The organism is Pantoea sp. K16 (assembly GCF_048452805.1).
Taxonomy (GTDB): domain Bacteria; phylum Pseudomonadota; class Gammaproteobacteria; order Enterobacterales; family Enterobacteriaceae; genus Pantoea; species Pantoea agglomerans.
The window spans coordinates 170,489-228,159 of record NZ_JBLWNV010000006.1; the positions used below are offsets into that span (position 1 = coordinate 170,489).

Sequence of the window (57,671 nt, forward strand, 5' to 3'; positions counted from 1 at the left end):
TCTTGGCTACACCGCGCAGTTGAACCCGCACTATCTGGATGCGTCGCTGCTGGTGTTCGTTGAGATTACTCTGAATCGTGGTGCACCGGATGTGTTTGAGCAATTTAACGCCGCTGTGCAAAAACTTGAGGAAACTCAAGAGTGTCACCTCGTTTCCGGCGATTTCGACTACCTGCTGAAAACGCGCGTACCTGATATGTCAGCCTACCGTAAGCTGCTGGGTGAAACCCTGTTGCGCCTGCCGGGCGTAAACGACACGCGTACGTATGTGGTGATGGAAGAGGTTAAACAGAGCAATCGACTGGTGATCAAAACTCGCTGATGCGGGGCAGGTGCAAAACCTGTGAGATTTCGGTACACTCCTGTGCATTCATACAGGATCAGCGTCGGGCTCGCCCGGCGCTGTTGCTTCTTACTTTACAGGCACCTGGAGAGTCCTCTTGAGCCAGGAATATACAGAAGATAAAGACGTTTCGTTACAATCGATGAGCAGTGGACGTCGTCTGCTGGAAGCAATGCTCATTCTGGTGGCGCTGTTTGCCATCTACCTGATGGTTTCTCTGGTCAGTTTTAACCCTTCCGACCCGAGCTGGTCGCAAACGGCCTGGCATGAACCTATCCATAATATCGGCGGCAGCGTCGGTGCCTGGCTGGCTGACACCTTACTTTTCATCTTTGGTGTGATGGCGTATGCCATTCCGCCCGTCATCCTGGGACTGTGCTGGATTGCTTTCCGTCAGCGCGACAGCCAGGACTACTTTGACTACTTTGCCGTCGGGCTGCGCTTAATTGGCGTCCTCGCGCTGGTGGTGACAACCTGTGGTATGGCGGCGCTGAATGCCGATGATATCTGGTACTTTGCCTCGGGCGGCGTGATCGGCAGCCTGGTCAGTAATGCTATTGCACCCTGGTTCAGTCCGGCTGGCGGCACGCTGATGCTGCTCTGCGTCTGGGCGGCGGGCATTACCCTTTACACCGGCTGGTCATGGCTCACCATTGCAGAAAGAATTGGTGGCGTAGTCATGGGCGTACTGACGTTTGCCAGCAACCGCTCTCGTCACGATGAACCCTGGCAGGAAGAGGATGACGAGCGGGACGCGCGTGAATACGCGGATGTGCCTGAGCTTCATGCCGCCGATCAGGATGATGATGTGCTGCTTTCTGCCCCACGTGCAGCTGCTGAGCCTGCGGCGTCACAACAGGATCCGCTGCTGGCTAAAGCTGCAGCAGCCACCAGTGCGGCAGTCGCGACCACCGCTGAAGCCGCCGAGGTGACCCTCGCCCCTGCAGCCACGGTGACGCCAGCATCTGTCGCTGCACCTGCTGCTGCGGTTACCGCTTCGGCGCCTGCCGCGTCAGCGACATCCATCCCTGCATCACCGTCTGCACAACCTGCGCCTGCGTACGCACAGAGCGCGCCAGCTCCGCAGAGTGTGGCGAACTCCCCGACGCCGCCGCAGAGTGCTTCTGCACCCGCAGACTCACCACCGCTTTATCACTTTGAAATGCCAGACGACGCTCCGGCTACGCCGTCGTTCAGTGCTTACGACGATGATGAACCTAAAATGGGTAACTGGCGGGATACGTCAGCCATCCCTGCGGCATCGGCGGCAGCGGCAGCCGCTGCAACGGCAGCCCAGGCAACAACGCGTACTGCGCCTGTTTTTGATTTAGCCCCTGAAACCAATCTCAATCCGCAGGTTAAACAAGGTATCGGCCCGGCACTGCCGCGTCCTAACCCGGTAAAACTGCCAACCCGTCGTGAGCTGGCCTCTTATGGCATTAAGCTGCCTTCTCAGCGCATGGCAGAAGAGAAAGCGAAAACTGAAGAGACCGAACCGGTTAGTGCTGGCTCCGTTTCCTCTGCTCCGGATGCTGAAGAGGCGCTGCAGCAGGCTGAACTGCGACAGGCCTTCCAGTCTGAACAGCAGCAGCGTTACGGCACCAGCTGGCAGCAGGACGAGGAAGATGAACAGGATGCACAGCAGCAGGATGCACTGGCGCGTCAGTTCGCCGAGCAGCAACAGCAGCGCTATGAGCCAGAAGTGAAAAAAGAGCCGGTATTAAATATTGATACCGCCTCAGCGTTTGATTTTTCACCGATGAAAGATCTGGTGGATGACGGTCCTTCTGAACCGCTGTTTACCATTGCGGCGACGCCAGAACCTGAAGCCCCAGCGGTTTCACACGAACCCTGGCAGCAGGTGAGTGAGGTTTCAAGACCTCAGGCTCCGGCTCATGTTCCTGCACCAGCCAGCTTTGCCCCGGCAGAGCCTGCCTATAGCGCCCCGGCAGCACCGTCTGAACCTGACTATGCTGCGCCTGCGGCGACCTCTGCGCCCGCTTATGGTGCCCCTGCAACTCCTCAGGCTCCGGCTTACGCTGCGCCTGGCTATGGCACGCCAGCGGCAGCGCCGGTTCAGCCGGTGGAAGAGGCGAAACCTTCACTGCATGACAGCCTGATTCATCCTTTCCTGATGCGCCATGAGCAGCCGCTGGAGAAACCCTCCACGCCACTGCCTTCGCTGGATCTGCTGACCGCACCGCCTGAAGAGGAAGAGCCGGTTGATATGTTCTCGCTGGAGCAGACTGCCCGTCTGGTGGAGTCGCGCTTAGGCGATTATCGCGTCAAAGCGGAGGTGGTCGGTATCTCGCCTGGCCCGGTTATTACCCGTTTCGAACTTGACCTGGCACCGGGCGTTAAAGCGGCGCGTATCTCCAATCTGTCCCGCGATCTGGCGCGTTCGCTGTCGACGGTAGCGGTTCGTGTGGTGGAAGTGATCCCAGGCAAACCTTACGTAGGTCTGGAACTGCCAAACAAGCATCGTCAGACCGTCTATCTGCGTGAAGTGCTGGATTGTCCTAAATTTCGCGACAACCCTTCACCGCTGGCCGTCGTGCTGGGTAAAGACATTGCCGGTCAGCCGGTGGTGGCCGATCTGGCGAAAATGCCACACTTACTGGTCGCCGGTACCACCGGTTCCGGTAAGTCTGTGGGCGTGAACGCCATGATTATCAGCATGCTGTATAAGGCGACGCCGGAAGAAGTTCGCTTCATCATGATCGACCCGAAAATGCTTGAGCTGTCGGTCTATGAAGGTATTCCGCATCTGCTGACCGAAGTGGTCACAGACATGAAGGATGCTGCCAATGCGCTGCGCTGGAGCGTCGGTGAAATGGAGCGCCGCTATAAGCTGATGTCGGCGCTGGGCGTGCGTAATCTGGCGGGCTACAACGAAAAAGTGGAACAGGCCGAAGCGATGGGTCGTCCGATTCCCGATCCGTTCTGGAAGCCGGGCGACAGCATGGATATGACGCCGCCGGTTCTGGAGAAACTGCCTTACATCGTGGTGATGGTCGATGAGTTTGCTGACCTGATCATGGCAGTCGGTAAAAAGGTGGAAGAGCTGATTGCCCGCCTGGCACAGAAAGCCCGTGCTGCCGGCATCCATCTGGTACTGGCGACACAGCGTCCATCCGTGGATGTCATTACCGGTCTGATCAAAGCGAACATTCCGACGCGTATCGCCTTTACCGTTTCCAGCAAAATTGACTCACGTACCATTCTCGATCAGGGCGGCGCGGAGTCATTGCTGGGTATGGGTGACATGCTCTACATGCCGCCGAACTCCTCGCTGCCGATTCGTGTTCACGGTGCGTTTGTTCGTGACCAGGAAGTGCATGCAGTGGTTCAGGACTGGAAAGCGCGTGGTCGTCCGCAATATATCGACAGCATTACGGCGGGCGAAGAGAGCGAAAATGCCGGTGGCATCGACAGTGATGAAGAGCTCGATCCGCTGTTCGATCAGGCGGTCGGTTTTGTGGTCGATAAGCGCCGTGCGTCGATTTCAGGCGTTCAGCGTCAGTTCCGCATCGGCTATAACCGCGCGGCACGTATCATTGAACAGATGGAAGCGCAGGGCATCGTTTCTGCACCAGGACACAATGGTAACCGTGAAGTGCTGTCGCCACCGCCACACGATATGTAGTGGCTAAATGTTTTGAAACACAACGCAATGAGCCAGTTCCGACTGGCTCATTGTTTTTATGCGGTTAAACCCCATATCTGAATCAGCTTTCGGTTTTTTCCTCTGTTCTGATGGCGGAACGGCGGCCAGGCTTAATGCAGTTATCGATGGGAACGTTTAAATAAGGAATTGAAGCAGATGAAATTACGCGTAATCGCTCTGGGCCTGTTGGCCACCTTTTCTTCAGCCAGCGTTCTGGCTGATGCTTCCAGTGATCTGCAACAGCGCCTGAACAAGGTCAGCAGCTTCCACGCCAGCTTCACCCAAAAAGTGACCGACAGCAGCGGCGCGAATGTGCAGGACGGCGAAGGCGAATTGTGGGTAAAACGTCCCAGCCTGTTTAACTGGCACATGACCGCGCCGGACGAAAGCATCATCATCTCCGACGGTAAATCGCTGTGGTTCTACAACCCGTTTGTTGAGCAGGCGACAGTCAGCCTGTTGCAGAATGCGACCAGCAACACGCCCTTTATGCTGATTGCCCGCAACCAGTCAAATGACTGGAAGCAGTACAATATCAAACAGCAGGGTGACAATTTTGAACTGACACCTAAGAACAGCGACGGCAACCTGAAACAGTTCACCATCCAGGTGACGTCCAGCGGGACCATCAACCGCTTCAGTGCTATCGAGCAGGATGGCCAGCGCAGCGATTACCAGCTGAAAAGCCAGCAGAATGGCGCTATCAGCCCGGATAAATTCACGTTCACACCGCCAAAAGGCGTGACGGTGGACGACCAACGTCAGTGAGGTCACGGTGAGTAACCTGTCCCTGGATTTTTCCACCGAAAATTTCAAACCTCTGGCCGCGCGTATGCGGCCAGAAACATTGAAACAGTACATTGGTCAGCAGCATCTGCTGGGCGCAGGCAAACCTCTGCCGCGCGCGATTGAAGCAGGGCACCTGCATTCAATGATCCTGTGGGGACCTCCCGGGACCGGCAAGACCACGCTGGCTGAGATCATTGCCCATTACGGTAACGCCGATGTGGAGCGTATTTCGGCCGTCACCTCCGGCGTAAAAGAGATCCGTGAGGCGATTGAGCGGGCCCGTCAGAATAAACATGCCGGGCGGCGCACGATCCTGTTTGTGGACGAGGTCCATCGGTTCAACAAGAGCCAGCAGGATGCCTTTCTGCCCCATATCGAAGATGGCACCATTACCTTTATTGGTGCGACCACCGAAAACCCCTCTTTTGAACTTAACTCTGCGTTGTTGTCACGCGCCCGCGTTTACCTGCTGAAATCACTAACCCTGGAAGATATTGAGCAGGTGCTGGATCAGGCGATGCAGGATAAAGCGCGAGGTTATGGGGACAGTGACATCGTGCTGCCGGACAACACACGCAGGATGATCGCTGAACTGGTTAATGGTGATGCACGTCGGGCGCTGAACACGCTGGAGATGATGGCTGATATGGCCGAAATCACCGCATCAGGTCAGCGAGAACTGACGCCGCAGCTGCTTAACGAAGTCTCTGGTGAGCGATCCGCGCGGTTTGATAATAAAGGCGATCGTTTTTACGATCTGATTTCTGCACTGCACAAATCGGTACGCGGCTCCGCACCGGATGCGGCGCTCTACTGGTATGCGCGCATTATCACTGCGGGCGGCGATCCGCTCTATGTGGCTCGTCGGTTGCTGGCAATCGCCTCCGAAGATGTCGGCAACGCCGATCCGCGCGGTATGCAGGTGGCGATTGCGGCCTGGGATTGCTTCACGCGCGTCGGTCCGGCAGAAGGGGAGCGTGCGATTGCCCAGGCCATTGTTTATCTGGCTTGTGCGCCTAAAAGTAATGCGGTCTACAACGCGTTTAAAGCCGCAATGCGTGATGCACGCGACCATCCCGATTACGATGTGCCGGAACATCTGCGCAATGCCCCGACTAAGCTGATGAAAGAGATGGGCCTGGGTAAAGAGTACCGTTATGCCCATGATGAAACCAACGCCTATGCCGCGGGTGAAGTCTATTTTCCGCAGGAACTGGCCAGCGCGCGCTATTACACCCCAACCCAGCGCGGGCTTGAAGGCAAGATTGGTGAAAAGCTAAGCTGGCTGGCTGAGCAGGATCAAAATAGCCCGACAAAACGCTACCGCTGAAACAGACGTTACGGTAATGTGGGCAATGTTTTCAACGCATTCCGCTGGAATGCGTCCCTTCTTTCAACCAACTTTTTATACACAGGATAAGCATGCTCGATCCCAATCTGCTGCGTAACGAGCCAGACGCAGTCGCAGAAAAACTGGCACGCCGGGGATACAAACTGGATGTGGAAACGCTGCGTTCGCTTGAAGAGCGTCGCAAAGTGCTGCAGGTGGAAACAGAAAATCTGCAGGCAGAGCGTAACTCCCGATCCAAATCCATCGGTCAGGCCAAAGCACGTGGGGAAGACATCGAGCCGCTGCGTCAGGAAGTGAACGCGCTGGGCGAACGCCTGGATGCCGCAAAAGCAGAACTGGATGAACTGCAGAATCAAATCCGTGACTTCTCACTGGCACTGCCGAACATTCCGGCCGATGAAGTGCCGCTGGGCAAAGATGACAGCGAAAACCAGGAAGTGAGCCGCTGGGGTACCCCGCGCGAGTTCAGCTTCCCGGTTAAAGATCACGTTGAGCTGGGTGAAGCGGCTAAAGGCCTGGATTTTGCGTCTGCCGTGAAACTGACCGGTTCACGCTTTGTGGTCATGCAGGGGCAGATTGCCCGCCTGCACCGTGCACTGAGTCAGTTTATGATTGACCTGCACACCGAGCAGCATGGCTACCTTGAAACCTACGTGCCATATCTGGTTAACCACGAAACGCTTTACGGTACCGGACAGCTGCCTAAGTTTGGCGAAGACCTGTTCCACACCCGTCCGCTGGAAGAGGAGTCAGACAGCAGCAACTATGCGTTGATTCCTACTGCGGAAGTGCCGCTGACTAACCTGGTGCGTGATGAGATCCTCGAAGAGGATAGCCTGCCGGTTAAACTGACTGCGCACACGCCGTGCTTCCGTTCTGAAGCGGGTTCTTACGGTCGTGACACGCGTGGCCTGATCCGTATGCACCAGTTCGACAAAGTTGAGATGGTGCAGATCGTCACGCCGGAGCAGTCAATGGATGCCCTGGAAGAGCTGACCGGTCACGCTGAGAAAGTGCTGCAGCTGCTGAACCTGCCATATCGTAAGGTTTTACTCTGCACCGGCGATATGGGCTTTGGATCGACTAAAACTTACGATCTGGAAGTCTGGCTACCGGCGCAGAATACCTATCGTGAAATTTCATCCTGTTCCAACATGGGTGATTTCCAGGCGCGTCGTATGCAGGCGCGTTGCCGCAACAAACAGGATAAGAAACCGCGTCTGGTTCATACCCTGAATGGCTCAGGGCTGGCCGTAGGCCGTACCCTGGTGGCGGTGCTGGAAAATTATCAGCAGGAAGATGGCCGCATCACTGTGCCTGAGGTTTTACGCCCCTATATGAATGGCGTCGAAATTATCGGCTAAGCAACAGTAACTCTCTGAACCCGGCCATGGCCGGGTTTTTTTATGTTATTGCTCCGGAAAAACTGTTCTGTCAGGCCTCATTTTAATCACAAATAAACGTTATCGATACCAGCCAGGCCGGAATGGCTAAAAACCTAATTTTTCATAGAGATAGCATTTAGCGACCTGCCGCTTCTTACGATTGTAACCCACTGAAGATTAGTAAATTAAATTGTCGCACAGCAAAATGTGCTGCCGTTAAAATTCGCCCATTGACTTTAAAAAGGCCAGTGGCAAACTGCGCGCAATTTCCTTCATTTGCTCTGGTTTCTATCCCCTATGTCAACCTGGTCACGCCCCGTGATATTGCTGCTTTGCGGCCTGATGTTAATGACTGTCGCAATTGCCGTGCTGAATACGCTCGTTCCACTGTGGCTGACGCATGACTTACTGACAACCTGGCAGGTGGGCATCGTAAGCTCCTCCTATTACACCGGTAACCTCGCAGGGACTCTGCTGGCTGGCTGGTTAATCAGGCATTACGGCTTCAACCGCAGCTACTACCTGGCTACCTTGATGTTTGCCGTCGCGACCCTGTGCCTGGTGATGATGTCGGGTTTCTGGGCATGGAGTTCAATGCGTTTCATCGCCGGTGTCGGCTGTGCGCTGATGTGGGTGGTGGTCGAGAGCGCACTTCTGTGCAGCGGAACGGTACGTAATCGGGGACAGCTGCTGGCGGCCTATATGGTTGTCTATTACATCGGCACCGTGACAGGCCAGTTGCTGGTCAGCAAACTGTCTACGGAATTACTCAGCGTGATCCCGTGGGTGACGTCGCTGGTCTTCTGCGCCGTGCTGCCGCTGGTCTTTACTCGCGTCTCCGCCAGCGGTGAAGCGACAGAAGCCGCTCCGGCCCGCATCTGGCCAATGCTGCGTCGCCGTAGCTCACGTCTGGGCATCAATGGCTGCATTATCTCTGGCATCCTTCTGGGCTCGCTTTATGGCCTGATGCCGCTTTACCTGTCACATCAGGGAATGAGTGATGCCAATGTGGGTTACTGGATGGCGTTGCTGGTCAGCGCAGGCATTGTGGGCCAGTGGCCCATTGGCCGTCTGGCCGATCGTTTTGGTCGCATGCTGGTGCTGCGAGTTCAGGTCTTTGTGGTTATCCTGGGTGCGATGGCCATGTTAACCAATGCCGCGATGGCACCAGCGCTATTTGTTCTGGGGCTGGCAGGCTTCACACTCTATCCGGTGGCGATGTCCTGGGCTTGCGAGACGGTCGCACATCATGAACTGGTAGCGATGAATCAGGCACTGCTGATGAGTTATACCGTGGGCAGTCTGGCTGGACCGGCAATGACCTCTGTTCTGATGCAGAATTATTCTGACCAGCTGCTGTTCGTGATGATCGCTGCTGTGGCGCTGATTTATCTGGTGATGCTGCTGCGCAAAGCGAATCATCAGGCTACGCCAGTGGCACATGCCTGATCGCTGAACAGCAAAAAGGGAGCGTTAAGCTCCCTTTTTTTGTGGCAGATTCTTCAGTACATCACTTCGTGGCCATAGCTGGCGAGAATGTTTTTCACGCGATCCATTGTCTCTTTGCTCGGTGGCTTCACCCCGTCCAGCTTGTACTCTTCACCCATCGCAATCCATTTATGCTTACCCAGCTCATGATAGGGCAGCAATTCAATCTTCTCAACGTTCTCCATGTCACGCGTGAATTCACCCAAGCGATGCGCGGTGTCATCATCGTCGGAATAGCCGGGCACCACGACAAAACGGATCCATGTCCGTTTGCCTTTTTTCTGCAGGTAACGGGCAAAGTCCAGCGTACGGTGATTGGAGACACCCACCAGAATCTGATGCACGTCGTCATTCATCTGTTTCAGGTCGAGCATCACTAAGTCGGTAACGTCGAGCAGTTCATCGATCACCGGATCATAGCGGCGTACGAAGCCGTTGGTGTCGAGACAGGTATGAATACCTTCGGCCTTGCAGGCACGGAACCAGTCGCGCACAAATTCAGCCTGGAGAATGGCTTCACCGCCTGAGGCCGTGACGCCGCCACCAGAGGCGTTCATAAAATGGCGATAGGAGAGTACATCCGCCATCAGCGCTTCGACGCTGATCTCTTTGCCACCGTGAGTATCCCAGGTGTCGCGGTTGTGACAGTAGAGGCAGCGCATGAGGCAGCCCTGGAAGAAGGTGATAAAACGGATACCGGGACCATCGACGGTGCCGCAGGATTCAAATGAGTGGATACGACCGTTAACTGACATTGCGATGTTTTCTCCAGTAAGTCTGCCGGGACAGACGGCGCAATCTCTGTTGCGCTCAGGGCAGGAAATCGATTCTGGTGGGAACCTTGATGGAGATGACCACCAGAACAGACTTTTAATTAAAAGGCTCCGCGAGGAGCCTTTTTTATCAGGTAGAGCAGTAATTACAGTGACTTAGTGAAGGTTCGGGTAATCACATCCTGCTGCTGCTCTTTAGTCAGTGAGTTAAAGCGCACAGCGTAACCGGAAACGCGAATGGTCAGTTGCGGATATTTCTCTGGATGTTCCATCGCATCCAGCAGCATTTCACGGTTCATAACGTTAACGTTGAGGTGCTGACCGCCTTCGATGCTGGCTTCGTGATGGAAGTAACCATCCATCAGACCGGCAAGGTTGGTTTTCCGCACGTTATCATCTTTACCCAGCGCGTTTGGTACGATTGAGAAGGTATAGGAGATACCATCTTTTGCGTAGGCAAACGGCAGTTTCGCGACGGAAGTCAGCGAGGCAACTGCACCTTTCTGGTCACGACCATGCATCGGGTTAGCACCTGGTCCAAACGGCGCGCCAGCACGACGTCCATCTGGTGTGTTACCGGTTTTCTTACCATATACCACGTTCGAAGTAATGGTCAGAACAGACTGCGTCGGCACGGCATTACGATAGGTGTTCAGCTGCTGAATTTTCTTCATGAAGCGTTCAACCAGATCGCAGGCCAGGTCATCTACCCGTGAGTCGTTGTTACCGAACTGCGGATATTCGCCTTCAATATCGAAGTCGATGGCCAGACCATCTTCGTCACGAATTGGTTTCACTTTGGCATATTTAATGGCAGAAAGTGAATCCGCAGCGACGGAGAGACCCGCGATACCACAGGCCATAGTGCGGTAGACATCCCGATCATGTAAGGCCATCAGCGCCGCTTCGTAGCTGTATTTATCATGCATGTAGTGAATGATGTTCAGCGAAGTCACATACTGTTTTGCCAGCCAGTCCATGAAGTGATCCATACGCTCCATGACGGTGTCGAAATCCAGTACGTCGTCGCTGATTTTGTCGCCTTTCGGTCCAACCTGCATTTTCAGCTTTTCATCCACGCCGCCGTTGATTGCGTAGAGCAGCGTTTTCGCCAGGTTGGCACGTGCGCCAAAGAACTGCATTTGTTTGCCGACAATCATCGGGCTCACGCAGCAGGCGATTGCGTAGTCATCATTGTCGAAATCAGCACGCATCAGGTCATCGTTCTCATACTGCAAAGATGAGGTATCGATAGAGACTTTAGCGGCATATTTTTTGAAATTAATCGGCAGTTTTTCTGACCACAGGATGGTCATGTTCGGCTCAGGTGAAGGACCCATGGTGTAGAGGGTATTCAGGAAGCGGAACGTACTTTTTGAGACCAGGGTACGGCCATCAACGCCCATACCTGCCAGGGATTCTGTTGCCCAGATTGGGTCACCTGAGAACAGCTCATCATATTCAGGTGTACGCAGGAAGCGAACCATACGCAGTTTCATCACCAGATGGTCAATCAGTTCCTGTGCCTGCTCTTCAGTCAGTTTACCGGCTTTAAGGTCACGTTCGATATAAACATCAAGGAAGGTTGAGACGCGGCCAAATGACATGGCAGCACCGTTTTGTGATTTAACTGCAGCCAGGTAGCCATAGTAAGTCCACTGTACTGCTTCAACCGCATTGGTAGCCGGACCGGAGATGTCATGGCCATATTTTGCTGCCATCTCTTTAATCTGGGCCAGCGCATGATGCTGGTCAGAAATCTCTTCACGCAGACGAATGGTCGCTTCCAGATTAACGCCATTCTCTAAATCTTCCTGCAGTGAGGCGAACTGAGCGAATTTATCCGCCATCAGGAAATCGATGCCGTACAGCGCCACACGACGATAGTCACCGATAATACGGCCACGGCCATAAGCATCAGGAAGGCCGGTCAGGATACCTGATTTACGGCAGCGCAAAATGTCCGGGGTATAAACATCGAACACGCCCTGGTTGTGCGTTTTGCGGTATTCGGTGAAGATTTTTTTCAGTGAAGGGTCGAGTTCACGGCCATACACTTTGCATGACCCTTCGACCATTTTGATGCCGCCATAAGGAATGATGGCGCGTTTTAATGGCGCTTCGGTCTGCAGACCGACAATTTTTTCCAGTGACTTAATGATGTAACCCGCGTCGTGCGAGGTAATGGTTGAGGCGAGATCGGTGTCGAAGTCGACTGGCGCGTGGGTGCGGTTCTCAATTTTGATGCCTTCCAGCACGCTTTCCCACAGTTTGGTGGTCGCTTCGGTGGCACCCGCCAGGAATGACTCGTCACCTTCATATGGGGTGTAGTTTTTCTGAATGAAGTCGCGCACATTGACGCTATTCTGCCATTCGCCTTCAGCAAATCCTTCCCATGCTGAAGCCAGTTTTGCATTAAGTTCGGTCATAATATACCTGCCTTATATGAGGAGACTTTACGGTCGGGCACAGCCAACTTCCTGTGCCGTCAAAAATGCGTTTAATGAACCTGGTCACCTTTACGGAGATAGATAACCCAGTAGGTCAACCCAACCAGAACGCCGCCGCCGATAATGTTTCCGATGGTCACGGGAATCAGGTTGTCGATAATAAAGTTACTGAGGGTCAGCGAGTGAAACTGTGCCGCCGTGGTGCCAGCTGCCTGCCAGAATTCAGGTGTCGCGAAGTCACGAATAGCAATGGCATAGGGTATAAGAAACATGTTGGCGATACTGTGTTCGAAACCGCTTGCGACAAACATCGCAACAGGCAGAATCATCACGACCAGCTTATCGGTCAGGGTGCGGCCTGAGTAACTCATCCAGACGGCGAGACAGACCAGCAGATTGGCCAATGTACCCAGACAAACCGCTTCTATGAAGGTGTGATGCATCTTGTGATCGGCGGTTTGCAGGACATTCAATCCCCAGGCGCCATTCGCGACCATGTGCTGTCCGGCAAACCACATCAGAGCGACAAAGAAGAGTGCACCTGCAAGGTTACCGGCGTAGACGTTAATCCAGTTGCGGGCCAGCTGTCCCCAGCTGATGCGGCCACTGGCTTTGGCGACAACGATTAATACAGTAGAGGTAAAAAGGTCGGCACCACATACCACGACCAGCATTAAGCCGAGTGAAAAGCAGATACCTCCAATCAGTTTGGCTATGCCATATGGCATCGCGCCGCTACCGGTGGTCGCTGTAATATAAAAAACGAATGCGATTGAGATAAATACGCCGGCGTTTATTGCCAGAAAGAAGGTCGTAAAAGGATGTTTGGTTGCTTTATAGATACCCGCGTCTTCGGCCACTTTCGCCATCGCGGCGGGTAATAAAAGATTAAAAGGGTTGTCAGTTTTCACACTAACTTACTCCTGAAGTTGTCTGAAAAAATACTAACAAAGGAGTATAGGTCAGTAATTGATATGGATCATGTTTGCCAGGGTGGTAACCCACTGGTCGCAAATTAATGAGAAAATAATGAGTTAACTAGCTGAATATAGACAAATAAATTTTTTTTAAAAATACAAAAATATTTTAATATAAAGTGATGCGCCACTTTTTTAGTTCAGCCTGTGTTATTAATTAATGGCTTATATGTTAATTAAAATGATGTGATGTAATGGGAAGGAATTTTAAAGTAGCTAATGTTTCATAGAGAAAGTGGGGAAGGATGGCACCAGATAAATCCAGTGCCATGTTTAGTCGTCTGCTTTCAGTCTGACGCGTTATGGCTTACGCGTTTTTCCAGTAGTGACGTTTGGCGTTTTGCAGTTTTTCGTAGGCGGCAAGCAGAGACTGATGGGCCGGGAAGGCCTGCAGTTCATCATCAACAGCCTGAAGGCCATTAAACGGATTCTCACCACTGATCGCGGCTGAAGCTGCTTCCATTGCGCTCTCACCATACATCCGCAGGAAAGCGTGATGATACTGCAACGGATCACGCTCATCTTCCATAGCCAGTAACAGCAGGGTCTGCAGGCAACGATAGTAGTTAGCGCGCTCTGGCGTAAAGATTGAGCTGTTAAACTCCATCGTCCATTCTGTCCAGATCAATGCCTGATCCAGATCGCCGCCCGCCAGCGCCAGCATCGCTTTTAATTCGCCAACACGCAGCGTGTACCAGCCATTGTCTTTACCGGTCGCCAGACCCAGCAGCTCACGAACGCGGGTGAAGTCATCAAAGCCTTCATCATCAAGCTGTCCAATCAGATCCAGATACTCTTCCGGATTCCAGTTGCTGTCAGGCAGGGCCAGCAGGGTTTCACGCATGCCCGCTCCCATGCTGTTGTTCGCCAGGAACAGATCTTCTGCCGGGTAGATATCAGACATGCCTGGCACGATGATGCGGCAGGCATAGACACCAAGATGTTCGTAGTCTGCAATATAGACTTCCTGATCTTCCGAGGCGAAGATTGCCATCAGCGTGGCGAATTCCTGTTCGGTGCTGCCCGCGAATGACCAGTCGACAAAAGGATAATCCGCAGTTTCTTTAAACAGATCCCAGGAGATCAGGCCGCTTGAATCGATGAAGTGTGTTTCAAGGTTGGCATGCTCAGCCACTTCTTCGTCATCAAAGGTCGGTGGGGTAAACACATCCAGATCTTTGAGGCTTCGGCCCTGCAGCAACTCGGTAACGGTACGCTCCAGCGCCACACCGAAATCAGGGTGAGCACCAAATGAGGCAAAACAGGTTCCGTTGGTTGGGTTAAACAGCACCACGCAGATAACCGGATATTTACCGCCGAGAGAGGCGTCATAAGCGAAAATCGGGAAGCCTTCCGCTTCAAGACGTGCAATGGCTTCGATCACCTCAGGATAACGCTGCATCACGTCATCTGGAATCGCAGGCAGGCTGATCGCTTCAGCAATAATGCGGTTTTTAATATAGCGCTCAAACACTTCAGACAGCCCCTGAACACGCGCTTCATTCGCGGTATTACCTGCCGACATGCCGTTTGAGACATAGAGGTTGCCGATAATATTCATCGGGATATAGACAGTCTGCTGGTCGGACTGACGGGTAAAGGGCAGGGCGCAGATACCACGTTCAGTATTCCCGGACTGCAGATCAATCAGGCCGGAAGCCGTCAGTGCATTGTCGGGATCGTAAAATGCGCGCAGGCGCGGATCCAGAATACCTTCAGGTAAGGACTCATCATCAGGTAACGCAAACCATTTTTCATTGGGATAGTGAACAAAATCGCCGTTAGCGATCTTTTTTCCCAGCCAGAAGTCAGCAAAAAAATAGTTAGTTGAGAGACGCTCGAAATACTCGCCCAGCGCGGAGGCCAGCGCCGCTTTTTTACTGGCGCCCTTGCCGTTGGTAAAACAGAGCGGGCAATCGCGGTCGCGGATATGCACTGACCAGACATGGGGGACAGGATTCAGCCAGGATGCTTCTTCAATGTTAAAGCCAAGATCCTGCAGCTTGTTCTGGAAACGCGCAATGGAGTCTTCCAGTGCGGCATCTTTGCCCGGGATAAATGTTTGCGTCATAGTGCCGCTCTCTCAGTTGTCATAGGGTGCGTAAAGCGCGCAATGATACGGATTTTGCTAACAGACCGCTATCAGGGCGGGACATTTTTACCGGCTTACTTTACCGGCTTAGTTTTCATCACTTCTGCTCTCAGGCCAAACGCGAATTAATGGCGCTGGATAAAGCCTCACAAAATTCCGCGCAGATTTGCATTGGTAACATAACCTCCGGCGAGCCGGATTCAGAAAATGTGACCGCTCCCTGATTTATGATTGCAGCTATCAGAATGCAGTGATAAAACCGGATGGTTATTCATAACCGTTCGATATGACAGTGGTGAGGGGAAATGACGCAAGTTTATAATTTTAGCTCTGGCCCGGCGATGCTACCGGTTGAAGTCCTTCGTCGTGCAGAACAGGAACTGACGAACTGGCGCGGTCTGGGTACCTCTGTAATGGAGATCAGTCACCGCAGTAAAGAGTTTATTCAGGTGGCTGAAGAAGCGGAGCAGGACTTCCGTGATCTGCTAAAAATACCGTCGAATTACAAAGTTTTATTCTGTCATGGTGGGGCGCGTGCGCAGTTCGCTGCCGTACCGGGAAATCTGCTGGGTAAAGCGACCAGTGCCGACTATGTTGATGGCGGTTACTGGGCGCATAGCGCAATAAAAGAAGCGGAAAAGTTTTGTTCCCCACGCACGCTTGATGTCAAAACAACGCGCGACGGTAAACGAGCCATCCTGCCGATGAGCGAATGGGAGGTGAGTGAGACGTCCGCTTACCTGCATTTCTGCCCGAATGAAACCATTGATGGCATCGCGATTGACGAACAGCCCGACTTTGGCAGTAAAACCGTTGTTGCTGATTTCTCATCCACCATTCTGTCACGCCCTATCGATGTGAGTCGTTACGGTGTGATTTATGCGGGTGCGCAGAAAAATGTGGGCCCGGCCGGATTAACGCTGGTTGTCGTTCGCGAAGATCTGCTGGGTCAGGCGCACGCCTCTGTGCCCTCAATCCTCGATTACAAAGTGCTGGCCGATAACGATTCGATGTTTAACACCCCGCCGACTTTTGCGTGGTATCTCTCAGGGCTGGTGTTTAAATGGCTGAAAGAGAAGGGCGGTGTCGCTGAAATTGATCGTATCAATCAGGCAAAATCTGACCTGCTTTATGGCGTAATCGATCACAGTGGCTTCTATCGTAATGATGTGGCAACAGAAAACCGCTCACGCATGAACATCCCTTTCCAGCTGGCCGATGCTTCACTCGATGCGCTGTTCCTGGAAGAGTCTTTTAAGGCGGGATTACACGCGCTTAAAGGCCATCGTGTAGTAGGCGGTATGCGCGCCTCTATTTATAATGCGATGCCGCTGGAAGGTGTGAAGGCCCTGACCGATTTCATGGTCGATTTTGAACGCCGTCACGGCTGATTATTAAGATATCAGCATTGATGCTGATGCCAGACCTCGTCACACGGCGAGGTCTCTGTATTTTTTGAGGATTTCGTTTCACATGCAGGACTCCCTGACTCTCCAACCGATTGCGCGCGTCAACGGCACGGTAAATCTGCCCGGCTCAAAGAGCGTTTCCAATCGTGCATTGCTGCTGGCTGCTCTGGCTAAAGGTACAACCCGTCTTACCAACCTGCTCGACAGCGACGACGTTAAGCACATGCTGAATGCGCTGACCGCGCTTGGTGTAAGCTATACGCTTTCCAGCGATCGCACCCTGTGTGAAGTGACGGGAAATGCCGGGCCACTGCACGCATCTCAACCGCTGTCACTGTTTCTGGGCAATGCAGGAACCGCAATGCGTCCGCTGGCCGCGGCGCTTTGTCTGGGCCAGCACGATATCGAACTGACCGGCGAACCCCGCATGAAAGAGCGTCCAATCGGGCATCTGGTTGACGCACTTCGTCAGGGCGGAGCAACCATTGAGTACCTGGAAAACGAAAACTATCCGCCGCTGCGTTTACGCGGTGGTTTTACCGGGGGTGAAGTCAGTGTGGATGGCAGCGTTTCCAGCCAGTTCCTGACCGCGCTGCTGATGACCGCGCCGCTGGCACAGCAGGATACCTGCATCACCATCAAAGGTGATTTGGTGTCGAAACCTTACATCGATATTACCCTCAATCTGATGCAGTGCTTTGGCGTCGAGGTTGAGAATCAGAACTATCAGCGCTTCCTGATCAAGGGACAGCAACAGTATCAGTCGCCGGGTGATTACCTGGTTGAAGGCGATGCCTCTTCCGCTTCCTATTTCCTGGCCGCTGCCGCTATAAAAGGCGGCACGGTTCGCGTCACCGGGATTGGACGCCAAAGTGTGCAGGGTGACATCCGGTTTGCTGACGTGCTGGAAAAGATGGGCGCGACGATTGAGTGGGGCGATGATTACATTGCCTGTACGGCCGGCAAACTGCAGGCCATTGATATGGACATGAACCATATTCCGGATGCTGCAATGACCATCGCGACTACGGCGCTATTTGCAGAGGGCACCACCCGGTTACGCAATATTTATAACTGGCGGGTAAAAGAGACCGATCGACTGAGCGCAATGGCCACAGAGCTGCGTAAAGTCGGGGCAGAAGTCGAAGAGGGTCATGACTACATCCTTATTACGCCGCCAGCGACGCTGATTCATGCGGATATTGGCACCTACAATGACCACCGCATGGCGATGTGTTTCTCTCTGGTTGCACTTTCTGATACCCCGGTGACCATTCTCGATCCTGGCTGTACTGCAAAAACCTTCCCGGACTATTTCGTTCAACTGGCTAAAATCAGCCAGAGCGCCTGATATCTCCCCTTCCGGTGCGGTTCGCACCGGAACTCCCCTGATTTTATCTGGCTGTAACAGGCCAGAGATCCTCTGAATTGACTAAGATTACGAACCTGATCAGTGCGAAAGGGTAACCAAGCCGTGCTATGCAGCGTATAATGCTAGTCATTAATGGTGACCGAAAGGTCAGGAAGCACGCAGCAACAGGAGGGAATAATGACAGTAACTGCCCCGGTCATAACTATTGATGGGCCAAGTGGAGCGGGAAAGGGAACCCTGTGCAAAGCGATGGCGGAATCGCTGCAGTGGCATCTGCTGGACTCCGGTGCTATTTATCGCGTGCTGGCGTTGGCCGCATTGCATCATCAGGTGGAGATTGAATCTGAAGAGGCGCTGGTGCCGATTGCCGCTCACCTGGATGTGCGCTTTGTGTCACAAAATGGTGAAATGCAGGTCATACTTGAAGGTGAAGATGTCACCGGTGAAATCCGTACTCAGGAGGTCAGCAACACCGCTTCTCGTGTTGCCGCTTTTCCCCGGGTACGCGAAGCATTATTGCGCCGCCAGCGCGGTTTCCGCGAGATGCCTGGCCTGATTGCTGATGGCCGTGATATGGGCACCGTAGTTTTTCCGGATGCGCCAGTGAAAATTTTCCTTGATGCCAGCCCGGAAGAGCGTGCTCAGCGCCGTATGCTACAGTTGCAGGATAATGGCTTTAATGTTAACTTTGACCGCCTTTTAGCCGAGATAAAAGAACGCGACGACCGCGATCGTAATCGCGCAATTGCGCCTTTAGTAGCCGCTGGCGATGCATTGGTTCTGGACTCTACCGAGATGTCTATCGATCAAGTCATTGAAAAAGCGCTACAATATGCCCGCGAGAAGCTGGGTATTACGGCTTAACTGAATCTACCACCCTGTACCATGGATCCGGTGCCGGGCATGTGAAACAACCCCATCCGACATGAAGTCAGATGGACGTTAAATTGAAGAATCCTGAAGATTATCAATATGACTGAATCTTTTGCTCAACTATTTGAAGAATCCTTAAAAACAATCGAAACCCGCCCGGGTTCTATCGTTCGTGGCATCGTCGTTTCTATCGACAAAGATGTCGTTCTGGTTGATGCGGGTCTGAAATCTGAATCTGCAATTCCTGCAGAGCAGTTCAAGAACGCAGCCGGCGAACTGGAAATCCAGGTAGGCGACGAAGTTGATGTTGCTCTGGATGCAGTGGAAGACGGCTTCGGTGAAACCCTGCTGTCCCGTGAGAAAGCTAAGCGCCATGAAGCATGGATCACGCTGGAGAAAGCTTACGAAGACGCTGAAACTGTTACCGGTGTTATCAACGGCAAAGTTAAAGGCGGCTTCACAGTTGAGCTCAACGGTATCCGTGCGTTCCTGCCAGGTTCACTGGTAGATGTGCGTCCGGTGCGCGATACGCTGCACCTGGAAGGCAAAGAGCTTGAATTTAAAGTGATCAAGCTGGATCAGAAACGCAACAACGTCGTGGTTTCACGTCGTGCGGTTATCGAATCCGAAAACAGCGCAGAGCGCGATCAGCTGCTGGAAAACCTGCAGGAAGGCATGGAAGTCAAAGGTATCGTTAAGAACCTGACTGACTACGGTGCATTCGTTGATCTGGGCGGCGTTGATGGCCTGCTGCACATCACTGACATGGCATGGAAACGCGTTAAGCATCCAAGCGAAATCGTCAACGTGGGCGACGAAATCACCGTTAAGGTGCTGAAGTTCGACCGCGAGCGTACCCGTGTTTCTCTGGGTCTGAAGCAGCTGGGCGAAGATCCATGGGTTGCTATCGCTAAACGCTATCCGGAAGGCACTCGCCTGACCGGTCGTGTTACCAACCTGACTGATTACGGCTGCTTCGTGGAAATCGAAGAAGGCGTTGAAGGTCTGGTACACGTGTCTGAAATGGACTGGACCAACAAAAACATCCATCCGTCTAAAGTTGTTAACGTAGGCGACGTGGTTGAAGTTATGGTTCTGGACATTGACGAAGAGCGTCGTCGTATCTCCCTGGGTCTGAAGCAGTGTAAATCTAACCCATGGCAGCTGTTCGCTGAGACGCACAACAAAGGCGATCGTGTTGAAGGTAAAATCAAGTCAATCACTGACTTCGGTATCTTCATCGGCCTGGATGGCGGCATCGACGGTCTGGTTCACCTGTCTGACATCTCCTGGAACGCGACTGGCGAAGAAGCCGTTCGTGAGTACAAAAAAGGCGACGAAATCGCTGCCGTTGTACTGCAGGTTGATGCAGAGCGCGAGCGTATCTCTCTGGGCGTTAAACAGCTGGCAGAAGATCCGTTCAACAACTACATCACTTTGAACAAGAAAGGTGCCATCGTCACCGGTAAAGTGACTGCAGTTGATGCTAAAGGTGCTACAGTTGAATTAGCAGACGGCGTTGAGGGTTACCTGCGCGCTTCTGAAGCTTCACTGGACCGCATTGAAGATGCAACTCTGGTTCTGAACGTTGGCGACGACGTTGAAGCTAAGTTCACCGGCGTTGATCGTAAAAACCGTGTCGTAAGCCTGTCTGTCCGTGCGAAAGACCAGGCTGATGAGAAAGAAGCTATCAATACTGTTAACACCAAACAGGAAGAAGGCAATTTCTCTAGCGCTATGGCTGAAGCGTTCAAAGCGGCTAAAGGCGAGTAATCGGCCTGAAGCACCGGGTGGGCAACCACCCGGTTTCGGTAAAAGCTGTCATACATTCCCATAGGGATAAACCGGAGGTTACATGACCAAGTCAGAACTGATCGAAAGACTGGCGGGACAGCATACTCATATACCGGCGAAAGTCGTTGAGGATGCAGTAAAAGAGATGCTTGAGCACATGGCCACTACGCTGGCACAGGGCGAACGCATCGAAATCCGGGGATTCGGCAGCTTTTCTTTGCACTATCGCGCTCCGCGTACTGGACGTAACCCGAAAACGGGTGACAAAGTGGATCTGGAAGGTAAATACGTTCCCCACTTTAAGCCAGGCAAAGAGCTGCGCGATCGCGCAAATATCTACGGCTAAGCCGATACCGAACCAGATAAACGACATCTCCGGATGTCGTTTTTTTTTGCCTGCGATTCAGGCTCAGACCTGACATCCGGATTGCTGTCATCAACACTGCAACACCGCACTCTCTTTGTGAGAGCGCTCCAGCCTGCCTGATCATCCGCTGTTACTTTCATCTCCTTTGCCCAGAATAATCGAACTGATTCAATGGATACGATTATGCTGACATGGACCGTTCTGGCGCGACTGGCGATCGTTGCAACGTTACCGCTAATGCTGATGGCCCGGCTGCCTTCCGGTGAGGTGATGTGGGGCTTCCTCCTCACAGGACTGGCTCTGCTGCATTGCCCTTACCAACCCGTCCGTCTGGCCGGTATTACTCTGCTGTTTCTGGCATGGGCCTGTAACGACGCCCGTCTGATGGTGCGGGATATCGAAAAGTTCTCGGCGCGTCCTGCCACCTACACCCTTCAGATCAGTGAACTGCGGAAAGAGCGGAAGCAAATCCGGGTTCGTCTGCTGAAAGAGGAGGGCAGGATGATTTTTCCGCCTCGCTTTGCCTGGATCTGGTTTGATGCTGATCCGGAGGTCTACTGTCCAGGACAACGCTGGACGATGAAACTGCGTCTGCGACCGGTACATGCCCGCCTTAATGAGGGTGATTTCGATGCGCAGCGTTTTGCACTGGCTAATAATACGCCGCTTCAGGGACGAATCCTTAAGCAGACTGCGGTAAGCGATCGCTGTGATAGCCGCTGGCGATTTATTTTATGGCATCGTGACAGGACCCGTGCAATGCCTGCACGTGCAACGCTGGAGGCACTGGCTTTTGGCATTCGGGATGAGATGAGCCAGCAGACGCGTCAGCTACTGCGGGATACCGGTACCGCGCATCTGATGGCGATATCGGGCATGCATATCGCCCTGGCCGCCAGCACCGGCTGGATGATTGCGCGTGGGGTGCAATTTATCTTGCCAGCCCGTTATATCAGCTATCTTTTCCCCCTCATCGTGAGCTGGCTGTTTGCTGCAATCTATACCTGGCTCTCCGGTGCACAGCCTCCCGCAGAGCGTTCGCTGCTTGCCCTGACGCTCTGGGCGATAACACGGTTTGCGGGTGTTCAGCTGAATAGCTGGCAGGTCTGGACGTTCTGTATTGCGTTGCTGCTGGTAACCGACCCGCTGACCGTGCTCTCAGACAGCTTCTGGCTCTCGGTACTGGCTGTCGGCATGCTGCTGGTCTGGTATCACTGGTTCCCGCTGCCTGCGTTGTTCCGTCGGCAACGGCGCTGGATTCCGGTACAACTGCTGCATTTACAGGCGGGCATGATGATTTTAATGGTGCCGTTGCAGGTGGCGATTTTCAACGGCATCAGCCTGACTGCGCTGGTGGCAAATGTTGTCGCGATTCCGGTCGTCTCGTTTATTACCATGCCTCTGGTGACGCTTGCCCTGCTGCTGCCGGTGGCGCATTTATCTGGCTTCTTCTGGGGAGCGGCCGATCTCTCTTTACGTGCACTGTTTCATGGCCTGACGTTGCTGCCACCAGGCTGGTGGCCGCTGAGTGGCACAACCTGGTTTACGGTCATGGTATGGGGCGGTCTGATTCTCTGGCGTGCGCAACTCTTTTTCTCTCTGCCGTTAAGCAGCGGCGCCTTAGCGCTGGCAATGATACTGAGTCGCCAGCCAGAACAGGAGCAGGGCTGGCGAATCGATATGCTGGATATCGGGCACGGTCTGAGTCTGGTGATCAGCCAGGGCGACGAGGCCGTGATGTATGACACCGGCCCGCGCTGGCAGAACGATAATGCGGGGAGTCGGGTGATCATTCCGTGGCTGGAGCGCCGGCAGCTACGGTTAAAACAGGTCATCCTGAGTCATAAACATCTGGATCATACTGGCGGGCTGGCGGCGATTACTCAACGCTGGCCAGCGGTTGAAGTCAGAAGTGCGCTGGCTGATGAGGCACACTTACCCTGCGTACGGGGCACGCAGTGGCGCTGGCGGCAGCTCCACTTTCGGGTGGTCTGGCCGCTGACGGCCCCCCTGCCGGGTGGGAATAATGACTCCTGTGTGGTGATCGTCGATGATGGCCAGGTTCGTCTGATGTTAACCGGTGATATTGAAGCGAAAGCGGAACGCCAGCTGGTGGCGCTGGAGAAGCAGGGGCTGAAGGTCGATATTCTGCAGGTCCCGCACCACGGCAGCCGGACGTCGTCGACCTCATTGCTGCTGCGTAAAGCCGCAGGCCACACCGCTATCGCCTCGCTGGCACGCTACAATGCATGGCGTATGCCCGCGAAAAATGTGCTGGAAAACTATCGAACGGCCGGTTTTCAGTGGCTGGATACGGGCCAGTCAGGACAAATCAGTATCAGGATAGAGCAGGGCAGAGCGCAGGTTTCTACCCTGCGGGAACAATTAATGCCCCGTTGGTATCATCAGTGGTTTGGCGTCAAACGCGAATCCAGGTAGAATGGCCGGCTATTTCCAACAGCGTGAATAAATAATGCATCAAGATAAAGATCTCTCTACGTGGCAGACGTTTCGCCGACTCTGGCCGATGATCGCGCCTAATAAAGCGGGATTAATTGCGGCCTCAGTCGCCCTGATTATTAATGCTGCGGGCGACGCCTTAATGCTCTCACTGTTGAAACCGTTACTGGATGATGGTTTTGGTAAAGCTGACAGATCGGTGATGCTGTGGCTGCCGTTAGTGGTTATTGGCCTGATGCTGGTACGCGGAGTTACCAGTTATATCTCCAGCTACTGCATCTCCTGGGTCTCTGGCAATGTCGTGATGAACATCCGCCGCCGTCTGTTCAGCCATATGATGGGCATGCCGGTTTCGTTTTTCGACCAGCAGTCAACCGGCACCCTGTTGTCACGCATTACTTACGATTCTGAGCAGGTCGCCTCCTCTTCTTCGGGCGCGCTGGTCACCGTAGTGCGTGAAGGGGCTTCCATTATTGGCCTGTTTATCATGATGTTCTACTACAGCTGGCAGCTGTCGCTGATCCTGATTGTACTGGCACCTATCGTCTCCTTTGCTATCCGCACCGTTTCTAAGCGCTTCCGCACCATCAGCAAAAGTATGCAGAACACTATGGGGCAGGTGACAACCAGCGCCGAGCAGATGCTGAAAGGGCACAAAGAAGTGCTGATTTTTGGCGGACAGGACATTGAATCGGAGCGCTTTTCCCGCGTCAGTAACCGGATGCGTCAGCAGGGAATGAAACTCGTTTCAGCCTCCTCCATTTCCGATCCGATTATTCAGCTGATCGCGTCGCTGGCACTGGCTTTTGTGCTCTATGCCGCCAGCTTCCCCAGCGTCATGGATACCCTGACAGCCGGTACCATCACCGTGGTCTTCTCCTCGATGATTGCCCTGATGCGCCCGCTTAAGTCTCTGACCAACGTCAACGCCCAGTTCCAGCGTGGGATGGCGGCCTGTCAGACACTGTTCTCTATTCTGGATAGTGAGCAGGAAGTAGATAACGGTACGCGCGAAATTACCCGTGCTAAAGGGGATATTGAATTCCGTGATGTCACCTTTACCTACCCAGGTCGTGAAATTCCGGCACTGCGTAATATCAATCTGTCGCTGCCAGCAGGAAAAACGGTGGCGCTGGTGGGCCGTTCCGGTTCCGGTAAGTCTACGATGGCGAGCCTGCTGACCCGCTTTTATGATATCCAGCAGGGCGAAATCCTGCTGGACGGTCATGATCTGCGTGAGTACAGCCTGCGCTCATTGCGTAATCAGGTGGCGCTGGTGTCACAGAATGTGCACCTCTTCAACGACACCATTGCCAATAACATCGCGTATGCCCGCAGTGAGCAATACAGTCGTGAAGAGATCGAGCAGGCGGCCACCATGGCGCATGCCATGGACTTTATCAATAAAATGGATAAGGGCCTGGATACGATGATTGGCGAGAATGGCGTGCTGTTATCTGGCGGTCAGCGTCAGCGTATTGCCATTGCCCGTGCGTTATTACGTGATTGCCCGATCCTGATCCTCGATGAAGCCACCTCGGCGCTGGATACCGAGTCTGAACGCGCGATTCAGTCTGCACTGGATGAGTTGCAGAAGAACCGTACCTCGCTGGTGATTGCGCACCGACTCTCTACCATCGAGAAAGCGGATGAAATCGTGGTAATTGAAGATGGCCAGATTGTTGAACGCGGTACGCATCAGGTGCTGTTAGCAGAACGCGGTGCCTATGCACAGCTGCACAAGATGCAATTCGGCCAATGATTGAACGTATCTGGAGTGGTCGCTCACCGCTATGGCTGCTGCTATGGCCATTCAGCCTGCTGTATGGTGCGATCACGGCCCTGATACGCTTAAGTTACAGGCGCGGCTGGCGTAAAAGCTGGCGTGCGCCCCTGCCGGTCGTGGTGGTGGGTAACCTGACTGCCGGCGGGAATGGAAAGACGCCGGTGGTCATCTGGCTGGTCGAGGCATTACAGCAGCGCGGCCTGCGCGCTGGCGTGGTCTCCCGAGGATATGGCGGCAAGACGGACCACTATCCCTTGCTGGTCACGGCGCAGACCCCCACCGAACAGGCCGGGGATGAGCCGGTATTGATCGCCCAGCGCACCGGGGCGCCGGTCGCGGTCGCCCCTCAACGGCGACGGGCGATTGAGGCGTTACTGAAACAGGGTTCGCTGGATGTGATCATCACGGATGATGGCCTGCAGCATTACGCCCTGCAGCGCGATCGCGAGATCGTGGTGGTTGATGGGGTCCGTCGTTTTGGTAATGGCTGGTGGTTGCCTGCCGGTCCGATGCGTGAACGTGCCGATCGTCTGCAGCAGGTCGATGCCGTGATCATTAACGGCGGCGAAGCACAGCCCGACGAGATTGCCATGCAACTTCAGCCCGGGCTGGCTACCAGTCTGCTGACCGGTGAAACCTGCCCGCCGGAGCAACTGGGTGCGGTAGTCGCCATGGCCGGTATTGGTCATCCCCCGCGTTTTTTCACCACGCTGAAACAGCAGGGTATAACGCCGGTCGCAGAGATCGCCTTTGCCGATCATCACGCCTACAGCAAAGATGAACTGACCCGATTACTCCAGGCGGGGCAGCAACTGCTGATGACCGAAAAAGACGCGGTGAAATGCCGTCACTTTGCCCAGCCTGACTGGTGGTATTTGCCGGTCGATGCCCATTTAACTGGTAATGCCGTGACGCCGTTACTGGATGACATTGAACAACTCTGCCGCCATATTTCCTGATACCCGTCCCCGTTCAGGTGAAGCCTGATAAGGAAGAGGATGAACAGTACGCATTCACTTTCGTTACAGCAAGCACGCCACCTTCATCTCGCCGCGCAGGGCCTGCTGCGAACTCCGGCAAAACGTGCTGTTTATCAGGATCTGATTGACTGCATTTCCCGCATGTCGCTGCTGCAAATCGATACCATTCATGTGGTGGCCCGTAGTCCGTATCTGGTGCTGTTCAGTCGCCTGGGGAACTATCCTCAGGCATGGCTGGAACAGGCTCTGGCACAGGGCGAACTCTTTGAGTACTGGGCGCACGAAGCCTGCTTTATTCCCCGTGCCGATTACCGACTTCTTCGTCATCGCATGCTGTCGCCGGAACGTCTGGGCTGGAAATACAATGCGCAATGGGTCGCTGAGCACCAGCAGGCCATTGCCGAATTACTGCAGCAGATCAGAGACAACGGCCCGGTACGCGCCGCCGATTTTACCCATGCCGATAACCCGAAGTCAGGCTGGTGGGCATGGAAACCGCACAAACGTCATCTGGAGAATCTCTTCAGCGCCGGTGAGCTTATGGTCACCGAACGCCGTAATTTTCAGCGCGTCTACGATCTGCGCAGCCGCGTAATGCCTGACTGGCAGGATGCGATACATGGCATCAGTGAAGCGGAGGCAACCCGTCAGATGCTGATGAACAGCGCCCGCAGCTTAGGGGTTTTCCGCGCGGCCTGGCTGGCGGATTACTACCGCCTGAAGCGGGCACCCGTGAACGACTTTATCGCTGACGCCCAGGCTGCGGGCGATCTGGTCGCCGTCAATACAGAGGGACTGGGTGAGATGTGGCTGCATCGTGACTACGTGCCGTTGCTGGATACGCCGCTGCAGGCGACGCACAGCGCGCTGCTGTCGCCGTTTGATCCGGTAGTCTGGGATCGCAAGCGTGCGCGGGAGCTGTTCAATTTTGACTACCGTATTGAGTGCTATACCCCGGAGGAAAAACGCAAATTTGGCTATTTTGTTTTGCCCATCCTCCATCGCGGCCAGATAAAAGGGCGGCTGGATGCCCGCATGCTGCGTCAGGCAAAACAGCTGGAGATTAAAAACATCTGGCTGGAGGAGAAGACCCGCGTTACGGCGCGATTTTTAGTGGATATCCGGCGTGCTATCGAACGCTTTGCGACGTGGCAGGGTGCTGAAAGCGTCGCTATCCTGCAGGCACCCGACGCGCTTAACGATCAGTGGCCAGCCCTGTGGACGCTGGATTAATCAATTTTGCGGCAGCCGCTGCGGGATGGCGTTTTACCCCATCCCGCACGCGCCGCGCTATGGTATGCTTGAATCCTTAAGCATTCGGTCCCTGATGGAGGACATATGGATCATCGTTTACTCGAAATCGTTGCCTGCCCGGTTTGCAATGGCAAACTCTACTTCAACAATGCTCAACAGGAGCTGATCTGCAAACCCGACGGCCTGGCCTTCCCGGTCCGGGACGGCATTCCGGTGCTGCTGGAAACAGAAGCCCGCACGCTGTCAGTTGAAGAGATTCATCCATGAGTTTCACCGCTATCATTCCTGCGCGTTATGCGTCAACCCGCTTACCCGGCAAGCCGCTGCTCGATATCCACGGTAAACCGATGGTCGTGCATGTAATGGAGCGGGCCCGTGAATCGGGTGCCAGCCGGGTCATTGTTGCCACCGATCATCCCGACGTGGCGCAGGCAGTGGAAGCGGCAGGCGGCGAAGTCTGCATGACGCGCGCCGATCACCAGTCTGGCACTGAGCGACTGGCGGAAGTGATCGAAAAATATCAGTTTGCCGATGATGAAATCATCGTAAACGTGCAGGGCGACGAGCCGATGATTCCGGCCGAGATTGTGCGTCAGGTGGCGACCAATCTGGCGGGGTCGGCGGCCGGGATGGCGACGCTGGCGGTGCCGATCAACGATGTGGAAGAAGCCTTTAATCCGAATGCGGTGAAAGTCGTCATGGATGTGAATGGCTACGCGCTCTATTTTTCACGGGCGACCATCCCCTGGGATCGTGAACGGTACGCCGCATCGCGCGAGCAGATCGGTGATACGCTGCTGCGCCACATTGGCATCTACGCTTACCGTGCTGGTTTTATACGCCGCTATGTCGCCTGGGCGCCTTGTCCTCTGGAACAGATTGAGCTGCTCGAGCAACTGCGTGTTTTATGGTACGGCGAAAAAATTCATGTCGCCGTCGCGAAAACCATTCCCAGTGTGGGTGTGGATACGCCAGACGATTTGCAACGCGTTCGTGATGCCATGCAGGCCTGACAAGCGGGGAGCCTGTCTCCCCGTTTCAGCGCAACGTTCTTGATCCGCCGCTAAACTTATCTCCAACACTTCCTTCAGGATATTGTGATACTCATCTGAGGAGGATGCCGCATGGAACAGCTTAAATCGGAACTCACGCTGGCGCTGGGTGAAACCATCAGCCGCCTCGAAATGATCAGTGAACATCCACCCACCCGGCTTTATGCGTTATACGATCGGGACGGGCGCCCCATGCCGGTGGTGGCGAAATATTTTCGTCATCAGGGCCGGGCGGCGATGGAAGCCAGAAAGCTGGCGCTGCTGGGCCAGGCCGGACTGATCGCCGTGCCAGCGGTCTATGGTCTGGTGATGAGCCAGCAGCCGCCGGTGCATGAAATGCTCCTGCTGGCGCGACTGAATGGCGTAACGGCGGAAGCGCCTGCGCGGGATGCTCAGCGCTGGCAACAGTTTTGCGAACAGGTGGTCGAGGGAGTGCTGGCCTGGCACCGGCTCGACAGCCATGGCCTGGTCGGTACGGTGGACAGCACGCAGCAGAACAGCTGGCCCGCCTGGTATGCACAACGGGTTGAGGTGCTATGGGCGACCCTGAGCTATCTGCGTCCTCCAGCCTTTACGCTGGAAGATCGTCAGATTCTGTTTCGCTGCCGGGCACGACTGGCGCATCTGTTTCGCGGCTTCGACGATCCCTGCGTGATGGTTCACGGCAACGTTCAGCTGCAGAGCATGCTGAAAGATAGCCGCAGTGACCAGTTAATCGCGATGACACAGCCGGGCACCATCCTCTGGGCACCCCGTGAATACGATCTTATCCATCTGGATACCTCGCCTGCAGAAACGGCGCTGCTGCACAGCTACCTGCAACGGGCGCCGGTTTCAGAGGGTTTTGTCTGGCGTCGGTGGGTTTATCAACTGTGGGACTGCATTGAGCATCTGGTACAGACCGGCACGTTTAATCGTCCGCGTTTTGACCATGCACGCGCGCAATTACTTCCCTGGCTCGGCTGAGTCCGACTCCTCGCCTTTCAGCCGTTGCAATAGTGTGCCAAGCGTTTCGTAGACCGCACGTTCGCTGTGACTCAGCCAGATCGATGAGGGTATCGCCCGCTCCCATCCATTCAGCGGTGACGTAATCGCCAGCTGATTCGCGGGAGCGGCCATTGGCTTCAACCCGATCGCGTGGAAAAAGCGTATTGCGCGCGGCATATGATTCGCGGATGTGACCAGCAGAAACGGGCGATCGCCCACCACGGTTTTGACCGCCTGCGCTTCATCCGCGGTGTCGCGGGGCTGGTCGAGAATCTGAACATGTTCGCGGGGAACGCCCAGACTTTCCGCCACCTGTGACGCTACCCAGGCGCTACTCTTTGGATTGGTGCCGCCCGCTGCGCCGGTAAAAATCAGCGTCGACTGCGGATTCCGCTGCCACTGACGAACGCCTTCTGCCACGCGCGGCAGACTGTTATTCAGCAGGTTTGAGCTGGGCGCCCACGCCGGGTTAAAGGTGTAGCCTCCGCCCAGCACCACAATGAAGTCCACCTTCTCTGATCCGTTCCAGGTCGGATAGCGGCTATCCAGCGGCAAAAGCAGACGATCGGCCAGCGGTTGCAGGCTCAGCAGCAGCAGTAACAGCCAACTGACGGAGATCACGGTTTTGCCGCTTTTCTGCCAGCCAGTAAACCAAAGCAGTAAAATGCCAAGCGCCATCAGCAAAAGCAGAAACGGCAGGGGTAAAAGCAGCCCGCCGATAACTTTTTTAAGGGTAAATAACATCAAAAAAGAGTCCTGTTGTCCGAAAATAGAGCACCCGGAAGGGAAGATGGGGATGAAAGGTTCATTCTTCTGGTGCCTGTGACAAAATAGCACAAGTCTCACCGCAGCATACCGGAGCGCATGCCATGCAGGATCGTAACTTTGACGATCTCGCGGATAAATTTTCGCAAAATATTTACGGCACCACTAAAGGGAAGATACGCCAGGCCATTCTCTGGGATGAGCTGGAGAAGATACTGCCCGGTCTGTCACCGCACCCGCTGTCGGTGCTGGATGCTGGCGGCGGTGTCGGCCAGGTCTCCAGCGGGCTTGCTGCGCAGGGCCATCAGGTTCTGCTGTGCGACCTTTCCAGCGAGATGCTGCGCCGGGCCGCGGAAAATGCAGCGGCGCAGGGTGTGAGCCACAACATGCAATTCAGACAAATTAGCGCTCAGCAGGTGGGTGAACATTTGGATAAGCCGGTGGATCTGGTATTGTTCCACGCTGTGCTTGAGTGGGTCGCTGAACCGGAGAAGGTGCTGAAAGCGCTGTTCGATCTGCTGCGTCCGGGGGGCGTCATGTCGCTGATGTTTTACAATCTGCACGGCCTGACATTGCGCACCTTAACGCTGGGTAACTTCGGCTATCTGCGCACCAACCTGACCAAACGCAAAAAGCGAACGCTGTCGCCTGACTATCCGCGCGACCCCGAGCAGGTCTATCGCTGGCTGGAGGCGTGTGGCTTTGTGATTGAGCAGCGTGCCGGGATCCGGGTGTTCAGTGACTACATGAAGCCGCCGAAGGGCGAGCCAAAAAGCGACGACGAAATTATTGAGATGGAGCGGCGTTACTGCCGTCAGGAACCCTTTTTGAGCTTAGGGCGCTACATCCACGTGACCGCGCGTAAACCCGGGCAGAAGGACGAATTATGAGTGAATTTTCCCAGACGGTACCTGAACTGGTCTCCTGGGCGCGCAAAAATGACTTTTCCCTTGCGCTGCCAGTGGAACGTCTGGCCTTTTTGCTGGCTATCGCCACCCTCAACGGTGAGCGGATGGATGGCGAAATGAGCGAAGGCGATCTGATTGATGCTTTCCGTCACGTCAGTAAAGCTTTCGAACAAACCCATGAAACCGTGTTGGTTCGTGCCAACAACGCCATCAACGACATGGTGCGACAGCGCCTGCTCAACCGTTTTACCAGCGAAATCACGGAAGGCAATGCCATCTATCGCCTGACGCCGCTGGCGATCGGCATCACCGACTATTACATCCGCCAGCGTGAGTTCTCGACTCTGCGCCTGTCGATGCAGCTGTCGATTGTGGCCAATGAGCTTAAGCGGGCAGCCGATGCTGCGCAGGAAAATGGCGATGAGTTTCACTGGCACCGCAATGTTTTCGCGCCGCTGAAATATTCCGTGGCGGAGATCTTCGACAGCATCGATATGACCCAGCGTCTGATGGATGAACAGCAGCAGGCGGTTAAAAATGATATCGCCGAACTGCTGAACAAAGACTGGCGCGCGGCCATCTCCAGCTGTGAAATGCTGCTTTCTGAAACCTCAGGAACGCTGCGTGAACTGCAGGATACGCTGGAAGCCGCGGGCGACAAACTTCAGGAAAATCTGCTGCGCATTCAGGATGCCACGCTGGACAGTCCCGATCTGGGCTTTGTCGATAAGCTGGTGTTTGATCTGCAAAGCAAACTCGACCGTATTACCAGCTGGGGCCAGCAGGCGATTGACCTCTGGATCGGCTATGACCGCCACGTCCATAAATTTATTCGTACCGCCATCGACATGGATAAAAACCGCGTCTTTGCGCAGCGCCTGCGGGTATCGGTGCAGAATTACTTCGACGCGCCCTGGGCGCTGACCTATGCCAACGCCGACCGCCTGTATGACATGCGTGATGAGGCGCTGACGCTGCGTAACGACGAAGTGATGGGTGAACTGCCGCCGGAGATGGAGTACGAAGAGATCAACGAAATCCGCGAACAGCTGGCAGCGATGATTGAAGAAGCGCTGCAGGTCTACAAATCGCAACAAAAACCGCTCAACCTCGCGTCAGTGATGCGCGACTACCTGGCCCAGTATCCCCGAGCCCGCCATTTCGATCTGGCGCGCATTGTGGTGGATCAGGCGGTGCGCCTTGGCGTAGCGGAAGCTGATTTAGCCGGTTTGCCTGTGGAATGGCAAGCCATCAATGATTACGGAGCCAAGGTGCAGGCACATGTCATCGACAAATATTGAACAAGTGATGCCGGTTAAGCTGGCACAGGCACTGGCCAACCCGATTTTCCCCGCGCTGGACAGCCAGTTACGCGCCGGACGCCATATCGGTATCGAAGAGCTGGATAATCACGCTTTTCTGATGGACTACCAGTCGTTTCTCGAAGAGTTTTACAGCCGCTATAACGTTGAGTTAATCCGTGCGCCGGAAGGCTTTTTCTATCTGCGTCCGCGTTCAACCACGCTGATTCCGCGTTCCGTGCTCTCTGAGCTGGATATGATGGTCGGGAAGATTCTCTGCTATCTCTATCTCAGCCCGGAACGACTGGCCAATGAAGGTATCTTCACCCAGCAGGAGCTGTACGACGAACTGCTCTCTCTGGCCGATGAGAACCGCCTGCTGAAGCTGGTCAACCAGCGCTCAACCGGTTCGGATCTGGATCGCACCAAACTGCAGGAGAAAGTGCGCGCCTCTCTGAGCCGCCTGCGTCGCCTTGGCATGGTGTGGTTTTTCGGCAATGACAGCAGCAAGTTCCGCATCACGGAATCGGTGTTCCGCTTTGGTGCCGACGTGCGCGGCGGTGATGACGCCCGTGAAGCGCAGCTTCGTCTGATTCGTGATGGCGAGGCCATGCTACTGGAAAACGCGACAGCACCGGTCGACACCGATGACGGTGAAGGGCAGGAAAGCGACGCGAGTGAGAACGCAGAGGAAGAACAGGCATGATTGAGCGCGGAAAGTTTCGTTCGCTTACGCTGATCAACTGGAACGGCTTTTTTGCCCGTACTTTTGATCTCGATGAATTAGTGACCACGCTGTCAGGCGGTAACGGTGCGGGTAAGTCCACCACGATGGCGGCATTTGTCACCGCGCTGATCCCCGATTTAACGCTGCTGCACTTCCGTAATACCACCGAAGCGGGCGCGACATCAGGATCTCGTGACAAGGGTCTGCACGGTAAACTGCGGGCTGGCGTCTGCTACTCCATGCTGGATGTGGTGAACTCACGCCATCAGCGTGTCGTGGTCGGTGTCCGTCTGCAACAGGTCGCCGGACGCGATAAAAAGGTCGATATCAAGCCATTCAGTATTCATGGCCTGCCCACCGACACCAACCCAACCGATATGCTGACGGAAGTGCTCAACAGCCGTCAGGCTCGCGTATTGCCGCTGAACGAAGTCAAAGATCGGGTTGAGGCACAGGAAGGCGTGCAGTTCCGCGCCTATAACTCAGTCACCGATTATCACGCCATGCTGTTTGATCTTGGCGTGGTGCCGCGTCGTCTGCGCTCTGCCAGCGATCGCAGCAAGTTTTATCGTCTGATTGAAGCCTCGCTGTATGGCGGTATCTCCAGCGCCATCACCCGATCGCTGCGTGATTACCTGCTGCCAGAAAACAGTGGCGTGCGCAAAGCGTTCCAGGATATGGAAGCCGCGCTGCGCGAGAACCGCATGACGCTGGAGGCGATCCGCGTTACCCAGTCTGACCGCGATCTCTTCAAGCATCTGATCTCCGAGGCGACCAGCTACGTTTCGGCTGACTATATGCGCCACGCCAACGAGCGTCGGGGACACCTCGACAGCGCGTTACAGCTGCGCAGCGAACTGTTCAGCAGCCGTAAGCAGCTCGCCACCGAGCAGTATCGTCATGTTGAGATGGCGCGCGAACTGGCCGAGCACAGTGGTGCAGAAAACGATCTAGAAGTCGATTATCAGGCCGCCAGCGATCACCTGAACCTGGTACAGACGGCGATGCGTCAGCAGGAGAAGATTGAGCGCTACGATGCGGATATCGAAGATCTGACGCTGCGGCTGGAAGAGCAGACCGAAGTAGTCGCCGAAGCGCGTGAAATTCAGGAAGAGAATGAAGCGCGGGCCGAAGCGGCTGAGCTGGAAGTGGATGAGCTGAAAAGCCAGCTGGCCGATTTCCAGCAGGCGCTCGACGTGCAGCAAACCCGCGCTATCCAGTATCAGCAGGCATTGCAGGCGCTGGAGCGCGCCCGCACGCTCTGCCAGCTGCCCGATCTGAGCATTGACAATGCGGCTGAATGGCAGGAAAGCTTCCAGGCCAAAGAGGAAGAGGCGACAGAACGGTTGCTGCGCCTGGAGCAGAAGCTGAGCGTAGCGGAAGCGGCGCACAGTCAGTTTGAACAGGCGCTGGCGCTGGTGACCAGCATTGCCGGTGACGTGACCCGTCAGGACGCCTGGCAAACCGGCCGCGAACTGCTGCGTGATGCCAGCAACCAGCGTCATCACGCCGAACAGCTCTCGTCGCTGCGTCTGCGTCTGAATGAGCTGGAGCAGCGTCTGCGCGAGCAGCATGAGGCGGAGCGTCTGCTGGCGGAATTCTGCAAGCGTCAGGGGCAGCATTATGAAGCGGATGCGCTGGCAGGCCTGCAGCAGGAGCTTGAAGCACAGATTGAACAGCTGAATAGCAGCGTCTCCGACGCCGGTGAGCAGCGCATGATGATGCGCCAGGAGCTGGAGCAGCTGCGCGAACGCATCACCAGCCTGACCGCCCGTGCGCCACACTGGCTGGCGGCGCAGGAGATCCTGACCCAGCTCAGCGAACAGACCGGCCAGGCGCTGAACAGCAGCCAGGACGTGACCGAATATATGCAGCAGCTGCTGGAGCGTGAGCGTGAAACCACCGTCGAGCGCGACGAAGTGGCGGCGCGTAAACGCGATATCGAGCGGCAGATTGAGCGGCTCAGCCAGCCGGGCGGTGCCGAAGATGCGCGCCTGACCCAGCTGGCAGAACGGTTTGGCGGCGTGTTGCTGTCAGAGATTTACGATGATGTGACGCTGGATGATGCGCCGTACTTCTCGGCGCTCTACGGTCCGTCGCGTCATGCGATTGTGGTGCCGGATCTCTCCCGCGTTCGTGAGTTGCTGGATGGTCTGGAAGAGTGTCCGGAAGATCTCTACCTGATCGAGGGTGATCCGCAGTCGTTCGATGACAGCGTCTTCAGCGTCGATGAACTACAGAATGCGGTGGTGGTGAAGGTGGCAGAGCGTCAGTGGCGCTATTCCCGCTTCCCGAAAATACCGCTGTTTGGCCGCGCGGCGCGTGAGAATCAGCTGGAGCTGCTGCACCTTGAGCGCGATAAGCTGGCCGAACGCTACGCCACGCTGTCGTTCGACGTACAGAAAACGCAGCGTCTGCATCAGTCATTCAGCCGCTTTATCGGCAGTCATCTGGCCGTCGCCTTTGACGCCGATCCGGAAGCGCAGATCCGTCAGCTCGGCGCGCGCCGGGGTGAGCTGGAGCGGGCGCTGAATCAGCATGAGAGCAACAATCAGCAGCAGCGTCAGCAGTATGAGCTGGCCAAAGAGGGCGTATCACAGTTAAACCGGCTGCTGCCACGCATCAATCTGCTGCTGGACGACACGCTGGGCGATCGCTGTGAAGAGATCCGCGAGCAGGTCGATGCCGCACAGGAAGCGGCGCGCTTCCTGCATCAGCATGGCGCTAAGCTGGCGAAGCTGGAACCGATTATCGCCGTGCTGCAGAGCGATCCGGAACAGCATGAGCAGTTACAGGCGGATTATCAGCAGGCGCAGCAGCAGCAGCGCAACGCCCGTCAGCAGGCCTTTGCCCTGACAGAGGTGGTGCAGCGTCGCGCTCACTTCAGCTACGACGACTCGGCCAGCATGCTCAATGGCAACAACGACCTCAGCGATAAGCTGCGTCAGCGTCTGGAGCAGGCTGAGGGCGAACGCAGCCGCAGTCGTGATCGCCTGCGTGAACATCAGGCGCAGCTGACGCAATACTCCCAGGTGCTGGCCTCGCTGAAAAGCGCCTATGACGCCAAGCGCGACATGCTCAAAGAGCTGCAGCAGGAGATGCAGGACATTGGCGTCCAGGCTGACAGCAGCGCCGAAGAACGCGCGCGTATTCGCCGTGACGAGCTCTACACGGCGCTGAGTCATAACCGCGCCCGCCGCAATCAGCTGGAGAAACAGCTCACCTTCTGCGAAGCGGAGATGGATAATCTGCAGAAGCGACTGCGTCAGCTGGAGCGTCAGTATCATCAGGTGCGTGAGCAGGTGGTCAGCGCCAAAGCGGGCTGGTGTACCGTACTGCGTCTGGTGAAAGAGAATGGCGTTGAGCGTCGTCTGCATCGCCGTGAACTGGCCTACCTGAGCGGCGATGAGCTGCGCTCTATGTCGGATAAAGCGCTGGGTGCGCTGCGTCTGGCGGTGGCGGACAACGAACATCTGCGCGACGTGCTGCGACTGTCGGAAGATCCAAAACGTCCGGAACGTAAAATTCAGTTCTTTATTGCGGTTTATCAGCATCTGCGCGAGCGTATTCGTCAGGATATTATTCGGACTGACGATCCGGTCGAAGCGATTGAGCAGATGGAAATCGAACTGAACCGTCTGACGGAAGAGCTGACGGCGCGTGAGCAGATGCTGGCAATCAGTTCGCGCAGTGCGGCCAACATCATCCGTAAAACGATCCAGCGTGAACAGAACCGTATCCGCCAGCTCAACCAGGGCCTGCAGACCGTCAGCTTTGGTCAGGTACGCAGCGTGCGGCTCAACGTGAACGTGCGTGAAACCCACGCCATGCTGCTGGATACGCTGTCGGAAGAGCACGAGCAGCATCAGGATCTCTTTAACAGCAATCGCCTGACCTTCTCGGAGGCGCTGGCGAAACTCTATCAGCGTCTTAATCCGCATATCGACATGGGGCAGCGTACGCCGCAGACCATCGGTGAGGAGCTGCTGGACTACCGCAACTATCTGGAGATGGAAGTGGAAGTCAACCGCGGTTCCGATGGCTGGCTGCGCGCAGAGAGCGGGGCGCTCTCAACCGGTGAAGCGATCGGTACCGGCATGTCCATTCTGGTGATGGTAGTGCAGAGCTGGGAAGAGGAGTCCCGTCGTCTGCGCGGCAAAGATATTTCGCCATGCCGACTGCTGTTCCTTGATGAAGCGGCCCGTCTGGATGCCCGCTCCATCGCCACGCTGTTTGAACTCTGTGAGCGACTGGAGATGCAGCTGGTGATTGCAGCACCGGAGAATATCAGTCCGGAAAAAGGCACGACCTACAAACTGGTGCGTAAGGTGTTTAATAACACCGAGCATGTGCATGTGGTCGGTCTGCGTGGTTTTGCTGCCGATCCTTCGCCGGTGCGGGCGGGAAGCGACGCAGATGCGCTGCCCGATTTAACCGCTGAAAATTCGCAGGCAGAAACGTAGTCAAAAACTGAACCATTCGTTAATCTGGTTACGGCATTTGTCGCATGAGGCAAATGCCGTTTTTGTTTGTATACTCACATGATGAGTCACGGCGCGGTCGCAGTGGATACAGGGAACACTGCGAAGTTGAAAAACAAGGGGGCAGGGATGTTGCTGGTAAAAAAATTAAATCATCATCGCGTTCTATCATTGTTAGCGCTGGCGCTAACCGTTGTTCCATTTACGCTACCACAGGCCGCTGTTATCGCCGCTTTGCCCGGGACAACGCAGGCGGCTATCTCCGTTTCCGAAAGTCAGCAACGCATCCGGCAGGCGTTTTCCAGCGCCGATCAGCCGTTTTATCTGGCACCGCTGGCGACGCTCTATGCATCCCGCCATATGCAACCACTCTGGCAGGATCCTCAGGCGATACAAAAATTTCAGCAGCAGCTGGCTGAAGTGGCACTTTCTGGTGTTCAGCCACAATTCACGCGCTGGATTGAGCGTCTGACTAACCCGGCGATCACCGGCTTTGCCCGGGATGTCGCGCTGTCCGATGCGATGCTGGGCTATCTGCAATTTGTTTCTAATGTGCCGACGCAGGGTGAAACCTGGCTTTACAGCAATGTTCCCTACCGGCTGACACAGCCGTCGGTGGCGGTCGTGAATCAGTGGCAGAACGCGGTCAATGCAGGATCGGGCAACACGTTTATTGCGTCACTGCAGCCGCAGCACCCGCAGTATCAGCCGATGCACGCCGCGCTGAAAACCCTGCTAGGCGATAAGCAGCCCTGGCCGCAGCTGAAGAGCAGTGAAACACTGCGTCCGGGACAGGTCAGTGACGATGTTCCGGCGCTGCGTGAAATCCTGCAGCGCAGCGGCATGTTAACGTCGCAGGTTAATGCGCCTGCACCGGATGACGATGCGGTGCCGGTGGCCGCCTCACCAGTGACCCACAGCGACCAGCCGGTTGCGGTCAGCCCTTCTGCCGCGCCAGTCACCGATTTGTCTGCGCCTTCACTGCAATCGCCGGGTAACGTTCAGAGTCAGACGCTGGAAGGGAACACCGCCAATGTCTATGACGAGACGCTGGTGGCGGGTGTGAAGCGTTTCCAGCAGTGGCAGGGACTGGATGGCGACGGTGCTATCGGTGCCAGAACGCGGCAGTGGCTTAACGTCTCTCCGCAGATGCGTGCTTCGTTGCTGGCGCTGAACATTCAGCGACTGCGCCTGCTGCCGGACGATATGCACAACGGCATAATGGTGAACATCGCCAACTACTCGCTGATTTATTACAACAACGGCAACAAGATCCTCTCATCACGGGTCATCGTCGGGCGTCCGGATCGCAAAACGCCGTTGATGCGCAGCGCGCTCAATAATGTGGTGCTGAACCCGCCGTGGAATGTGCCAACCACGCTGGTGCGTAAAGATATCATTCCGAAAGTGAAGCAGGATCCGACCTATCTCTATAAGCATGGCTATACCCTGCTGTCGGGCTGGAGCGCTGACGCTGAAGTGATCGACCCCAGCATGATCGACTGGCGCATGGTCACCGCTTCATCGTTCCCCTATCGGTTGATTCAGGCACCGGGTGTGGCGAATGCGCTGGGCCGCTATAAATTTAATATGCCCAGCTCAGATGCGATCTATCTGCACGACACGCCGAACCACAACCTGTTCCAGCGGGATATCCGCGCGCTCAGCTCAGGCTGCGTCCGGGTGAATAAAGCGTCTGAACTGGCAGGTTTATTACTGCAGGACGCGGGCTGGAACGATGCCCGCATCTCCAGTACGTTAAAAGAGGGTGACACCCGCTACGTGCCCATTCGCCATCGTATTCCGGTCAATCTCTATTATCTGACGGCGTGGGTCGCTGATGATGGCAAACCACAGTTCCGCACAGATATTTACAATTATGATGACACCGCGCGTTCGGGCAGCCAGGCTTTGAGTCGGGCTGAGCAATTGCTGCTCTAGTGATTGATTTTAAATCGTTAGCGGCGGGCCGGTTATTCAGAAAAATGTTATCAAATGGCGATTCCTGCAGGGATCGCCACGCAAACAGGTTGCAGATGGGTTGACGCTCTACTGAGAGAAAGTTATGGTTCGGGCTGTGCGCTTTTTGCACATTTCTATGGCTTCACTCTCAGGTAAATCGTTACATGTCTACTATTGATTCTTTTCGTCGCAAACTACTGCTGTGCGGTAGCGCCGCCGCCGGTCTGGCATTATTACCCGCTTCTGCAAGGGCCTCGCTTTCTACCTCTCGCCCGCGTGTATTGATGCTTAATAATCTTCATACCGGTGAAACCCTTAAAACTGAGTTTTTTAATGGTAAGAGTTACGACAAGGATGAGTTGTCACGATTAAATCACTTTTTCCGTGACTATCGCGCCAATAAAGTGAAAAGCATCGATCCGCACCTGTTTGATCAAATCTTCCGCCTGCAGGCGCTGCTGGGAATGCGTAAACCGATACAGCTGGTTTCGGGCTACCGTTCACTGGCAACCAACAACATGTTACGTGAGAGCGGTCCTGGGGTGGCAAAGCACAGCTATCATACCAAAGGCCAGGCAATGGATTTCCATATCGAAGGAGTTTCTCTGGCCAATGTACGCAAAGCGGCATTATCTCTGCGTGCGGGTGGTGTAGGATATTATCCCCGCAGTAACTTTGTACATATTGATACCGGGCCGATCAGGCACTGGTAATGACACCGGCAACGCTGCGTGAGCCGGTCATGGAGCGTTATGAATTACCACATTATTCCTGTTACCGCGTTTGCCCAGAACTGTTCAGTTATCTGGTGCGAGTCCACTCGTGAAGCCGCGCTGGTTGATCCAGGCGGCGATGCCGATCTGATCAAAGAGACGCTGGAACAATGCAAACTTAAACCTTCCCAGATTCTGCTGACCCATGGACACCTTGATCACGTCGGGGCCGCCGTCGAGCTGGCTGCCTTCTGGCAGATTCCGATTGTCGGACCGCAAAAGCGTGATGCATTCTGGCTGGAGGCGCTGCCTACCCAGAGCCGGATGTTCGGACTTGATGAGTGCGCGCCTTTTACCCCAGATCGCTGGCTGGAAGAGGGGGAGAGCGTACAGGTAGGGCTGACCACGCTGGAAGTGCTGCATTGTCCGGGCCATTCGCCTGGCCACGTGGTGTTCTTCGATCGTCCAGGAAGGTTATTGATTTCAGGTGACGTGATTTTTAATGGTGGTGTGGGACGCACAGACTTCCCGCAGGGCGATCATCAGCAGTTAATCGATGCTATCCGCACGAAACTGCTGCCGCTGGGCGATGATGTCACTTTTCTGCCCGGTCACGGCCCGATTTCTACGCTGGGGCATGAACGCATCAGCAATCCTTTCCTGCAATAAAAAATGGGCCAGCAGGCCCATTTTTCAATTCGGTCATCCTGCTTACAGCACGGCGACAATCGCTTCGCACAGCGCCGACATATTGTCTGGCGTCATGCCCGCCACATTCACCCGCCCTGAGTTCACCGCGTAGACGCCAAACTCTTCACGCAGGCGAATGACCTGCTCTTTGGTTAAGCCGCTGAACGAGAACATGCCGTTCTGCTTAATAATAAAGCTGAAGTCGCGCTGTGCACCTTTTTCCGCCAGGGTATTTACGAAGAGCTGGCGCATGCGCTGAATGCGCTGACGCATGTCCGACAGCTCCTGCTCCCAGATGGTACGCAGGGTATCGTTGCCCAGAATGGTGGCGACGATGGCGGCGCCATGTGCCGGCGGATTGGAGTAGTTCGCGCGAATGGTGTACTTCACCTGACTGAACGCGGTATCTGCCACGCTCGCATCGGCGGCAACCAGCGTGATGGCACCAACACGCTCGTTATACAGGCCGAAATTCTTGGAGTAAGAGCTGGCGACGATCAGTTCCTGATGCGAGGCGGCAAAAATACGCAGGCCTTCTGCATCTTCCTCCAGACCACGGGCAAAACCCTGGTAAGCGAAGTCAAACAACGGCAGCCAGCCGTTGGCCTGTGACAGCTCCGCCAGCTGTTGCCACTGCTCAGCGGTCGGGTCGATACCGGTCGGGTTATGGCAGCAGCCGTGGAACAGCACCACGTCGCCTGGCTGAACCTGTTTCAGTGACGCGACCATGCCATCGAAATCCAGCGTATGGTTTGCCGGGTCGTAATAGTGGTATTCACAGACCTCAAGACCGGCAGCGTTAAACACGTTGTTGTGATTCGGCCAGCTTGGATTGCTGATCCAGACCCGCTTCACCGATGTTTGCGTGGCGAGGAAATCGGCTGCAACGCGAAGCGCACCGGTACCACCCGGTGTCTGAGCCGTGCGAGCACGGCCAGCGGTGATTAGCGGGCTCTGGTTGCCGAACAGCAGGGCCTGTGTGCAACGGGCAAAATCAGCCAGACCATCAATACTGAGATAGTTTTTGGTGGTTTCATTTTCCAGCAGATATTGCTCAGCTTTTTTAACACTGGTCAGCACCGGGGTCTTGCCGGTTTCGTCTTTATAGACGCCAATGCCCAGATTGATTTTTTCCGGGCGGTCGTCAGCACGAAACAGATCGGCCAGCCCAAGAATAGGATCGGCGGGTGCAGCAGAGATCGATTCAAACATGTGTCAGGTCCATTAGCGTGAACTTTAGCGAAAAGAGCTCTCAGGTTAGCGTCCGGCCAGACAAATGCCAACCGTTTGCGAGACAAATTCATACATTTTGCAGTGTGGATTGCACGACGGGGAAAGGTAGTGATTAAAGCGGGGTAACGGCGCGAGGAAAAACGCACCTGTTTGGAATAGCAGCCATAAAAAAACGGGGCCTTAGCCCCGTTTTTCAACATGTTTTAAGCGGAATTAGAACTGGTAAACCAGGCCAACACCAACAATATCGTCTGTGTTCTGACCCAGTGGGTTATTGTCATCCAGCTGGTTGATTTTGTAATCAACATAGGTAGACATGTTTTTGTTGAAGTAGTAAGTTGCGCCAACGTCAATGTATTTGTACAGGTCAGCATCGCCGATACCTTCGATATCTTTGCCTTTCTGCTGTACGTATGCGATAGATGGACGCAGGCCGAAATCAAACTGGTACTGTGCAACTAACTCAATAGTCTGGGTTTTGTTAATGGTTGCATTAGCATCGGCGGTTGTGTTAGGTGCGGTGCCTGGAATAGTGGCGGTAAAGTATGAAGAGTTACGACCTTCACCATACATCGCTGCCAGGTAAACGTTGTTTGCATCATATTTCAGCGCAGTTGCCCAGTTCTCAGCACGTTTGCCCTGTCCAATTACATTACCATTAACATCAGTAACACCTGCAGCCTGTGTATCAGTACGGTCGCTGCTGCTGTAGGCACCAACGATGCCTACACCGATTGGTGAGGTATAGCTGGTTGATGCACCCCATCCGTCGCCGTTAGCACGAGTAATGTCGGTACGGTCGTTTTTGCCCTGATACTGAACTGCGAAGTCCCAGCCATCAACCAGGCCGAAGAAGTTGGTGTTGCGGTAGGTCAGCAGGCCGGTGCTGCGACCGTTCAGGAAGTTATCTGAGCTGCCCCAGTCGCCACCAAATACTGGCAGCATATCGGTCCAGCCGATTGCATCGTAAACCAGACCGTAGTTACGGCCGTAGTCGATTGAACCGGCATCGCCGAATTTCAGACCCGCGAAGCCCAGACGGGTTTTGGTGCCGTCCCGTGCGTCATCACCTTCAGATTTGTTCGCCTGAATGTTGTATTCCCACTGGCCGTAACCGGTCAGCTGGTCATTAATCTGGGTTTCGCCTTTGAAGCCGAAGCGCACATAAGTCTGATCGCCATCATCACCAGCGCTATCAGAGAATTGGTGACGCGCATCCACTTTACCGTACAGGTCCAGTTTGTTGCCGTCTTTGTTATAGATTTCTGCAGCGTTTGCTGCGCCAGCTACTAACAGAGCAGGGATAACCACTGCAAGAATATTGCGCTTCATCATTATTCATTACCCTCATTGGAGTTATTTGTACACCTGCCACTGCCGTCAAGAAACCTTTACGGGAACCCTGAACGAAGTTTGGTGTCTTCCTGTGTCTGCACGCATCTTTCCATCCCACCCGCCGTAATTCTAGCGCTTAAATGCTACTAAACTCGTAATCTTGTTTCAGTAAGAAAATATGTATTACAAAATGTAAAAAACACGGAACTTTGTGAGAGAACTCAAAATTTACAAAAATAAAAAAAGGCCGGCAGTGCCGACCTCGTTATATATATGAATTTCTTATATTTAATGCCGAATATCAGAAACTCGCGTTGCGTGGGGTGCGCGGGAAGGGGATTACGTCCCTGACATTTTGTACGCCGGTGACATAGGCGATTAAACGTTCAAAGCCTAATCCAAAGCCAGAATGTGGCACGGTACCGTAGCGACGCAAGTCACGATACCACCAGTAGTCTTCTTTATTCAGACCCATTTCTTCCAGACGCGCATCCAGGACATCCAGACGTTCTTCACGCTGTGAACCGCCAATGATCTCACCAATGCCTGGCGCCAGAACATCCATCGCCGCCACGGTTTTGCCATCGTCATTCAGGCGCATATAGAACGCTTTAATGTCTTTCGGATAGTTTTTCACCACCACCGGCGCTTTAAAATGTTTCTCGGCCAGGTAACGCTCATGCTCAGATGAGAGGTCAATACCCCAGGAAACCGGGTTTTCGAAGGTCTGACCGCAGTTCATCAGGATCTCAACCGCATCGGTGTAATCCACCTGCGCGAAATCGGTGGTGATGAAACGCTGCAGACGCTCAACCGCCTCTTTATCTACCCGCTCAGCAAAGAAGGCCATGTCATCGGCACGCTCTTCCAGCACCGCGTTGAAGACATACTTCAGCATTGATTCGGCCAGTGCAGCGGCATCATCCAGTGAGGCAAAAGCGATTTCCGGCTCCAGCATCCAGAATTCCGCCAGATGGCGGCTGGTGTTGGAGTTCTCTGCGCGGAACGTCGGACCAAAGGTGTAGATCTTCGACAGAGCGCTGGCATAGGTTTCGCCATTCAGCTGACCTGAAACGGTCAGGAACGCCTCTTTACCAAAGAAATCTTCACTGAAGTCAACTTTGCCCTGATCGTTACGCGGCAGGTTTTCCATATCCAGCGTAGAGACACGGAACATTTCGCCGGCACCTTCGGTATCGGAGGCGGTAATCAGCGGCGTCGAGACCCAGAAATAGCCATTTTCATGGAAGAAGCGATGCAGCGCCTGCGCCAGGGTGTGGCGAACGCGGGCGACCGCGCCAATCAGGTTGGTGCGCGGACGCAGGTGAGCCACTTCGCGCAGATACTCGATACTGTGGCGTTTCGCCGCCATCGGATAGCTGTCGGGATCTTCCACCCAGCCCACGACTTCCAGGCTGGTCGCCTGAATCTCAAACGCCTGGCCCTGACCCGGCGAGGCCACCACTTTACCGGTGACGATAACGGAACAGCCCGTGGTCAGACGCAGCACTTCATCCTGATAATTATTCAGAGAATTATTGACGACAGCCTGAACGGGATTAAAGCAGGAGCCGTCATAGACAGCGATGAAGGAAAGACCGGCTTTGGAATCTCTTCGGGTACGCACCCAACCACGTACGGTGACTTCACTGTCAACCGCGACGCGACCGTGCAGTACGTCCGCTACAGGCACTACGCTCATAAATATCTCTCTATATAGAAGAAGTGAGTAAAAAAGTTGCCCCATCCGGGGTTTTGCTATGTTACTTGCGAGTCTTCAGGAAACAAGCAAAATTCAGGGGGAAAGCAGATTTATTACAGCAGAGGCGGGGCGTATCAACGCCCCGATAAGAAGAGGATTAACTCGCTTTTTTCACCAGCGGCAGATCAAAAGCTTTACGCAGGGCCCTGACAAAGGCTTTATCCTGGCAGATGGTTTTGCCCGGGCTGTCTGAGAGTTTCGCCACCGGCTTGCCATTGCACTGCACCAGTTTGATAACGATATTCAGTGGCGTCACGCCCGGAATATCGCAGGTGAGGCGGGTTCCGATGCCGAACACGACGTTCGTCCGCTGGCCAAAGTGGCGGTAAAGCGCCAGCGCTTTGTCGAGATTTAAGTTGTCAGAAAAGACCAGGTGTTTGCTTTGCGGATCGATACCCAGCTTCTGGTAGTGGGCGAGCGCTTTCTCGCCCCATTCGACCGGATCGCCGGAGTCGTGGCGCAGTCCCTGGTAGCGGCGGGCAAACACCGGACCGAAATCGCGCAGAAAGGCGTCCATGGCAATGCAATCGGTCAGGGCGATGCCCAGCTTATCGTCATACTCATCCAGCCACGCCTGCAGCGCCGCGCGCTGGCTGTTGGCCAGTACCGGACTGATCTGCTGGAAGGCCTGGAACCACTCGTGCGCCTGTGTTCCCACCGGCGTCAGTGACAGACGGCGCGCCAGATCATAGTTACTGGTGCCAATCAGCCACGGAAATTCCTGTTTCAGCGTTGAGACGATCGACTGTTGCACATCCTGCGAATAGCGACGACGGGTGCCAAAATCCATCAGGCGGAAGCGTGACATATCAAGGTCAGCCACCTGAGCTTTAAAGTCGCCGAGTTTCTGATGTAAGTGGTCAAGTGCCTGCTGAGTGGTGACCTGTGGCGTACGATGACGATGCACAATCTCACTGATCAGCGCCAGCAGCGGCACCTCCCACATGATCACTTCTCGCCACGGCCCCTGAATACGGAGTTCCAGCTTGCCATGATGATTGCGCACCTCAACCTGATCCGGGTTATAGCGGAACTGGCGTAACCAGCTGAGGTAATCCTGCCGGAAGAAGGGAAGGTGAGACAACCAGGTCGCTTCATCATCAGTCAGCGCCAGGTGTTGCATTGCGGTTATCGCGTCACGAATTTCGTCAGCGTAGAGACCCAGCAGTTCGTCGCCGCGGCAGCGAAACTCCGCCGCCACCGTTATGTCATGATAGCGGTGGAAAACGGCCTGTTGCATATGGAGCTTATAGGCGTCCGTATCCAGCAGCGAGGTCAGTATCGGGGAAGCATGTCCTGTCATGGCGCGTTTCAGCATCCTGTTCGGTGGCGCAGAGCCCGGTGTTGTACACAGTCATAAAGACGCAAAAGTATAATTCACTATCTGAAGCCGATCACAGCATATTTCAGACGGGCGGGTCGAGGCCAATCTGTGCCATTGTTAACAAAGTGTAGCCATTTCACCCTTTAGGTGCATTGTGCGTGGCAAGCTTGTAGTAACAAGCTTAGACTTTGCCGGTAAACTTATAACAACGCGAGACGCAATATGACGCAACAGCCCCAAATCAAGTATCGCCACGACTACCGTGCGCCTGAGTACACCATCACCGATATCGATTTAACTTTTGAACTGGATGCGTCCACCACTCGTGTAACGGCCATCAGCCAGGTTAAACGACTGGGCGACAGCCAGGCTGAGCTGCGACTGGACGGCGAAGCGTTAACGCTGATTGCGCTGGAGGTCGACGGGCAAGCCTGGACGGCCTTCCGTGAAGAAGAGGGCGCACTGGTCATCAGCCAGCTGCCGGAAAGCTTCACCCTGAAAATTATTAACGATATTCACCCGGATCAGAACACCGCGCTGGAAGGGCTGTATAAATCGGGCGAGGCGCTCTGCACCCAATGTGAGGCTGAAGGCTTCCGTCATATTACCTGGTATCTCGATCGCCCCGACGTGCTGGCGCGCTTTACGACCACCATCTATGCCGACGGTGAGCGCTATCCATTCCTGCTCTCCAACGGTAACCGCATTGACAGCGGCCGGGATGAGCAGGGTCGCAGCTGGGTGAAGTGGCAGGATCCGTTCCCGAAACCCTGCTACCTGTTTGCGCTGGTGGCGGGCGATTTCGACGTGCTGCGCGACAGCTTCACCACCCGTTCAGGACGTGATGTGGCGCTGGAGATCTTCGTCGATCGCGGTAACCTCGACCGTGCCGACTGGGCGATGACCTCGCTGAAAAACAGCATGAAGTGGGATGAAGAGCGTTTCGGTCTGGAGTATGACCTCGACATCTTTATGATCGTGGCGGTGGACTTCTTCAACATGGGCGCCATGGAGAACAAAGGCCTTAACGTCTTCAATGCCAAATATGTGCTGGCTAAAGCGGAAACGGCGACGGACAAAGATTACCTGGGCATTGAAGCGGTTATCGGTCACGAATATTTCCATAACTGGACCGGTAACCGTGTGACCTGCCGCGACTGGTTCCAGCTCAGCCTGAAAGAGGGACTGACGGTGTTCCGCGATCAGGAGTTCAGCTCTGATCTGGGCTCACGCGCGGTGAACCGCATTGATAACGTGCGTATCGTACGCGGTGCGCAGTTCGCCGAAGATGCCAGCCCGATGGCACACCCGATCCGTCCGGATCAGGTCATCGAGATGAACAACTTCTATACCCTGACGGTGTATGAAAAAGGGTCAGAAGTGATCCGTATGATGCACACCCTGCTGGGTGAAGAGAACTTCCAGAAGGGCATGAAGCTCTATTTTGATCGCCACGACGGCAGCGCCGCAACCTGTGATGATTTTGTTCAGGCGATGGAAGATGCCTCGAATGTTGACCTGTCGCAGTTCCGCCGCTGGTACAGCCAGTCCGGTACGCCAGTGCTGACGGTGCGCGACGATTACAACCCGGAGCTGGAGCAGTATACGCTGCACGTCACGCAGCACACGCCTGCGACTGCCGATCAGAAAGAGAAGCTGCCGCTGCATATCCCGCTGGATATTGAACTCTATGATGGCGAAGGCAAGGTGATCCCGCTGCAGAATAATGGTCATCCGGTACATCATGTGCTGAATGTTACCGAGGAGTTCCAGACCTTTATTTTCGATAATGTCTACTTCCAGCCAGTGCCGTCGCTGCTGCGCGAATTCTCTGCCCCGGTGAAGCTTGATTACAAATGGAGTGATGCTCAGCTCACCTTCCTGATGCGTCATGCACGCAACGACTTCTCCCGCTGGGATGCGGCTCAGAGCCTGCTGGCGACCTATATCCGTCTGAATGTCGCCCGCTATCAGCAGGGCCAGCATCTGTCACTGCCGCTGCATGTCGCCGACGCCTTCCGTGCGGTGCTGCTGGATACCGACTGCGACCCGGCACTGACCGCGCTGATTCTGACGCTGCCGTCGGAAAATGAGATTGCCGAGCTGTTTGATACTATCGATCCGCAGGCGATTGCGCTGGTGCGTGACGCGCTGCAACGCACGCTGGCACGCGAACTGGCCGATGAGTTTTTTGCGATCTACAACGCCAATCAGCAGCCTGAATACCGCGTGGAGCATGACGCGATTGGTCAGCGCAGCCTGAAAAATATCTGCCTGACCTATCTCGCCTTCAGCGATGCGCAGCTGGCGGATAAACTGGTGCAGACCCAGTATCACCAGGCGACCAACATGACCGATGCGCTGGCGGCGCTTTCTGCTGCTGTTGCGGCACAGTTACCGTGCCGTGATGCGCTGCTGGCAGCTTACGATGAGCGCTGGCATCAGGATGGTCTGGTGATGGACAAATGGTTTGTGCTGCAGGCGACCAGTCCGGCCGCTAACGTGATGCGCAATGTGCGTCAGCTTCTGAATCATCGCTCCTTCACCATGAGTAATCCGAACCGCGTTCGCTCGCTGGTGGGTGCCTTTGCCTCGGCTAACCCGGCCGCCTTCCATGCTAAAGATGGCAGCGGGTACAAGTTCCTGGTGGAGATGCTTACCGACCTCAACACCCGCAATCCGCAGGTTGCGGCACGGATGGTGGAGCCGCTGATTCGCCTGAAACGTTATGACGAAGGCCGTCAGGCGATGATGCGCCAGGCACTGGAGCAGCTGCTGGAGCTGGATAAACTCTCTGGCGACCTCTACGAAAAAATTACCCGGGCACTGAACGCCTGATAATTAAAAAGGGGAGCGTCTGAGACACTCCCCTTTTTCAGCGCTGCTGCGCGTAACGAACCGGCTGCGGTCGCTCCGTACGCTGCATGACCCGATCCAGTACCTCCGCTTCCAGCTCGGCCAGCCGCGCCGATCCGCGACGGCGGGGACGGGGCAGATCCACCAGCAGATCCAGCCCGATCTGACCCTCTTCGATTAACAGCACGCGATCTGCCATCACCACCGCTTCACTGACATCATGCGTAACCAGCAGCACGGTAAAGTGATGCTGCTGCCACAGTGACTCAATCAATCCCTGCATTTCAATGCGTGTCAGGGCATCCAGCGCCCCCAGCGGTTCATCCAGCAGCAGTAAACCGGGCCGGTGGATCAGCGCCCTGGCCAGTGCGACGCGCTGTTTCTGGCCGCCGGAGAGGGCGGCTGGCCACTCATCAGCCCGATCGGCGAGGCCTACCGCCGCCAGCGCATCCAGCGCCGCGCTGCGCCATTCGCGTCCGCGCAGACCCAGCCCGACGTTATCGATCACTTTTTTCCACGGCAGCAGTCGCGCATCCTGAAACATCAGGCGGGTATCTTCACGAGCCGACTGCAGCGGCGCATTGCCTGCCAGCAGTTCACCGCTGGAGCTCTGTTCGAGACCGGCCAGCAGGCGCAGCAGCGTGCTTTTACCACAGCCGCTGCGGCCCACCACCGCCACAAACTGACCTGAGGGAATATGCAGGTCAATCTTATTGAGAATGGTGCGGCTGCCATACTGTTTGCTGACGCCGTTAACGCCAACCGGGGTGCCGGTGTTGAGGCGCGCCGGTGGGAGAGTCTGGCTCATGCGTTCTCCTCCTTCAGTTGATAAGCGGGATGCCAGCGCAGCCAGACACGTTCAAGCAACAACGCGGCGACATCCGCCAGTTTGCCGAGCAGGGCGTAAAGAATAATGGCGACCACCACCACATCGGTCTGCAGGAATTCACGCGCGTTCATGGCCAGATAGCCGATACCCGCGTTGGCAGAGATGGTCTCTGCGACAATCAGCGTCAGCCACATCAGACCCAGCGCGAAACGCACGCCGACCATGATATTGGGCAGCGCGCCGGGCAGGATCACCTGGATAAACAGGCTCCAGCCGGAAAGGCCATAGCTGCGCGCCATCTCAACCAGCCCGCGATCGATGTTGCGGATGCCGTGATAGGTATTCAGGTAGATCGGGAACAGCGTACCCAGCGCCACCAGAAAGATCTTGGCGGACTCATCAATACCGAACCAGAGGATTACCAGCGGGATCAGCGCCAGATGCGGCACATTGCGCAGCATCTGTACCGAGGTATCCAGCAGTCGTTCACCGGTTCTGGAGGTGCCGGTAATCAGCCCGAGCAGCAGGCCGATAGATCCGCCGATACTGAAGCCGATCAACGCCCGCCAGCTACTGATCGCCAGGTGCTGCCAGAGTTCACCACTGGCGGTCAGCTGCCAGAAGGTGGTCACAATTTTCTCCGGTGCGGGCAGAATACGGGTCGACAACCAGCCGGTTTGCGAGGCAATCTGCCACACCACGACCAGCAGCGTCGGCAGCAGCCAGGGCACCAGCGTATCAGCAAGGCGTTTTCGGGTTCTGGTCATCATGCTCTCCTCAGCCCCGGGCGACTTTTTTCTCAGGGGTAAAATCGTTGGCTACCGCTTCACCGTGTGCCTGAATCACGCGCGGCTGGGGCACCAGTGGAATCTGCAGATCAAGATGCGGGAACAGCAGTTCGCCGACGCGATAAGCCTCTTCCAGATGCGGATAACCCGACAGGATGAAGGTCTCAATGCCCAGCGCTTCATACTCTTTGATGCGAGCGGCCACGGTCGGGCCATCGCCGACCAGCGCGGTCCCGGCTCCGCTGCGCACCAGGCCGACGCCTGCCCACAGGTTAGGGCTGATTTCGAGCTTGTCGCGGCGACCGCCATGCAGTGCGGCCATCCGGCGCTGCCCCACAGAATCTGCCCGCTGGAACGCCGCCTGCGCTTTCGCGATGGTGGCGTCATCCACATTGGCAATCAGTTTGTCTGCGGCCTGCCAGGCCTCTTCATTGGTTTCACGCACGATCACATGCAGACGGATGCCGAACCGGACGGTGCGTCCCTGGGCAGCCGCTTTCGCACGCACCTGATCAATCTTCTCTTTAACCTGCGCAGGGGGTTCGCCCCAGGTGAGGTAGACATCGACCTGTTCGGCCGCCAGCTCCTGGGCGGGTTCAGAAGAGCCACCAAACCACAGCGGGGGACGAGGCTGCTGCACCGGGTTAAACATCAGACGCGCACCGCGAACCTTCACGTGCTTGCCTTCATAATCGACGGTTTCGCCTTCCAGCACCCGACGCCAGACGCGGGTAAACTCGGCGGATTCCGCGTAACGCTCGCGGTGATCGAGAAACACGCCGTCGCCCGCCAGCTCTTCCGGATCGCCGCCGGTCACCAGATTAAACAGCGCACGTCCGTTAGAAAGACGGTCCAGCGTGGCGGCCTGACGCGCTGCCTGGGTTGGTGAAATCACCCCAGGACGCAACGCCACCAGGAATCGCAGGCGCTGCGTCACCGGAATCAGCGAGGCGGCAACCAGCCAGGCATCTTCACAGGAGCGGCCGGTCGGGATCAGTACGCCACCAAAACCGAGGCGGTCAGCGGCCTGCGCCACCTGTTGCAGGTAGGCGTGATCAACCGGTCGCGCCCCTTCGGCGGTACCAAGATAGTGGCCGTCGCCATGCGTCGGCAGGAACCAGAAAATGGATACGCTCATTGTTGCTCCTTATTGCGTCACGGTATGCGGATGCCAGATGCGATCCTGAATCGTCACTTTTACTGGCAAGAGATGATTGGCATAGAACAGGTCAGCGGTGCGCTGCTGGGCGGCCGCGGTTTCGGCACTAACTGGCGAAATGCGGGTTGGCGGCCGATGGCTGAGGTAGCTGGCGATGACCGGTTCGGGCAAGCCCATCGCCTGTGCCAGTAACGTGGTGCTCTGCTGACGCTGGCTGATTGTCAGCGCGTCAGCAGAGCTGAAGGTGTCGAGCACCTGCTGAATAAACGCGCCATGGGCTTCGGCATAGCTGCGGGTCGCTAAATAGAAGGAGCCGGTCAGGTTAAGGGAGCTGCCATCAATCAGCAGGCGCGAATTCCCCTGCAGCAGCACCGATGAATAGTAGGGGTCCCAGATTGCCCAGGCATCAACGTCACCCTGCTGGAAGGCGGCGCGCGCATCGGCGGGGGTGAGATAGACCGGCGTGATGTCTTTAAAGGTCAGACCCGCCTGCTGCAAGGCGCGCAGCAGTAAGTTGTGAGAGCTGGAGCCTTTCTGGAAAGCGACTTTTTTCCCTTTCAGATCCGCAACCTGTTTCAGCGGGCTGCTTTTTGGCACCAGAATCACTTCTGCTTTGGGTTTGGGCGGCTCCGCGCCAACATAGAGCAGATCCGCGCCCGCGGCCTGGGCAAACAGCGGGGGAAGATCACCGGTACTGCCCAGGTCGATGCTGTTGATGTTCAGCGCTTCCAGCATTTGCGGACCTGCAGGGAACTCGATCCACTTAATCCGGGTATGGGGAAAACGCTTCTCCAGTAACTGATGTGACTTCGCCAGCACCATGCTGACCGAACCTTTCTGATAGCCGATGCGAATCTCAGACGGATCGGATTCGGCGGCCTGTACCTGAAGGCCGGCCAGCAGAAGTCCGGCCACCAGCCACTTTCCTAATCTCAGCTTCATCGATCGCTTCCTTATACCGCTTGCGCAACGGGATGGTGGTGACGGGTCAGTGCCAGCCAGAAGGCGGAGACGGCCTCATCCAGGCGCTGTGACAGTGAATCCTGCAGTTCAGGCTGACGGTCGTAATGACTGATCTGATGATCCTCGGCATAAACACCATGCAGGATCTCCTGCGCCTTTAAGGCGTTGAGCACCGGCTTCAGGGCGTAGTCCAGCGCCAGCATATGACCGGCACTGCCGCCGCTGGCCAGCGGTAACACGACTTTGTGTTCCAGTGCGCGTTCAGGCAGCAGATCGAGCAGCGTCTTCAGCGCACCCGAAAACGATGCTTTATAGATAGGTGTCGCAATAATCAGTCCATCAGCCGAAGCCAGATCGTCACGCAGGGCCAGCAGCGCAGGTGCATCAAAACGCGCATTGATTAAATCGTCAGGCTGAAAGTTGTGAATATTCCACGGAATGACTTCAATGCCACGCGCCTCCAGCTTGTGCTGACACAGCGTCAGCAGTGAGGTTGAGCGGGAGGGGAATCGTGGGCTGCCAGCCAGCGTAATAACTCGCATCATCACTCCTTATAACTAAAAGTTATTGATTATCAAATGTTGAGAACTTATGCCTTCATACTGTCAGAGCAGGGGAGTGGGCTTAAATGATTTATCCGGCAAAGTAAGGGTGAAATCTGCAAATAGAAGGCGTTGCGACAGATGTCAGCATCGCCGCTTCCGATAATTCTTAAATTAAGCGCTGGCAGCGGAACAATTCATTAAGGGGCATGATACGAGATCGTCAAAATGTGTCGGTTGAGCAGAAAAAATATCTTTCGTCTGATTGCTTAATCATTTTTTCTGAGAGTGGCGCGGCCATAAAGCGCAACGGCTGACAAAATAGCGCTGCGAAGCAGCACAGAATCAGCTTATCTGCGGCAGCCTCTGCCAAAGATTAAGATTTATTGCAGAAAGCAAACTGTAATAATAATGAAGGAATGCTGAACTTATTCATCGTTTCAGATGTTCGCTTACAGATTTCTGAATCTGGTTACGTCTGCTTTGCAGGGCTAATTTAAATCGATCCTCAACGGTTTTAACATTACTGCTGGCTATAGATGCACTTTCGTTAAGAGTGATGCTCACATGAAACATTAAGATGATTTTTACGGCTGGTCTTTTTTCGCATTACAGGTTTAAGATAATCGGGCTCAATGAAAGCAATCATAATAATCGCGCCTTACTCTTTTCGACGTTTCGCCTCTGGTCAGAACCTGCATCAGGCAGGTGAATCGTATTGTCATTTTCTAACAGCAGAGAATTGCATATGTCTGACATCCTGTTATCCGTTATTATTCCAACCTACAATGTTGAGAAATATATTGTAGAGTGCGTCGATTCGTTATTACGCCAGGTTAAAGCGCCCAATGAAATAATCATTGTGAATGATGGATCTACTGATGGAACATTAGCCTTAATTGAACAGAATTATGCACACCTTTCTCAGGTGAAAGTGATCACCATTGAAAATGGCGGCCTCGGCAATGCACGGGACACCGGCATTGCACTGGCAAAGGGTCAGTTTCTCTTTTTCTGTGATCCGGATGATGTCGTGGTTGATGGCCTCGTGACTGAGCTGGCAATGGTGGCGGAGAAGCATCCTGAAACGGATCTTTTCTGTTTTAACTCCTGCGTCTATGAAGATGGCCACATTGATATCACCTCGCCAAAAGTGAAGCATGACCAGTTTGGCCAGCAGAAACCACAGGAGGTCTTTCTGCGCCTGCTGCGTAATGGCAGATATACCTCTGCCGTCTGGAATTACGTCTTAAGAAAAAGCGTCATTGAACAGCATAAGTTGCGCTTTGTACGTCGGGTTCATGAAGACCACAACTTTACGCTCTCCGTGTTTATGAAATGCCAGCACGCATGGGTCAGCCGTCAGGTCTATTATAAGCAGCGCATCCGCAGTGGTTCACTGACCAACAGTACCAAAGGCAATGAGTTTTTCTATCAGCGCTATGACGCTTTTATGCATGCTTATAATACGTTAACCAGTTCGCTCCCTAAATCAGCCTGGCGTAGTTCGCTGGAAAAATCTTATTTACTTCACTCGTTCCGTCTGATGATCTATTTGTCTCTCTATAATAAAACGCCGGTGCCGGAATATGTCTGTAATGCCATTCGCTTTATGGGTCGTAATGTAAAATCAGAAAATCTTAAAGAGTGGTTGTTGTTTAATCGCCCGGAACTCTTTATTGCGTTGCAGCATTACAAGGTTAAAAAAGAGCTCAAGCGCGCAGCCTGATTCTGAAAAATGTGAAGCGATATTGTTTATGCCTTAGCGAAATGAGAAGGTGAGACATGCAATGTGTATAAGGTTGTTGCGACATGGCAAAAGTACTCGATAAAAGTCTGGTTATTAATATTTTCTCGCTGCTGGCTTACCGTGGCGCATCGTTTCTGTTTCCGCTGGCCACGCTGCCCTATCTTGCCCGCGTTCTGGGCGTAGAGCAGATGGGTACGCTGGCGCTGGCGATCGCCTGCGTCCTCTATTGCAGCACCATCTCCGACTGGGGATTCAATGTCTTTACCACCAAAGATATTGCTCACCATCGTGATGACAAAGAACGCGTCAGCCAGCTCTTCTGGTCAACGTTTAACGCCAAGCTGATGCTGCTGGTGGTCACCAGCGGCACGCTGCTGACCGCGACCTGGTTCAATCCCTCCTGGCATCCTCTGTTCTTCATTATTCTGGCGAACTGCACCACGCTGGTCGGCTCGCTGTTTTCATTCGGCTGGCTGATGCAGGGCTTTGAGAAGCTGGGTAAGACGGCGATGATCGCCACCTTCGGTAACTTCTGTGCGATTCCGCTGACCTTTTTACTGGTGAAATCTCCGCAGGATACCTGGCTGGCTGCCCTGATCCCTGGCGCGGTCTCCATTATCAGCGCGGCGATTACGCTGAAGTTTGTGCTGGAGATGAAAGTCATAGGCCGCTACCGCTTTGAACCGCGCGAAATCAAACAGCGCATCACCGACAGCATGGATGTGTTTATCGCCATCGCCGGTGCTAACCTTTTCAACAGCGTCAACGTGGTGATTCTCGCCTCCTTTACCTCCACCTATATGGTCGGGATCTACAACGGCGCCGATCGCCTGCGTAAAGCGGCCAACTCTGTGCCTGAGCAGATTGGCAGCGCCTTCTTCCCGCGCGTCAGCCACCTGTTCGGCCGGGATAAACGGGCCGCGATTGCGGCGACACGTAAAAGCCTGCTGCTGTCGTTTTCCCTGAGTCTGTCGATTGTAATCTTCACCTGGTTCTTTGCTGACCTGGTGGTCTCAATATTGCTGGGTAAAGACTTTATCCCGTCGGCGGATGTGCTGCGCGTCTTTGTGCTCTGCTTCCTGTTTGGCAACATTGCCTATCCGGCTGGATTACAGATTCTGATCCCACATGGTTTAGCGCGTCAGCGTATGTGGGTAATGATGGCCGCTGGTTTGATTAACGTACCGCTCTGCTGTTTCCTGGCGTGGAAGTTTGGCGCAATCGGTGCCGCATGGTCGATGGTCGGGGCTGAAGCGTTTGTCTGTCTCGGTATTTTTGGCATCATGCAACGTCACGGCATCCTGCGGGATTATCTGTTTCCCTCTCAGGTGAAAAATCAACCCGTAAACGATTCCGCCGCGTAAGATCAAAGCATTTTCAGATAGTTTTATGCATCCCCGCTGTTCGATTTACTTTTGCGCCAGAGCACTTTACCATTCTGGCGCACAATTTCCCGTGCACCGACTTTCACGATCGCTTCCGTCCTTCAGGAGAGTGCATGTTTTATCCTATCGTCCGACCGGCGCTGTTTAAACTTGATCCCGAACGCGCACACGAACTCACCTTTCAGCAACTGCGTTTTATGAACGGCACCCCACTGGAGATGTTTTATCGCCAGAATCTGCCATCGCGTCCGGTCACCTGTATGGGACTGACCTTTAAGAATGCCCTGGGCCTGGCGGCGGGTCTGGATAAGAACGCAGAGTGTATTGATGCGTTTGCGGCGATGGGCTTTGGTTTTGTTGAAGTCGGCACCGTCACACCACGCGCTCAGGCAGGAAATGATAAGCCACGCATGTTTCGTCTGGTCGAAGCGGGCGGAATTATCAATCGGATGGGATTTAATAATCTGGGTGTTGATCACCTGGTTGAAAACGTGAAGAAAGCGCGTTTTAACGGCGTGCTGGGGATCAATATCGGTAAAAATAAAGATA

At 54.9% G+C, this 57,671-nt stretch carries 43 protein-coding genes (2 of these 43 running past the window's edge); 29 read left to right on the plus strand and 14 right to left on the minus strand.

Annotated features, from left to right (window positions below):
• The 6 genes from lrp to ACK13D_RS10000 all read left to right on the plus strand — a co-directional run.
• On the plus strand, positions 1-322 hold the 3' portion of the coding sequence (gene lrp / locus ACK13D_RS09975) for a leucine-responsive transcriptional regulator Lrp (RefSeq protein WP_006118610.1). The gene continues 173 nt to the left of window position 1, outside the view; the window shows 322 of its 495 coding nt (coding positions 174-495); the start codon falls outside the window, past its left edge; its stop codon occupies positions 320-322.
• Between the two features lie 118 nt (positions 323-440).
• Complete coding sequence (locus ACK13D_RS09980; protein ID WP_418796270.1) at positions 441-3,989, plus strand: DNA translocase FtsK 4TM domain-containing protein; 3,549 nt, start codon at positions 441-443, stop codon at positions 3,987-3,989.
• Between the two features lie 177 nt (positions 3,990-4,166).
• A complete protein-coding gene (gene lolA / locus ACK13D_RS09985; protein ID WP_003849334.1) occupies positions 4,167-4,778 on the plus strand; it encodes an outer membrane lipoprotein chaperone LolA in 612 nt (203 codons plus the stop codon).
• A 7-nt stretch (positions 4,779-4,785) separates the two neighbouring features.
• Positions 4,786-6,129 carry a replication-associated recombination protein A gene (locus ACK13D_RS09990; RefSeq protein ID WP_033757131.1) on the plus strand — a complete coding sequence of 448 codons (1,344 nt, stop codon included), beginning with the start codon at positions 4,786-4,788 and terminating at the stop codon, positions 6,127-6,129.
• Positions 6,130-6,221: 92 nt separating this feature from the next.
• The gene (gene serS / locus ACK13D_RS09995) at positions 6,222-7,514 is read left to right on the plus strand and encodes a serine--tRNA ligase (protein WP_010254930.1); all 1,293 of its coding nucleotides are present in this window, start codon (positions 6,222-6,224) and stop codon (positions 7,512-7,514) included.
• Positions 7,515-7,832: 318 nt separating this feature from the next.
• A complete protein-coding gene (locus tag ACK13D_RS10000; RefSeq protein WP_163851169.1) occupies positions 7,833-8,984 on the plus strand; it encodes an MFS transporter in 1,152 nt (383 codons plus the stop codon).
• Between the two features lie 53 nt (positions 8,985-9,037).
• On the opposite strand, the gene pflA is transcribed toward ACK13D_RS10000, so the two are convergent.
• The 4 genes from pflA to ycaO all read right to left on the minus strand — a co-directional run bounded on the left by pflA (position 9,038) and on the right by ycaO (position 15,294).
• Entirely contained in the window at positions 9,038-9,778 is a 741-nt protein-coding gene (gene pflA, locus ACK13D_RS10005) for a pyruvate formate lyase 1-activating protein (RefSeq protein WP_010669755.1), read from the minus strand.
• A 164-nt stretch (positions 9,779-9,942) separates the two neighbouring features.
• The gene (pflB, locus tag ACK13D_RS10010) at positions 9,943-12,225 is read right to left on the minus strand and encodes a formate C-acetyltransferase (protein ID WP_167422846.1); all 2,283 of its coding nucleotides are present in this window, start codon (positions 12,223-12,225) and stop codon (positions 9,943-9,945) included.
• A gap of 71 nt (positions 12,226-12,296) precedes the next feature.
• Positions 12,297-13,157 (minus strand): formate transporter FocA, encoded by an 861-nt coding sequence (focA, locus tag ACK13D_RS10015; RefSeq protein WP_010254939.1) that lies wholly within the window; start codon positions 13,155-13,157, stop codon positions 12,297-12,299.
• A 373-nt stretch (positions 13,158-13,530) separates the two neighbouring features.
• Complete coding sequence (gene ycaO / locus ACK13D_RS10020) at positions 13,531-15,294, minus strand: 30S ribosomal protein S12 methylthiotransferase accessory factor YcaO (RefSeq protein WP_010254940.1); 1,764 nt, start codon at positions 15,292-15,294, stop codon at positions 13,531-13,533.
• A gap of 326 nt (positions 15,295-15,620) precedes the next feature.
• Between ycaO and serC the strand changes: the two genes are divergently transcribed.
• From serC to ACK13D_RS10080, 12 genes are all read left to right on the plus strand, one after another.
• Positions 15,621-16,706 (plus strand): 3-phosphoserine/phosphohydroxythreonine transaminase, encoded by a 1,086-nt coding sequence (gene serC / locus ACK13D_RS10025; protein ID WP_033757140.1) that lies wholly within the window; start codon positions 15,621-15,623, stop codon positions 16,704-16,706.
• 82 nt (positions 16,707-16,788) lie between these two features.
• Positions 16,789-18,075: a 3-phosphoshikimate 1-carboxyvinyltransferase gene (gene aroA / locus ACK13D_RS10030; RefSeq protein ID WP_033766826.1), complete on the plus strand. Its 1,287-nt coding sequence runs from the start codon at positions 16,789-16,791 to the stop codon at positions 18,073-18,075.
• Between the two features lie 198 nt (positions 18,076-18,273).
• Positions 18,274-18,960 carry a (d)CMP kinase gene (gene cmk, locus ACK13D_RS10035; protein WP_010254946.1) on the plus strand — a complete coding sequence of 229 codons (687 nt, stop codon included), beginning with the start codon at positions 18,274-18,276 and terminating at the stop codon, positions 18,958-18,960.
• Between the two features lie 108 nt (positions 18,961-19,068).
• Positions 19,069-20,742 (plus strand): 30S ribosomal protein S1, encoded by a 1,674-nt coding sequence (rpsA, locus tag ACK13D_RS10040; RefSeq protein ID WP_003849352.1) that lies wholly within the window; start codon positions 19,069-19,071, stop codon positions 20,740-20,742.
• 82 nt (positions 20,743-20,824) lie between these two features.
• Positions 20,825-21,109, plus strand: a complete 285-nt coding sequence (gene ihfB, locus ACK13D_RS10045) for an integration host factor subunit beta (protein ID WP_003849360.1) — start codon at positions 20,825-20,827, stop codon at positions 21,107-21,109.
• Between the two features lie 204 nt (positions 21,110-21,313).
• Entirely contained in the window at positions 21,314-23,569 is a 2,256-nt protein-coding gene (locus ACK13D_RS10050; protein WP_418796274.1) for a DNA internalization-related competence protein ComEC/Rec2, read from the plus strand.
• Positions 23,570-23,603: 34 nt separating this feature from the next.
• Positions 23,604-25,352 carry a lipid A ABC transporter ATP-binding protein/permease MsbA gene (gene msbA / locus ACK13D_RS10055; protein ID WP_010669759.1) on the plus strand — a complete coding sequence of 583 codons (1,749 nt, stop codon included), beginning with the start codon at positions 23,604-23,606 and terminating at the stop codon, positions 25,350-25,352.
• Positions 25,349-26,335: a tetraacyldisaccharide 4'-kinase gene (lpxK, locus tag ACK13D_RS10060; RefSeq protein ID WP_346465214.1), complete on the plus strand. Its 987-nt coding sequence runs from the start codon at positions 25,349-25,351 to the stop codon at positions 26,333-26,335. The genes msbA and lpxK overlap by 4 nt, the downstream gene beginning before the upstream one ends.
• 39 nt (positions 26,336-26,374) lie before the next feature.
• Positions 26,375-27,589: a winged helix-turn-helix domain-containing protein gene (locus ACK13D_RS10065; protein WP_187494368.1), complete on the plus strand. Its 1,215-nt coding sequence runs from the start codon at positions 26,375-26,377 to the stop codon at positions 27,587-27,589.
• 105 nt (positions 27,590-27,694) lie between these two features.
• Positions 27,695-27,877 carry a Trm112 family protein gene (locus tag ACK13D_RS10070; protein ID WP_003849374.1) on the plus strand — a complete coding sequence of 61 codons (183 nt, stop codon included), beginning with the start codon at positions 27,695-27,697 and terminating at the stop codon, positions 27,875-27,877.
• Positions 27,874-28,623: a 3-deoxy-manno-octulosonate cytidylyltransferase gene (kdsB, locus tag ACK13D_RS10075; protein ID WP_191919020.1), complete on the plus strand. Its 750-nt coding sequence runs from the start codon at positions 27,874-27,876 to the stop codon at positions 28,621-28,623. The genes ACK13D_RS10070 and kdsB overlap by 4 nt, the downstream gene beginning before the upstream one ends.
• Before the next feature lie 111 nt (positions 28,624-28,734).
• Positions 28,735-29,628, plus strand: a complete 894-nt coding sequence (locus tag ACK13D_RS10080; RefSeq protein WP_033771276.1) for a fructosamine kinase family protein — start codon at positions 28,735-28,737, stop codon at positions 29,626-29,628.
• On the opposite strand, the gene elyC is transcribed toward ACK13D_RS10080, so the two are convergent.
• Positions 29,608-30,393: an envelope biogenesis factor ElyC gene (elyC, locus tag ACK13D_RS10085; protein WP_111533582.1), complete on the minus strand. Its 786-nt coding sequence runs from the start codon at positions 30,391-30,393 to the stop codon at positions 29,608-29,610. The two genes, ACK13D_RS10080 and elyC, sit on opposite strands and share 21 nt — an antisense overlap.
• Positions 30,394-30,518: 125 nt before the next feature.
• Between elyC and cmoM the strand changes: the two genes are divergently transcribed.
• The 7 genes from cmoM to ACK13D_RS10120 all read left to right on the plus strand — a co-directional run bounded on the left by cmoM (position 30,519) and on the right by ACK13D_RS10120 (position 41,175).
• Positions 30,519-31,304, plus strand: a complete 786-nt coding sequence (gene cmoM, locus ACK13D_RS10090; RefSeq protein ID WP_010669764.1) for a tRNA uridine 5-oxyacetic acid(34) methyltransferase CmoM — start codon at positions 30,519-30,521, stop codon at positions 31,302-31,304.
• The gene (gene mukF / locus ACK13D_RS10095; RefSeq protein WP_010254963.1) at positions 31,301-32,623 is read left to right on the plus strand and encodes a chromosome partition protein MukF; all 1,323 of its coding nucleotides are present in this window, start codon (positions 31,301-31,303) and stop codon (positions 32,621-32,623) included. Before cmoM ends, mukF begins: the two co-directional genes overlap by 4 nt.
• Positions 32,604-33,329, plus strand: a complete 726-nt coding sequence (gene mukE, locus ACK13D_RS10100; RefSeq protein ID WP_010254966.1) for a chromosome partition protein MukE — start codon at positions 32,604-32,606, stop codon at positions 33,327-33,329. The genes mukF and mukE overlap by 20 nt, the downstream gene beginning before the upstream one ends.
• Positions 33,326-37,813: a chromosome partition protein MukB gene (mukB, locus tag ACK13D_RS10105; RefSeq protein ID WP_346465212.1), complete on the plus strand. Its 4,488-nt coding sequence runs from the start codon at positions 33,326-33,328 to the stop codon at positions 37,811-37,813. The genes mukE and mukB overlap by 4 nt, the downstream gene beginning before the upstream one ends.
• Before the next feature lie 147 nt (positions 37,814-37,960).
• On the plus strand, positions 37,961-39,772 hold the full coding sequence (gene ldtD, locus ACK13D_RS10110; protein ID WP_115387741.1) for a L,D-transpeptidase: 1,812 nt from the start codon (positions 37,961-37,963) through the stop codon (positions 39,770-39,772).
• 185 nt (positions 39,773-39,957) lie between these two features.
• Positions 39,958-40,506: a YcbK family protein gene (locus tag ACK13D_RS10115; protein WP_010254972.1), complete on the plus strand. Its 549-nt coding sequence runs from the start codon at positions 39,958-39,960 to the stop codon at positions 40,504-40,506.
• A gap of 39 nt (positions 40,507-40,545) precedes the next feature.
• Complete coding sequence (locus tag ACK13D_RS10120; RefSeq protein ID WP_192072543.1) at positions 40,546-41,175, plus strand: MBL fold metallo-hydrolase; 630 nt, start codon at positions 40,546-40,548, stop codon at positions 41,173-41,175.
• A gap of 42 nt (positions 41,176-41,217) precedes the next feature.
• On the opposite strand, the gene ACK13D_RS10125 is transcribed toward ACK13D_RS10120, so the two are convergent.
• The 4 genes from ACK13D_RS10125 to pncB all read right to left on the minus strand — a co-directional run bounded on the left by ACK13D_RS10125 (position 41,218) and on the right by pncB (position 46,829).
• Positions 41,218-42,408 carry an amino acid aminotransferase gene (locus ACK13D_RS10125; protein ID WP_010254977.1) on the minus strand — a complete coding sequence of 397 codons (1,191 nt, stop codon included), beginning with the start codon at positions 42,406-42,408 and terminating at the stop codon, positions 41,218-41,220.
• A gap of 234 nt (positions 42,409-42,642) precedes the next feature.
• On the minus strand, positions 42,643-43,764 hold the full coding sequence (ompF, locus tag ACK13D_RS10130; RefSeq protein ID WP_033785539.1) for a porin OmpF: 1,122 nt from the start codon (positions 43,762-43,764) through the stop codon (positions 42,643-42,645).
• Positions 43,765-44,065: 301 nt separating this feature from the next.
• Positions 44,066-45,466 (minus strand): asparagine--tRNA ligase, encoded by a 1,401-nt coding sequence (asnS, locus tag ACK13D_RS10135; RefSeq protein WP_010254981.1) that lies wholly within the window; start codon positions 45,464-45,466, stop codon positions 44,066-44,068.
• A 157-nt stretch (positions 45,467-45,623) separates the two neighbouring features.
• Positions 45,624-46,829 carry a nicotinate phosphoribosyltransferase gene (gene pncB / locus ACK13D_RS10140; RefSeq protein ID WP_010669771.1) on the minus strand — a complete coding sequence of 402 codons (1,206 nt, stop codon included), beginning with the start codon at positions 46,827-46,829 and terminating at the stop codon, positions 45,624-45,626.
• A 243-nt stretch (positions 46,830-47,072) separates the two neighbouring features.
• Between pncB and pepN the strand changes: the two genes are divergently transcribed.
• On the plus strand, positions 47,073-49,688 hold the full coding sequence (gene pepN, locus ACK13D_RS10145; RefSeq protein WP_033766848.1) for an aminopeptidase N: 2,616 nt from the start codon (positions 47,073-47,075) through the stop codon (positions 49,686-49,688).
• A gap of 37 nt (positions 49,689-49,725) precedes the next feature.
• On the opposite strand, the gene ssuB is transcribed toward pepN, so the two are convergent.
• The 5 genes from ssuB to ssuE are packed head-to-tail and all read right to left on the minus strand — an operon-like array spanning position 49,726 to position 53,987.
• Complete coding sequence (ssuB, locus tag ACK13D_RS10150; protein WP_346547902.1) at positions 49,726-50,514, minus strand: aliphatic sulfonates ABC transporter ATP-binding protein; 789 nt, start codon at positions 50,512-50,514, stop codon at positions 49,726-49,728.
• A complete protein-coding gene (gene ssuC, locus ACK13D_RS10155; RefSeq protein WP_010254987.1) occupies positions 50,511-51,302 on the minus strand; it encodes an aliphatic sulfonate ABC transporter permease SsuC in 792 nt (263 codons plus the stop codon). Before ssuC ends, ssuB begins: the two co-directional genes overlap by 4 nt.
• 10 nt (positions 51,303-51,312) lie before the next feature.
• On the minus strand, positions 51,313-52,461 hold the full coding sequence (ssuD, locus tag ACK13D_RS10160) for an FMNH2-dependent alkanesulfonate monooxygenase (RefSeq protein ID WP_418796281.1): 1,149 nt from the start codon (positions 52,459-52,461) through the stop codon (positions 51,313-51,315).
• Between the two features lie 9 nt (positions 52,462-52,470).
• Complete coding sequence (locus tag ACK13D_RS10165; protein ID WP_010254990.1) at positions 52,471-53,424, minus strand: sulfonate ABC transporter substrate-binding protein; 954 nt, start codon at positions 53,422-53,424, stop codon at positions 52,471-52,473.
• Between the two features lie 11 nt (positions 53,425-53,435).
• Positions 53,436-53,987, minus strand: coding sequence for an NADPH-dependent FMN reductase (gene ssuE / locus ACK13D_RS10170; RefSeq protein WP_010254991.1), 552 nt, complete (start codon positions 53,985-53,987; stop codon positions 53,436-53,438).
• A 748-nt stretch (positions 53,988-54,735) separates the two neighbouring features.
• Between ssuE and ACK13D_RS10175 the strand changes: the two genes are divergently transcribed.
• From ACK13D_RS10175 to pyrD, 3 genes are all read left to right on the plus strand, one after another.
• Positions 54,736-55,716 carry a glycosyltransferase family 2 protein gene (locus tag ACK13D_RS10175; protein ID WP_010254993.1) on the plus strand — a complete coding sequence of 327 codons (981 nt, stop codon included), beginning with the start codon at positions 54,736-54,738 and terminating at the stop codon, positions 55,714-55,716.
• Positions 55,717-55,799: 83 nt separating this feature from the next.
• Complete coding sequence (locus tag ACK13D_RS10180; protein WP_010669776.1) at positions 55,800-57,101, plus strand: flippase; 1,302 nt, start codon at positions 55,800-55,802, stop codon at positions 57,099-57,101.
• A gap of 134 nt (positions 57,102-57,235) precedes the next feature.
• On the plus strand, positions 57,236-57,671 hold the 5' portion of the coding sequence (pyrD, locus tag ACK13D_RS10185) for a quinone-dependent dihydroorotate dehydrogenase (protein WP_010255000.1). It continues 575 nt past the right edge of the window; only the first 436 of its 1,011 coding nucleotides appear in the window; its start codon is at positions 57,236-57,238; its stop codon lies off the right edge, out of view.

Bases quoted from the DNA above. Each gene is read 5' to 3' on its own strand.
- msbA (WP_010669759.1), top strand. From the start codon at position 23,604: ATGCATCAAGATAAAGATCTCTCTACGTGGCAGACGTTTCGCCGACTC.
- ACK13D_RS10180 (WP_010669776.1), top strand. From the start codon at position 55,800: ATGGCAAAAGTACTCGATAAAAGTCTGGTTATTAATATTTTCTCGCTG.
- cmk (WP_010254946.1), top strand. From the start codon at position 18,274: ATGACAGTAACTGCCCCGGTCATAACTATTGATGGGCCAAGTGGAGCG.
- ACK13D_RS10120 (WP_192072543.1), top strand. From the start codon at position 40,546: ATGAATTACCACATTATTCCTGTTACCGCGTTTGCCCAGAACTGTTCA.
- ACK13D_RS10165 (WP_010254990.1), bottom strand. From the start codon at position 53,424: ATGAAGCTGAGATTAGGAAAGTGGCTGGTGGCCGGACTTCTGCTGGCC.
- mukF (WP_010254963.1), top strand. From the start codon at position 31,301: ATGAGTGAATTTTCCCAGACGGTACCTGAACTGGTCTCCTGGGCGCGC.
- serS (WP_010254930.1), top strand. From the start codon at position 6,222: ATGCTCGATCCCAATCTGCTGCGTAACGAGCCAGACGCAGTCGCAGAA.
- serC (WP_033757140.1), top strand. From the start codon at position 15,621: ATGACGCAAGTTTATAATTTTAGCTCTGGCCCGGCGATGCTACCGGTT.
- pflA (WP_010669755.1), bottom strand. From the start codon at position 9,778: ATGTCAGTTAACGGTCGTATCCACTCATTTGAATCCTGCGGCACCGTC.
- asnS (WP_010254981.1), bottom strand. From the start codon at position 45,466: ATGAGCGTAGTGCCTGTAGCGGACGTACTGCACGGTCGCGTCGCGGTT.
- lpxK (WP_346465214.1), top strand. From the start codon at position 25,349: ATGATTGAACGTATCTGGAGTGGTCGCTCACCGCTATGGCTGCTGCTA.
- ACK13D_RS10065 (WP_187494368.1), top strand. From the start codon at position 26,375: ATGAACAGTACGCATTCACTTTCGTTACAGCAAGCACGCCACCTTCAT.
- ssuD (WP_418796281.1), bottom strand. From the start codon at position 52,461: ATGAGCGTATCCATTTTCTGGTTCCTGCCGACGCATGGCGACGGCCAC.
- kdsB (WP_191919020.1), top strand. From the start codon at position 27,874: ATGAGTTTCACCGCTATCATTCCTGCGCGTTATGCGTCAACCCGCTTA.
- pflB (WP_167422846.1), bottom strand. From the start codon at position 12,225: ATGACCGAACTTAATGCAAAACTGGCTTCAGCATGGGAAGGATTTGCT.
- ihfB (WP_003849360.1), top strand. From the start codon at position 20,825: ATGACCAAGTCAGAACTGATCGAAAGACTGGCGGGACAGCATACTCAT.
- ACK13D_RS10000 (WP_163851169.1), top strand. From the start codon at position 7,833: ATGTCAACCTGGTCACGCCCCGTGATATTGCTGCTTTGCGGCCTGATG.
- ldtD (WP_115387741.1), top strand. From the start codon at position 37,961: ATGTTGCTGGTAAAAAAATTAAATCATCATCGCGTTCTATCATTGTTA.
- ssuE (WP_010254991.1), bottom strand. From the start codon at position 53,987: ATGCGAGTTATTACGCTGGCTGGCAGCCCACGATTCCCCTCCCGCTCA.
- ACK13D_RS10080 (WP_033771276.1), top strand. From the start codon at position 28,735: ATGGAACAGCTTAAATCGGAACTCACGCTGGCGCTGGGTGAAACCATC.
- ssuB (WP_346547902.1), bottom strand. From the start codon at position 50,514: ATGAGCCAGACTCTCCCACCGGCGCGCCTCAACACCGGCACCCCGGTT.
- aroA (WP_033766826.1), top strand. From the start codon at position 16,789: ATGCAGGACTCCCTGACTCTCCAACCGATTGCGCGCGTCAACGGCACG.
- ycaO (WP_010254940.1), bottom strand. From the start codon at position 15,294: ATGACGCAAACATTTATCCCGGGCAAAGATGCCGCACTGGAAGACTCC.
- ACK13D_RS10050 (WP_418796274.1), top strand. From the start codon at position 21,314: ATGCTGACATGGACCGTTCTGGCGCGACTGGCGATCGTTGCAACGTTA.
- ssuC (WP_010254987.1), bottom strand. From the start codon at position 51,302: ATGACCAGAACCCGAAAACGCCTTGCTGATACGCTGGTGCCCTGGCTG.
- mukE (WP_010254966.1), top strand. From the start codon at position 32,604: ATGTCATCGACAAATATTGAACAAGTGATGCCGGTTAAGCTGGCACAG.
- pepN (WP_033766848.1), top strand. From the start codon at position 47,073: ATGACGCAACAGCCCCAAATCAAGTATCGCCACGACTACCGTGCGCCT.
- ACK13D_RS10115 (WP_010254972.1), top strand. From the start codon at position 39,958: ATGTCTACTATTGATTCTTTTCGTCGCAAACTACTGCTGTGCGGTAGC.
- rpsA (WP_003849352.1), top strand. From the start codon at position 19,069: ATGACTGAATCTTTTGCTCAACTATTTGAAGAATCCTTAAAAACAATC.
- lolA (WP_003849334.1), top strand. From the start codon at position 4,167: ATGAAATTACGCGTAATCGCTCTGGGCCTGTTGGCCACCTTTTCTTCA.
- mukB (WP_346465212.1), top strand. From the start codon at position 33,326: ATGATTGAGCGCGGAAAGTTTCGTTCGCTTACGCTGATCAACTGGAAC.
- ACK13D_RS10175 (WP_010254993.1), top strand. From the start codon at position 54,736: ATGTCTGACATCCTGTTATCCGTTATTATTCCAACCTACAATGTTGAG.
- ACK13D_RS10125 (WP_010254977.1), bottom strand. From the start codon at position 42,408: ATGTTTGAATCGATCTCTGCTGCACCCGCCGATCCTATTCTTGGGCTG.
- ACK13D_RS10070 (WP_003849374.1), top strand. From the start codon at position 27,695: ATGGATCATCGTTTACTCGAAATCGTTGCCTGCCCGGTTTGCAATGGC.
- pncB (WP_010669771.1), bottom strand. From the start codon at position 46,829: ATGACAGGACATGCTTCCCCGATACTGACCTCGCTGCTGGATACGGAC.
- elyC (WP_111533582.1), bottom strand. From the start codon at position 30,393: ATGTTATTTACCCTTAAAAAAGTTATCGGCGGGCTGCTTTTACCCCTG.
- ompF (WP_033785539.1), bottom strand. From the start codon at position 43,764: ATGATGAAGCGCAATATTCTTGCAGTGGTTATCCCTGCTCTGTTAGTA.
- cmoM (WP_010669764.1), top strand. From the start codon at position 30,519: ATGCAGGATCGTAACTTTGACGATCTCGCGGATAAATTTTCGCAAAAT.